The following is a 57,671-nucleotide window of genomic DNA, read 5'->3' as shown; positions in this document are numbered from 1 at the left end:
AAGCATGGTCTGGGATAGCACGATATCGATACCCACACCGGCATTGAGTATAGTGGCACCGCCATCGATGAACGCCCCAACAGAGCCGTCACCAAATTTTTGGTAAACCGCTTGCCAATCTCCTAAGCTGGCAAAACCGGCAGTGGCCGCAAGAATGGCACCGAGCGCCAGCATCCCCTCACCCAGTGCACCAAAATACCCAACAAAGCGCACATCTTCTTCTTTATCGATCTGCTTGGAGGTCGTCCCAGTCGCCACCAATCCATGAAACCCTGAAATAGCACCACAAGCAATAGTCACGAATAATAATGGTAATAGTGAAGGCGTACCGACTGGCAGTGCGGTATTGACGGCTGGCGCAACGATGTTTGGCGTTGCGATAAATACTGCCGCATACAATAAAACCAAACCGACAAATAACTGCAAACCATTGATATAATCGCGCGGCTGCAATAGCATCCACACTGGCAATAACGATGCAATCGCCGCATAAGTAAATAAGATAATGATCCACAGCGCATTATCAGGAAGACCCATAAAGGTCTCAGGTAACACCACAGGGAACATAGGACCAAGATAAATCAGCCCATATAAAGCAGTGACGCCAATGATAGATACCCAAACCAGATTCATCTTATAGCGATAGATACACTGACCGATGATAAAGGCCACGACTAACGCGCCCCATACTGGTAGTACAGCAGACGGCGTTTTAATCATCATATTGGCGATAGCAACACCAAACACCGCATTGACCATCAATAACAATAAAAATATCACGACCATCATCAAGCTGCGCACACGTGTGCCCATGACCGTACCAGCGATAGAGCCAATCGACTGACCGCGATTACGCATACTCGCCCAAATAGCGGACATGTCGTGGACACCCGCCATAAAAATAGTCCCCAACACCACCCAAATGATGGCAGGCACCCAGCCCCAAATCACTGCAATAGCCGGACCGATGATCGGTGCCGCCCCTGCCACTGAGGTAAAATGATGGCCCCACAATACATACTTATTGGTAGGGACGTAATCAATCCCATCTTTCATCGTATGAGCTGGCGTGGGACGACTGTTGTCCAATGCCAGAATTTTTGTGGCGATAAACTTTGAATAAAACACATAGCCGCAGAGCATGGCGGCAACTGCGATTAGCAGTACAATAGCACTATTCATCTTATCTCTCCCTAGACAAGTATTAGATAGCCTTATGAGTTCAAGCTTTTTAAATCAAAATCCAAAAAGTATGCTAAATTAGTGAGCGATGAAAGCCTCAGAACATTGCTATCAAAGACATAGCAGCTGATCATTGATTGATAGCACCGATTTTTCATATGATATTGTAAGATTAAGACGCTCGATAAATGAATACAAATTTTGATGAATTTTTCTTTGTCTATCTATAAGTATGTCTTCACTTCCTGTATGTTTTGATAAAAGACATGCCTTAGATAGTAACTGATTTATTGAAGGTTACAACAGTAGTAAGACGTTAAAAACAACAAATAAAGGAGTTAGCATGACACACTATTTTGGATTCGTTCCTTCAGAAAAATTAAAAGCGCTTATTACTGAAGCAGAGCAAGTGGTTGAATCAAATGAGTCAGTAGATTACTACCCTTATCGCGACGCGTTGACTCACCAAACCGCGCGTGACCTGATTGACAACCTACTCGTCGGCTTAGTGGACACTATTCCAAACCCTGAGCGTCAAGCAGCCATGCGCAAAGTGATCGGCACCGTTGAAAAAGCGACGGACACGCTATTAAATATCCTACTGGGTAAAGAAAACAACGAAGAAGTGCTACCCAGCTTTCATTTCTTAAGAGATCGAGCGACGTTTATCGATAATGATGGTATCAAGCGCATTGGTTTTCAGCTGTCTGACAAAGACGCCATGACCATCGACAAAGGCTTTGCAGCGATTACGCCCGAGCATACAGATATGAAAACCTTTAAAACCGCGCTTGAAACCATGAACGAGGAAACGTTGACACACTTTGTCAGCCGCTATGCTGAAACCTTAAAGCTTGGCATGATCAAACGCAAATCTGTGCCCGTTGCCAAAGCGGCCATCGACAAAGGCATGTCTATGGCATTAAACAAGCTATTGCCCGACTTGCCAGATACTTCCTTAAACCGTTTGGCCAATTATTACCGCCCCTTTATCGTAAAAAAGCCAGAATAGCGAATATTATATTTTTATTAAGGCTGTAGTGTTGGGCAAATTTAGTAAAATTTGCTAAAATAGGCGGCACTTTTATCAAAGGCGCAACCCATGACCCAAATTAGTAACCAAGAAATCGAAAAAACCCTACGCAACTCAGAGTGCCTTATTAGCAGTATCGAAGTTGCCGCAGCTTATGAGCGCCTGGCCGCTCAGCTCAACCTGCACTACGCTGGCCTAAATCCTATCGTCATGGTCGTTATGAACGGCGGATTGATTCCAGCTGGTCAACTACTGACCCATTTGACTTTTTATCATCGTATGCATTATATCCATGCTTCACGCTACCGTGATAACGAAGGTACCAATGAGCTAGACTGGAAATTTAAGCCTGATGTCAGTATCGAAGGAGAGCACGTACTGCTGATCGATGATATTTTTGACGAGGGCATCACCCTAAAAGCCATCGTAGAGCAACTTGGTAAAGAAAAACCGCTGTCTATCGAGTGCTGTGTGCTGCTAAATAAAGAGCATGATCGCAAAGTTGCTGAGTTTGATGTAGATTTTGTCGGTATCAACGTTGCAGACCGTTATGTTTATGGCTGCGGTATGGATTTCCATGGTTATCTGCGTCACCTACCAGGTATTTATGCCATTAAAGAAGAAGCATAAGCGCTTTATTTAAGCTGCTGGTATTTTTAAAAGCATCCTAATCGGATGCTTTTTTTTGCCTAAATGTTTAGTAGTAACTCTAAAACTGTAAGGCTAATCCTGTATGGCGCTCAGTGGGTGTTTGGACAGCTTTTTCTAGTGCGTGTTTTGTACTGTATATAGTTACTTGCTTTTTGGCACGCGTTACAGCGGTATAAATCAGCTCTTTACTCAGCAGTCTTGCATGACTATTGTCAAAAGTAATGACTACATGATCAAACTCTGATCCTTGGGATTTATGAATGGTCATCGCATAAGCGGTGGCGATAACCTCTTCATTGAGCAAGTTAACATCAATCCCCTGCTCCTTATTTTCAAAAAACACCTCAAGTCGGCTGCGATTATCGTCCGTCTGCAAACAAAAACCAATATCGCCATTAAATAACCCTAACTCGTAGTTGTTTTGTAGAATCATGACAGGGCGCCCATGAAACCAAGTGTTTTGACCTAGAGGCAGCTTTAGCTCATCAAGATGCCACTGGGTAAAGTAGTTATTGATATAGTGATCGCCCCACTCACCATTGTGGCCAGCGGTTAATATTCGAAACTGATTGAAGGTGTTCATTAGTGAGGTAATGGTTGTTTTGACTGATTTTGGTACGGATTTTTCCATTGGGTTTTGTAGGAGAGTTTTGATTTTATTTAAGTATGGGTTGTAATGTTTAGTTGTTTTCGAAATTTTTTCTTTATTGCTTAGGCTATTTATTGTAGCAATGTCTTTAGCTAATGAATTTGGTAAGCTATTGATATTGTTTATATACTCAAAGCCCAGCGCCTTATCATGCTTTAACAACTGCCAAATAGCCTGCGTATCTGTTTCTATTTTGTTGATTTGATAAGCAAGTTTACCGATACCAGAGTCAGCGGTAAATCGGCGACTCTCTGTGAGCTCCGCATGAATCGCCTGCAGCCGCGGAATACGGCATAAGTCAGCCAATACCGCCCCTGCATCTACTGCAGCCAATTGGTTCGCATCTCCTAATAATATCAGCCTTGCGCCAGGCTTTACCGCACTCACAAGATAGTTCGCCAGCTCCACCCCTAGCATCGATGCTTCATCGACGATAATAATATCCTCGCCAAGTGGATTATTGGCATCATAACGCGGTCTGCCCGTACGTCCGATACCTAGCAAGCGATGAATAGTTTTGGCTTCTTGTAATTGTAGTTCGACATTCGCGGCGTCTAACGCGGCTTGCAAAGACTCTTGCATACGCTGTGCCGCTTTACCCGTTGGCGCGGCTAACGCTAGGCTAGCGCTGTCTGTACTAAACTTGATTTTTTCATGCGCCGTCCCCCTACTCTCTGTCGCTTGCTGCAATGCCATCACCAGCTGCGCCACGGTGTAAGTCTTGCCCGTGCCTGGGCCACCTGTAATGATACTAAAGGCATTTTTATTGGCGATATCAATCGCCTTTATCTGATTTTCGTGAAGGTTGTCAGGTATTGCTATCTCAAGCGGCGTTACTTGTTGGTCTAAAATAGTATTGATGCGCGCCGCTAAGTTAAATTCTGCTTGCCACGCTCGGTGCAGCCAAAACGTGATTGCTGCGTTGTGTTTATCAGCCTCTTTGTCGTTAATGTGCTGATAAACGATAGGTTGATTATTTTTGCTTAGGCTATTTTTATTTTCATTATGGTTTGCGTTAACATTGACGTCAGCGAACAAAGTGTGCTCATCGATTAACTTATAAAAAAACGTTAAGTTGCTATTTTTCAATAACTGGTAGAGTGCCGCTACTGCATGAAACCTTTTAACCAACATCTCTTTTTCATGATTGCTAAGTGCCAGCTGCGCCCATAGCTGGTCTTGCTTAGCAAACAAATTCTCCAGCAACACAAATATTGATGCCTCAGCCGTAATATCAACCTCTGATTGAACCGCTATTTGAGTGTCAATCAAGGCAATAAGCGGCATTGCTAGCATCTCTAACAGCTGCTGTTGCCACGCATATAGTGTCACTGTCTCGCCACCAATCTGACCACTATGCGGCGCTTCATGCTCAGTTTCCTGAATGGTGAGTACAGTATGCCCCTCTTCTAAATGCGCAGCTAACATAGTAAATAAAGCGGCAAATAAGCTGCTATCTGATGCTGAGTCTACTTTTGCACTACTGTCCTTAGCCGTTGCATCGGCCTTGCTATAGGCCACCTGCGTTTGATGACGGCGTAGTAAAATATAATCGCTGATATTACTGGCCCAGCTTTCTTGTGTGCTGATATCAGCCTTACTTTTATTGTTATTATTACTCATGGTGTGTTTTTCTCTATAATATTTATATAATCAGTTCAATTTAGGGCTTTAAAAAAGTATCCTAGCAGCATTATGTTATCCTTAGATTTAATAAACTATAGACTGCTAATTTGGTATGCCAAACAACGTGTCTAAAGCCTTAATAAAATCAATGGGTATGTCCCAAGTCACCAATCCGTAGCGGGCACTACTTATTGATTCATGCTTCATTGAATTACTATGCATTGAGTTGCTTCCGTCAAGGGTATTAACATCTTCTGCTTCAATAGCTAATGGGGCAGCTGGATCATATACGCCTCGTAAAAAGACATACTCCACCGCGCCCAAATACTTAGCTTCATTGCCTATATAATCAGCAATTCGCATCGACAAAAACCGATGCAATGCCACTTGATAAATGGCGGCTTGTAACCAATACCCCGCTTTCGACATTGCTCGCTTGAGCGTGGTTTCGTCATAATCACTTAGGCTATTTCCTAAAAAATTACTTTTATAATCGACGACATAATACTTGCCCGCATGCTCATATACCAAATCGATTTCACCACGTAAATAACGATACAAATGCGCTTTGTTTTGCGGAACAAGATTGACGTGCTTATCGGTTTCATTAGGCAGGTACTGCTCAAAGAGTCTATTAATATCCTGTGCTTTAAATCGCTCTGATAGCCCCATATTGAACTCTAATTCGGCAAACCTATGACCTGCGTCAATAGCGTGTAACGGCTGATCAGACGCTAAGAGCGGCGTATGTAGCACCTCTTCTATCCAGCCAATGAGCGCTTCATGCTTACTAACATCGATCGCCTCCGAATCCAATAAATCAGTATTTAATGACGCACTACCACCTTTGTCTTGCGTCTTTGCTTGTAGGCGACGGCTTTGGGTCTCAGCACTGCTATACACCAGCGGCAGCTGATAGCTACTGACGGCCCTATCGATAACCTGTGGCCACTGCGATTTATTGCCAAAATCAATTTTTTCAAATATCTCATGCAAAAATGTACCCGCATTGGCACCTTTGACAAAGGTAAAACGAATATCATCCTCTGACTTGAGACTTGCCTGATCGACTTGCGCGGCAGACTCATAACTATCTGGTGCATGACCATCCAGGGGCGGTGAAACTGACGTTTCGGTTGTATTAATATCAACCTCAATATCTACCGCATCATCTATACGCTCGTCCATGATAGCCAGCGTCTGCGCCGACTCATCTAACTGACGAGCCAAGGCGGTAAAACTGGTCTTGGCCCAACCATAAAAATAATTGATTTTCATAACCTCTGAAAAATCTTCATACTGAATAGGCTCGGTTTTGGGCTTAGTCGAGGCAAGCGCGCCATTATTCGTCAACGAGCTTATTGCTGTCGCACAGTTATCACGATAAAACGCATCGATCTTATGCCCTCTAATCATGCCTATAATGCCTTTGAGCCTATCTGGCAATTCAAACTTGGCCTCCTCGGAGTCAAACCAATAACACACTGGCCTGAATTTACAATCAATATTTTTATAGGCGTCTTTTAATACCACATAAAGCTGTTCACTGGCGCGCGTAAAGGCGACATAACCAAGCCGGCGCAGCTCATCAAAGCCCTCCTGCGTCTCAATATCGGTATAGTAGCCGTCTGTGGTCGCAGAGTCTTGTACTGGTGAGAATCGGCGCTGATTGCCTGTCGATTGCTGCGCCAACGCTGACTGACTTTGTTGAACAGCATCTTGTTGAGTAGCATATTGCTGGCTAGGGTTTTGTTGCGCGTTATAGAGATACAATCCATAGTCTTCTTTATTACCTGATTTTCTACTGGCATCGTCCATACCCAGCACATAGACAATGGGAAACTCTAGTCCTTTAGACTTATGAATGGTCATTAGCTGCACGCCAGACTCTGTCGGTAGCGGGTATTGCTTAGCCCAATCACTGCTCGGCGCGCTATCTATGTTCTGTCTAAACCACGCTAGCAGCTCATACTCACCCATGCCGATACCATACTGCGCCAAGATATCCATCACATGGCGCAAATCCATGATATGACGTGCGCCTTCTGGATGCGCGGCTAGTGCTTGCCAAACGCCTTGCGGCTGTACAGGGCTTTTGTCCAACAAGTAATGCATGGCCGATAATACGCCAAAGTGCTGCCAACGCTGGGCGCCTTCTTTTAAATAGCTAATAAAGTTTTGATAGCCTTTCTTATTATCAATGGCTTGTGTATTAGCGCTATTTAAATCTACAACCCCTGACTCATGGTCCGTCATCATGGCTTTGACATCCCTGATGCTCAGGCCATATAAATGACTGGTCAGCACCCGATTGATCATATCGTGACGATACGGGTATAGCATGGCACTTAGCAGCGCTGCCACATCCTCTGCCATAATGGTTTCAAAGATACTGACATCACTGGTGGTCAGAGTCGGCACACCAAGCTTGACAAGCTCGTCTTCGACTTGCTTTAAGTCTTTTTTGGCACGTGCCAGCACGCCGATATCGCTCGGTTGAATAGGCTTGCCTTTAAGTGTCTGACCACTGCTGAGCAAGGTAGCAATATGACGCGCTGTGATCTCAAACTCGTCGTACTCAAGTGCTTTATCATAAGGCAGGTGCAATACACTTACGGGCTGAGCAGAGAGCACGTCATTTACTAAATCATCTACCGAGTCGCTATTTAGGTCGCTGTTTGGCATGTCTGGCTGACGAAACCAAGACAGCTGGTTTTCTTGCTTTTCAGCTTTAATGTGCTGGTAATAAATACCACTACCTAACTGTGCCAGCCTATTCTCTTGAGTCACTGGCGCAGGCATACCGAACCAACAGTTTAGGGCATTAATCACACTGGCGTTTGAACGACGATTAACATCGAGCGTCCATAGGCTGCTTTTGTCAAACTGGGCTTTCATATAGTTATAGTTGGCGACATCACCGCCGCGAAAGCCATAAATGGCCTGCTTAGGATCACCTACCAATAGCAAAAACTCATGGTTGGCTTTATTGCTAGCAGCATGCTTATCATTGGCCGACGGTTTACGCTTCGGCAGATAGATGCTTTCAATCATAATGGCTTGCTCGCCATTGATGTCTTGCGACTCATCAATCAATGCCACGGGATAGTGATGACGAATATAACGCGCCAGCTTCTCTCCTTGCCGACCGGTCAATGCTTGGTTTAACCGTACCATCTGCAAGCTAAAGGTGGTCTCACCGCGCTCTTCTAAGATAACCGGCAGTCTGTCACGCACCGCCAGCACGATATGGCGATTGAGATCGGCCAGCAACATCACAATATGCTGATTTAAACCGTCAACCATATCTAAGATAGCCATGAGCTTGCTAATGGTGTCTAATGCGAAAAACGCTTCATGCTCTTTTTCTCTATTCTTATTAAAATTCTTAATTTTACCTTCTTCATTGGGATATCTAGAATCCTGCAATGAGGTAAGAATCTTATTTTCACGTTCATTTAAATAACTGGTAAACGCCAGCTGATGTTCCGCTATTTTTTGATGCACCTCAATAATGGCATCAAATTGCTTGAATAAATTGGAACCACCATTAAACCCTTGAGACTTTCGATAATCAGGGTTTAAATACGGCTGAATATCTGCCAAATCCAATGTCGAAAACTCATGCAATAGCTGCTCATATAGACTAAAATCAAAATCTGCTAGCCTTACCTCATCAATCGGCGAAGAGATAAAATTCAGCGAACGCGTGACAAAGCCCTTGTGGTCGCCCACCGCCGTCAGCTTGCCTTGCTGATGCATCAATGCATAAAGCTTGGGCTGCTCATGGTACAGTCGGCTTTGAAACTGACGCAGCTCATCATGAATGATACTGTCCGTCACTTGCTCGATACTACTGTCGTCAATAATGGCCATGCCTTGTTGGTGGCCTGTCTCGCTACTGTATTCTGTAAGCCACTTTTGCGCCAAACTATCGAGGGTACCGACAAACAGCTTGTCCAAGGTGGTTAATACCAGCGCCGTGCGGCGAATCGCCTCTGTCATCGGATAGCTATATACATGATCAAGCAAGTAGCCAACCAGATGCAGATTGATAGGATCTTGCATGATGTCATCTAAGCGCGCATCTTTTGCCTGCGCGACTAGCCATTTTTCACGAGTTTGTTTTGCTTGTACACGTTTTTTGGCCGCGGCTTTTTTGTCATGGGCTTTACCATAGTCATAAGCAATGTCTTGGTTGAGTTCATCAGCGTCTTTTTTAGCAGTCGTATCCGTGTCTGCGTGCTGACTTACCTGACTATTCTCCTTATCTTTATCGCTGTCTGGCGTCACTTGTAGGATGGATGGATATAAATGCTCTTTATTTGCAGGGTTGGTACTCAGGCTATTGACCCATTGCAGCAGTTGATAAAAATCCACCAAACGATCATGAATGCGCTGACGCATCTCGGCTGCCGCAGCGCGAGTAAAGGTCGTTGCAATGATTTGCTCTGGCGCGCGCCGTGCTTCAATGAGCAAGCGCAGTACGATGCCCGTAAGTGTCCAAGTCTTACCCGTACCGGCTGATGCTTCGATAAGATGCCGACCTGTCAATGCCACCTCAATCGCTGGTATCACCTCTGCCTCATTCTTAGGCTTAGTCATGTCATCATGCGTACCCTCACGGTCATCCATATCCTGCCATGCATCGGATGCAAGTGATTGGGTAGAAATATCCATTGTGTGAGTAGTGGCAGTAAATTCTTTCATAGGGGCGTACACTTTTTATTATTTGTCATACCAAAGGGTAAAAAACGAACCGTGTTAAATAATAAGTAAACAACTAGTAAGCAATCAACTAGCCAGCTAACTATCTAGACCTTGTAGCGCTGTGAACATTGGCTCATACAGCGGCTGTGCTAACGTCGTTAAGGCTGCTGATAGGGCTTTAAACGCGTCCTGATCACGCAGTACGTATTGCCAAATGGCATGCTGCGAGCAGGTATCGTATACCGTATCTACGGGATAATTGGGCCTTAGCCAATCTAAGAAATCTGCACGTTTTGGCCAATAACTGCCGCTTTCGTCTTTACTCTCTGCCGCTTTTGCGCACTTATCAAGATAACTGAGCGCATATTCTGGCAATAAGGTAATCGGCACTTGACCGACTAGCTTGCCAAATATCGCCCACTTTATCAGCTCAGCTACGGCATCTTCATACACAATAGGGCTGAGCTGAAAGGCGGTTATTTTTTCATACCTTTTAACTTGTGAGCTTGGCTTATTAAAGCGCCAAATACTCATGCCATCATTTAGAGCCACTTGCTCAGCAGTGGTACGTCTGGCAACTTGCCAATACAGATGTGACAACCAAAACTTGATTAAATGCTTGGGACTGGCAGAATTGGGCAGTATGTTTAACCACTGCTTGGGGGATTGCTCGGCATAGGATACGCCAGCCTGTAGATTAGCATGAGGATTATTAGCATCTATCGGTACTGATGTTGGTACTGAGCCTTTTATTTTAACCACTTTAGGTAATAGCTTTAGTAATAGCGTATCATCAGCCTCATTACTAGCACCAGTTAGCACAGATGCTAGCGCTAGCTGAACGGGATGCTCGATCGTTGGGGTCAGTAGCAGCAAACCACTTATACCATTTCCATCAACTAGCTGGGCATTATCCAAATCATTGTCCAAGCCATTAGCAACTAGCTGCTCTTTAAACTCCTGACATTGCTGCTGCAGTTTTTGCTGCTGGTTGGGCAAGGTCGTTTGCCGCGCCACCCCTGCTGGCATGATTTTTTGGTACATTAAAATTGGGCGGTCTTGCTTGTATGCGCTATCAACAGGGTTATTAGCGGCATCGCTCGCCAGCTCATGGAGCAAATGCGCTTTGATCTGATAAGTTGTCAGATTATCTAAAAATAGCGGCTCTTGCTGCGCCAGCGCTTCCTCGCCCTGCACCACATGCACCTTTTGCGTACGCAAAAACGCCTTGGCAGGATGACGCACTTGATAGGCCAATGCGCCTTCAACGTCTATCTCTTCAATATTAAACACCGTATCAAACATAGCGTCGATATCAATGGTGTCTATACCAGACTCTGCGTCTAGTGATAGCATCTCAGCCAATGCCGCTAAGGTTTGATTGTCTACTTGCCCCAATTGACCTAGAGAGTGTCCAAGCAGCTGAGCGATGGCTTCATACTGGGACTTAGTCGGCAAACCAACCAGCTCTGTCTGCTCATAAGATACACTATCCCTTAAGGTATGAAACACCGCTTGCCACAGCGGTGCGGGCGGAAATTGGCGTTGTTGCGCAAGCTTGGTTTGGCGCATGGCGGTATGCAAAATAGCATCCAGCGCATCTGTCTTGTCTTTATCGACGCTCTCGCTCTGGTTGGGATGAAGTAAAGCATTCGCTTCTTCACTATCTGTTTCAAACAAGCTCTCGTGAAACGGCAGTGCCGGATGTTCGGTCACCAGCCATTGCTTAATCAATTTGGGTAAATAACGCTTAAGGCTCTCGGTGGTAGAATCAACATTCTCAGGCAATGCGTCTAACGTGTCTAAGGCTTCAAGCGAGTTGACCTGCCACTGCACCTCGCCTTGCAAAAACTGCAACAGCTCACTGACTGGATTGGCAGGCAGGTGCTCGTGGGTGTCTGTCAGACTTTGACCATTATAAAATATCCAGCACGCACTGCGCGCACACAGTAGTGCGTCTAAGAACGCACCATTATCGTCATCTTCACTGACTCTATCACCGCGGCGAGCATTGGCAGCTTTCATCAAATCATAGCGATTATCACGGTCGCGCCCCGGGAACTCAGACAGATCCATATTGAGCATCACTACCAAATCAAAAGGCACGTTTCTGAGCGCCCCAAATCGACCAAAAGTAATCACTCCAGTCGGCTCGGCACTGACCTGCTGACTCTCAAGCTCCGCCTCGATACTGTCCAGCATAAAGCTCAGCTTAAGCGGCAACTGCTCGACACCTGCCAGCCTGTGTTCTACCTCCCTGTTGGCACTATCGCTACTGGCATACTGCCGATAGTGGCGATTGGCTCTCAGGCTTGATTTAAAGCCATTCATGGCGTTATATATGGCGCGCATCGTACGGGTTTGATCGACATCACCGAAGTAGCGATGAATCACTTGTGTCTCAATCTGCGCCAGCCAGTCCTCGGCTTTGAGTTTTTGTGTATGGTCATCACGGCGCGCAGTCAAGCCTGCATAAATACGGCAAAGCGCTTCAATGATAATCGCATCATTTAGGCTCACTTGTGGCAGCGGCAGACTCATTTCTGGCAAGGCAGTGCTTGGCCAGTCCTCCTGTGCCAAAGGGTATAAGCAATCGCTCAAACTGGCCTCTGGCATCACCAAACCGAGTGTCAATCTATCTAGCGCTTGAGCAAAGGTAAATCGGTAATCATAGTCGTGGCTATCTAGAGTTTGTTTAAGATGCCACTCATCAAAACCGCGGATAAAGCCTGCCTCGATCAGCAGATCACAACCACGGCTCATCTGCTCATGGGTTAAGCCGAAGTTTTCATACAGCGGTGGCAGCATCAGCCAATCAAGCACCTCAGCCGCTTCAAAGCGGGCGCTATGACTGCCTAATAACTTATAAAAACCAATAATAGCCTCCCATAGCTGGCGAATATCGGCATCAACCACCCCCGTCACCTTAGCAGGTAGCGTCAGGCCATCTTGACCTTTGCCATTGACAAATATAGAGCTGATCAGCGCATGATGCCGCTCAACATCGGGCAGCAACACGACAATATCGGATATATGGCGTTTTTTCTCACCAGATGCTAAGGGTTCATTGAGCCAGCGCCCGATCATGATGCGCAGCACTTCTAGCTGACGCTGTAGACTATGGCATGAGTGAATGCTTAGGCTATTGTCTTGTGCAGACATCGCCCACAAACGCTCCTTCTCAAAGCGCTTGTTTTCTAACACTTCATCGTCATACCACGCCGATTCTTGCGGTTTTTGATCAACTTGATCAAAAGACAGCTCTATTTGCTCACTGACTTCTTGCGAGACTTTGGCTGCGGTCGCTTGCTGGGTAGACTGCTCATCTAGCATCAATACATCATTTTGCAAACGTTTTAATAGGCTTGGGCTGTCTTGCACTTGTTGCCCACTGTCATCAAAATCAATACCAAACGCATCGCTCAAGCCCTTATTGCTATCATCGCCCTCATTAAAGATGTCCTGCCACTCGACGAGTGCATCTTGGTATTGCTCATTACCCGATAAATTTGCAAGCATCGCAAAAGTATCGCGCGACTGCTTGCCCAAACGCGATAGCAAACTGTGCCCATAATCACGCAAAAACACGCTTTCAGGGTTGATAATCTGCTGACGCTGTAGCCACGACTTGTCTACGATATCCGCCCAAAACAGCTTAGACGGATTATAGTGTAGTAGCGTAATATCCATGTATTGTGACAAGCGCTGCAAAAAGTCGAGCTCGGTCTGTGGTAGCTGCTGAATGGTAAAAATGCGCAGCACTTTGGGCAGTTGCGCGCGTTCATTTGCCTTGTTGCTTTCTAGCGCTGACCAAAAGGTATCCTCAAGCGCCACCCGGTGCTGATGCACATCAGCAAACAAATGCGACCATAAGAAACGCTGCGCGACCTCTAACTCTACATAATGCGCCACCAACCAATCAGGCGTGCCTCGCGCATACTTATCGAAGCGCAGGGACAGAGCATCCTTTTCAGCGATCAGCGCCTCTACAGTCAGCGGTTTATCATGCGACCAGAGATCTAGCCAGTCCTCACGGTGGGTTAAATAGCGGTTAAACACCCTCGCCAAATCACTTGCCAGCTGCCAAATGCGCGCGTCTTGCTGTGCCTTATCCTGCTGCACTTCTTCTTGCAGCTCATCAATCAAAGATGCCAGCAGTGGATAAACGGGATGTTTTTCATCAGCGACAATGGCTTCTTGATAATAAGTCAAATACCCAAACAAGCGCCACTGCATCACCGTTGGCGACAACACTGCCACCTCAGGTACATTCAGTGTGGCCGCATTAGGGTTTTGTTCTAGCAAATAAGCATTGTGACGGCTCAACACATCTTGCATCAACGTCCACTGATACTGACCCCAAAAAGTCGTCGTCACTAAGGTACTGATACCCGCTTGACTTGCAATAGACTTATCTAGCCAATCACCAAGCACCATGGATGGCACAATGACCACAAACTTCTCAAAGACGGGTTGGTTTTTGGACTTATAGGCAACTAACAACTGCTCAACCAACAGCTCGGTACGGTGGGACTGAATGATTTTAAACATAAAGGCGATCTAATTGGAGTGATAATAAAATAACGAGGCGACGGGTGCATACTAGGTACGATAAGGTACGGTAACGTGCAAACACAGCCTGTCATGGTGCAGAGCATAATAGCAATGCTGCCGACGACACTCATCAATTCATATTTGATGGTCGTTCGCTTGTTACATTTCTGCTAGCATAATGTCGATATCAGAATGCATGATAAAGCAGCTTGATAACGATAAAAAGCGCAAGATGCGTCACTTGCCGATCAGTGTGCCATTGTTTATGGCGGTTTGCCAGTATATCATCTGCTCAGCAAGACAGCCTGCGACAACGGATGTCGTTAAGTTTTCACCTTAACTCTTTTGTCAACGAGATAAACAACTACTATGCCCCTGCGCCCTATTGATGCCATTTTCGTTCATCCAAAAAAACGGCTGTACGTCGTTTATTATCGCGGCGAACTTTGGCAACTGCCACGTATGCGAATCAACGATAACGCCTGGCAAAACCGAAAGCCTTATACCGACGATAGTAGCGGACTCTACTTGAGCATTCATCAAGCCATCAGCGATCCGATACTGGCACAAAAACTTCGTACTCTAAACCTCCCCGCCGCCGTCCACGGTAGTTCCCTGTCACGTTTTGAAGCATGGTGGCAGGCACATGGCTTTAAATGGCTCAAAGACAAGCTATCAACAGGTGAGTCGCCGCTTGCCGCTCATCAAGTAAAAACCATTGACAACAAACCCACTTCCCCTTCACACTATCACCCAGCAGCGGCGAGCAAAAATGATGATACCAGCGCGCCCAGCCGCCTAAAAACCAACAGTCCAAGCAGCAACGATTCGGCCGTAAATACCGATGCCACGACGGATATCTTTGCAAACATGCTGGCAGATTTGGCAGAGGAAGTGCTGCATCAGTCGCTTTAGGGATAATAACCTGATAGCAGCAGCTCTTATCTTAGGGCGCACTCTGATCTCGAAGTCTGATTTTTTCGTTATCTGAGTGCCACCTTGACCATTCACTACCGATTATAAGAAGAGCAGTCATATATGAAAGACTACAAGCTGCTACTGGCTGGGCTAATTTTACTACTGCTCATCGTTTTTATCGCCATTTTTACGTGGCTGTGGATCAGTAACCGTAAAAACATAGACCCTTTGCCGATTATGGCAAACAATAATGAAGCGTCAGCCATAACGGCAGAGAGTGAAGAGGACGATATATCAACCTCCACCTTGTATGTGCAAGCAGAAGAGCGCCTACAAGTGCCTTTGGATGATGTGATTGTCAGCTTTGAGTCTCGCTATCCGCACGTACAAGTTTTGGCCAATTACGTACCCTCTCATGCGCTCTTGCAATTAGCAGATAGCGACATGGCTGCCGAGCAGCCTACCTCAAACATCGGTACAGACATCATCATCGCCCACGGTAGATTGACAGCCAAACGCCTTGAGCCTTTGCAAGCCCAGCTAGCGCTGATGCAAAATACGTTTAATAACAAGCAAGCCAGCACCACCTCTCAAGATCAAACGGCAGATACAGAGATGAGTCAAAGTGCCACTAAAGCCAAAACAGACAATCAAGAAGCGCGCATTTTAAATACATTTAGCTACGCATTAATAGATGAAAAAAGCTTAGATGGGGTGATTTTGTCCGATAATAGCATTGCCATCAGCTTTCGTAACTTTCTGCTATCGAGCGCAGGACAGGATATATTAAAAAAATACGATTATTATAATATCGATGGCTATAAAAACAGCGTAGATGATTTATTTAATCCAACGTCACGCGCCAAACAAGCCTCAGGTGAAAACCCCGTAGACGTCGCCGACGCGCTCAGTAATGGCAAATAAAGATAATCTGCCTATTTGTAGATTGCTCATTGCTTTTGGCGCGGCTTTTTTCTACAATGTCTCTCCACAACGCGCCTATAGCTCAACAGGATAGAGCAGTTGCCTCCTAAGCGACCGATCCGAGTTCGAGTCTTGGTGGGCGCGCCAATTATTGTATTTAGACATCACCTCGCATTACCTCAAGACCTTTAAACCCATGTCATACCTAGTTTTTAGTCTTTGTTAAACATTTGTCATTACCTACTCGCACCTCTACAATGTTGTTAAATAAAAGGGGCCGTCCTAAATAATTTTACTTATTTAGGACGGCCCCTAAAACTATATTTTAATATTTTCCGCATGATTCATGACACTAAAAATGAGTGCTAGAGCAATATAATTTGCTGTCAACTTATTACTTATATACACCATCATTCATATTTGAGTCTTTAAATGCTATAATAGCACTTAACCATCCAATTATGAGCGATTAACGTAATATGCGATTTGATTTTTATACGCCAAGTGAGATAGCTGTCATTTTGGGTGAGCGCCTAAAAACGCAGCGATTGGTACTCAATCTAACCCAAGCTACTCTAGCAGAAAAAGCAGGTGTTGGTATCAGTACAGTGGCTCGCATTGAGTCGGGACAAGGTGGCACGCTAGACAATGTGATTCGGCTTGCAATAGCACTTGGTATGATTAATCATTTTGCCGGGTTGTTTGACATCAAACCTAGCAGTATTGAAGACATTATCGCTAAACAAAACCCACGCTTGCGAGCATCAAATAAAGCTAGCGAGTAACGCTATGTACCAACCAATATCTGTTATTAATGTCTACTATAAAGGCTTTGGATCTAAGCGTCTTATCGGTCAGCTCACTATGGACGGACGCCGCCCTGTATTTGGCTATGATGCCGCATGGATTGCTGATGGTTTAGAGATATCGCCTATCGAGATGCCACTACGCAGTGCGCCTTATTATGGCAGTCATGCGACCAGTCATTATCTTTGCGGTCTGTTGTCAGATAGCTTGCCTGATGGTTGGGGCCTGCTGCTGATGGATAGGTTTTTTCGCAAAGTTATGGATAAACCTATACAGCAAATTAATGTTTTAGATCGCTTGGCTTATATTGGCGATTCAGCCATGGGCGCGCTTAGCTTTGAACCTGAGCATGACTTATCTGATGCTATTGATATGCCGGAGCTGACTTTAGCGAAGCTTGCGGCTGCCAATCAAACCATCCTATCGGGTCAAGACAGTGACATATTGGCTGAGCTTATCGTTATTGGCGGCTCTCCTCAAGGCGCTAGACCAAAAGCGTTGGTTTTATATGATGAGGCAAGTGATTTTATCACTACTGATTTAACCCGCGCAAACCCACTGGCAACACCTTGGCTTATCAAGTTCCCTGCTCAGTCTGAGCACAAAAGCGTCTGTCTATTAGAAGCGCTTTACGCTGATATGGCAAAACAAGCAGGTCTTAACATGCCAGCGCATCACTATTTTGATATTAATAACGACTACGCCGCGTTTGGGGTTGAACGTTTTGACCGAATAGGCGATCAGCGCGTGCATACTCATACGCTGGCAGGCTTATTAGACATTGATTTTCGCATCCCGTCGCTAGATTATCTGCAGTATTTGCGCTGTGTGCGTATGTTAACTGGGTCACAAGCCGCGGTAGAAGACGGTTTTAGACATGCGGTATTTAATGTGATTTTTAATAATAAAGACGACCATAGCAAAAACTTCTCTTTTATGATGGACAAAGCTGGCAGGTGGTCATTAGCGCCCGTTTATGATTTGGCATATAACTCAGGAATGAATGGTTATCATCAAATGGATGTGACAGGTGAAGCGAAGCACCCTACTCGATCTGACTTACTGAAACTGGCTAAAGCAGCTGATATTAAGAAAAATAAAGCTCAAGCAATGATTGATCAAGTAGCATCAGTCGCTGAAACGTTTTTAACTATCATTGACAACTATGATATTGAAAAAGAGTTATCAAATAAGGTCGCTTGTGATATAAAAGATAACATTGAGCGAATGGCAAGTTGATAGTGCTATTTAAGTTGTTAAATTTGTTGTTAAATAAAAGGGGCTGTTCTAAATAACTTTACTTATCTAGGACAGCCCCTTTTATTAAATAGCCAATATCAATGTGCAAAAAAATTCTTTTCTGCCAATAATGCAATAAAATTACTTCTACTCTTATAACGTTCTTTATTGCTTGCAACTTTCTCATCAATCATATGAATCAGACGACTTGGTAAAGTTACGTTGATTTTTTCAGTTTTTCCGAGATAACGATTTACATCGACTGGCGCTAAAGCCCAAGTTACACCTTCGTATTCTGGATTATCCATATAAGCACCGATATCAGAAGGAAGTGGGATTTGTTCTCCGTCTTCTACCAAGCCTTCTAAATGCAGCTCGATAGCTTCAATCGCCATATCAACAGCATCTTGATAGTTATCAGCAGCAGAAAAGCATCCTGGTAAATCAGGTACACGGATACCATGCGCTGTATGACTATCTCCTCTCTCGATTGCGATAGGATAAAACATGGCTAGACTCCTTTATATAGGTTTTATTAATTCAACGGTATAGATTATTTCAAAACAGATTTTTAATTAGTATTTACAAGTTAACTGTAGTCAAACGTTAGCTTCGTTTGCAAACAAAGCTAACTATTGCTAAAGCCACTGGATCATTTCAATCCAGCTTGTTTGAAAATACTATTAACAGTACCTTTCGGTAGGTCTTTTTTAGGGTGTGGGACAGTAACCCTGCCCTTTTTAGTTTTATGCTTGTACTGAAAATGACTACCCTTAGTGGCGACCCAATACCATCCATCTGCTATGAGCATATCTATAAGCTCGGATGACTTAATAAAAACCTCCTATAATCAAAATTCATTTCTATTGTAACAAAAATAACCCTAGGGTTATAAATTTTTAAGTACAATATAACCCTAGGGTTATTATATGTCAAATTTATTCTTAAATATTTCAAAAGGGGAAAAATCAGCTACCGCGATAACCTCACCAGCCACCGCAACCTTGACGTCCATATTCTGAGTCGATGGTAGGTTAACCGCAATCTCTGGCACAACCTGCCACGGCACAAGCCGTGATGAGATATTTGTGCGCTAAGGACTTAAAGGACCAAAGCCTCACAATTTCATTTTGTTTGGGGTATAGCATATCAAGAACAAACTGCAAAAACCTCAGCCCGCGCTTACCAATTGGCATAGACAATCCACATCAGTGTATCAGATAGCCCGTCATCATCACGCCTGAATACCACCAGACCGTTTAGCTTAGTAAAGCACTCTACGACCGACTGACGACCCTGGCACGGCACGCTATAGTTGAATATGGTTAAAAATACCATTGAGCGCATTAAGAGAATACATAAGCTACTCAAACAAAATGACACTGGTTTTAAACGCTACACAGGCATTCATAAAGCCACCTTTTGTGACATGCTTGAGGCCATGCAAGAGCATGAAGCATCTAAGACCAAATCAGGTAGACCAAGTGTGCTCAGTCTTAAGGAGCAGATACTACTAGCCCTCACTTATTGGCGTGAATACCGCACGCTTTATCATATCAGTATGGACTTTGGTATTCATGAGTCTTCTGCTAGCCGTATCATTCATAAAGTAGAAGACACACTGATTGACTCTGGCAAGTTTGAATTGCCCAAAAAGCTACCTAGTCGTGTCGATGAGAACATCAATTGGAGCGTCGAGCGATTACCCCTCCACATGGTCAGCCATTCAAGCCATTGCCCCTAAGATAGGCCGCCCACCCAATTAATGGTTCAGTTTATTGATAACCATAAACAGCTTTATGAGATCGAGCCAATTTGTCGAGTATTACCGATCGCCCCGTCAACCTATCACCGTGCTAAAGACTTAGAAGAGTACCCTGACAAGCGCTCACTGCGTCAGCAGCATAACGATTATTATATCAGTGAAATAGACGTATCTGGCAGGGAAGTAATGCTGTTGCGGTGCTCGTAAAGTCTGGCAGCAGATGAAAGCGGACGAACGACAGGTTGCTCGGTGTACTATAGAGCGTTTAATGAAGAGATAACTGATAGAAACAACCCTAAAGATATGATTCATCACAGTGATCGAGGGGTTCAGTACTTATTCATTCGTTACACTGAACAGATGACTGACTCCGGCGTGATTGCTTCTGTCGGTACCACAGATGATTCATACGACAAAGCATTGGCTGAATGATAAATCTGAGGTGATCTAGCAGGACGTGAACGATGTTTAATTGGCCACTCTTTAATGGGTAGACTGGTTCAACAAAATACGACTGCATAGAAAGCGGTATTATGATAATTTAACCCTGTCAGGCATTGCTGCCTGACTCAAGTAAATCACTCTCCGATATAGTCGGGGCGATTCAGAATGTATATTTCGCCATAACCTCTACTTCCTGACCCGCCTGTCTCCAAGGAAGCGTGGTATCACTGCGGTCTCGCCATTCGACACCAATATCAAGATTTGGTAAATAGGTATAGATAAGGTTGGCGCTCTTGATATCGATCGAAGTATCTGCTTCGTTATCTACGTTGACCTCTCCATAACGCATACTGCCACGCAGTTTTGGTGAAAAGACATGACGATAGCCCACGCTAAAACCAGTTTGCGAAACCAGTTTGCCATCTTCGGCATCACAATTTAGACTGACGGGCGTTAGTGCGCCCGTCGTACACACGCCAGAATAAACACCCATACCCTTACCTGTATAAACACTGCCATGTAGCGAGCCGTTGCCCAAAGCGTACTTACCCGCTAATGAGGCACCAAGACCTAAGTCCGAATCCAAATCATCTCCAATGTCCGTTCCCGCCTCACGAGCGGCAACTGCTAAAGTATAACCAAAATTTGAGACATCATTACTATAGCTTGCCACCATATCCGGCAGATCTGCCTCTTCATAAACGGGGTCCTGAGCGGTTAGACGTAGTCCTTTATTAGCGTAATGCAACGTCAAATCTGGACGAGCATAAATCCCACTACCAGCTATGGTTCCAAAACCAGTACCCCAGAAATCGAGTTGTTCAGTCAAACGTGGGGCGACCGCAAAAAACTGACCATTCCAAGTCTTACCGACCGTCACATTATCTAGCTGCAAATAAGCGTGACGCAAGCGTAAATTGGAGCCACCTGATGCATAATCTCCGTAAAAATCTCCTTCAATAAAACCTTTGAGTTTTCTATCATCGACTAGCGTCGTCGTGGTGAAGTTAATGCGCGACTCACGAGCATTGCCTTCAAAATCAAACTCTCCTTTATCTGGCGAGGCAAATACGCCTTCTGCTTTCACGTAGCCACCAACACTGAAGGTAGTATCGCCATTTTTGACCAGCTCTATCGCTTGCGCCTGTGTACACAGTACACAAGCAGCCACGGCCAAAGATATGTTTGTGAGTTTATGCATGATTGTTCTATTCCCTATGCTTCTATCAATAAAGTCCGTTTTATAAGATTAATTTAAGCCTTTAAAAGCAAAGCTTGATCTACTTTTTCACGTCGAGTGATGTTATTTGCCAGTAGTATGGCAGCGACACCAGCAATAACGATGACCGGAATACTACTGCCAATCACAAATGAAGAGTTCGAGTTATAAGAGAAAATAACACCCGCTAATAAAGGCCCTACGAACGAACCAACCCGCCCCATAGCAACGGCCACCCCAACCCCTGTACCGCGCATGCTCTTACTATAAGCTCTCGCCGCAAGCGCATATAAAGCAGACTGGCCGCCCGTGATAAAAAATCCTGAAAGACCTGAGGCTAATATAAGTGCCGTTAGGGATTTGGAGAAAGTTAAAGCAGACAGTCCGATCAAAATACCGATATAAATCATGATGACGACGGATCTCAGCTTGATATTAGATAATAACCAACCCAAGATAAGTACGCCGCAAACACCGCCCGCTTGATAAGCGACTTGAATGTTGCTTGCGCTTTTTAGACTCAAGCCATTGTTCTGCATCAGCACGGGTAGCCAATTTAAGATAAAATACAAAACAATTAAGGTGCCTAAGAAACTTAGCCAGATTTGAACAGTAGTTGCGGTACGCCCTTCCCCAAATAAGATAAATTTAAAATCAGTGTTTTCTTTGAGATCATCTTTGATCGCTTGTTTTTTGGTATAAGTTTCTTTTAAGAAAATAAAGAGTAGCGGCACAAGCGCAATCGGTGTCAGTCCACCTAAGTAAAATATGTTTTTCCACTCTCCCGCGCCAGTAAACCCGCCTGCAATCAGCGCCGTGATACCTGCACCAAAGGGTACGCCTGCATACATCACGCTAACGGCAGTGGCACTCCAACGCTCGGGGACAGATTCTGATGACATCGCAATCATCAAAGGTAGCGCACCGCCCATCCCGATACCTGTTAAAAAACGCACGATGACAAGTGAGCTAAAGTCAGCAGTAAAGGCGGTTGCGAGCGACATAACGCCAAACAATGCTACGCTGAAAATCAATATGTTTTTTCGACCTATTTTATCTGAGAGACGTCCAGCGACGATTGCGCCTGGAAACATGCCTAAAGTTGCAGCGCTAAAAATCCAGCCAAGCTGCCCTTTACTTAAATTAAATTCCGCTTGAACGGATGACGCTACCACGCCGATAGATTGAATATCGAAGCCTTCTAAAATAGCAATACAAAAACACATGAGTAATGTCGTATACATGACTGCAGGTTTTTTTGGCACAGCATCAGCCACAGAGATTTTCATAGACTCTTCCTTGAGTACAAAATAAATATGAAAGTGAGGTTTTTACTTTTAGCGTTAAAAAAATTTTGATACATACTAAATATTATTGACCGGCAGATAACCCTCCATCGCTGACTAAAATAGTACCTGTGACATAGCGTGCGCCCTTTTCGCTTGCTAGCATGACATAAAGATCGGTATGTTCTTCAGGAGAGGAGACACGACCTAGAGGGATATGTTTACCCATAGACTCTAGGCGCGCGCGATCTTTATTCATGGATTTGCCCATCTGATTTAACGCATCCGTACCGCCAATGGGTGTATCTGTGGCGCCAGGTGCGATGCCGCAGACGCGCACGTTCGGCGCAAAATCTAATGCCAACTGGGCAACGACGCCGCGCAGGGCGTACTTAGAAGCGGTATATAACGGCCCGCCACCGCCCGGACGAAAGCAAGCGTTAGAGCCTGTGGTGATAAAACAGCCTTGCGAGTCTTCTAAGGCTGCATAGCTGGCATGAGCCGCCATCAATACAGCCTTGACGTTGGTTGACATGATTTGCTCAAAACCATCTTCTAACTCTTGCGCCGACATTTTTTGTAGTTTTTTAAAAAAATCCCACACGCCAGCATTGGCTACCATGGCATCAAGCCCGCCCCATTTCTCAATTGCTGTCTCTACAGCGGCTTGGTTGGTGGCGTAATCATTGACGTCTCCGACCACATAACAGAAGTTGTCATTGGCTAAAAAAGTCTCAATCTGTTTAGGTTTGCGTACGACGGCAAGTACTTTAGCGCCTTCGTCGAGGAACCTCTCGACAATCGCCTTACCGATACCGCTGCCAGCGCCAGTGACAATTACCCGTCTATTCAATAGCATTTGCATATTATTGCCTCAAAATTACCTATTAAACTTTATAAAACCCTACATAAATACGTTTAGGTTTTTGGTCAGTAACGTAGACTGTTGCAGCAGAATCAAGCGGCCAGCCAAGCGATACTCATTACCGACTTTGCGCCAGATGTCTTTACGACGTCCCATTAAGGTAGAGTCATCGCGCTCAAAGCGGCTACGATATAGAGTAAATACCGTATGAACCTCAAACTCGTCCGCTTTATCGGTGTGAAAGACTTCTAGGTTCGATATCGCTGTTACCTGACGGGTTGGTGGGTCTTCTGTCCAGCACATACCGCTGTCATTGCGTTTTAGGCGCATCATGATCGAATCTTTGTCTTCCTCAAACAAAGACACTCTAGCGGTGGTAATCTCTGGCGTACGGTTTCTACGCAAGATATTTTCTCTGATAGGCGCCCAGTAAATGAGGTCGTCTTCTAAGTTGTCTGCCCATCCATCAAGAGTTTCATGATTCAGCAGATATATTTCGTGATTGACAAACCTTTGAATATCAAAAAAGGTTTGCATATCTACATGCTTGCCTTTAGCGTCGAGCGCTAACAACTGATCTCTGGTCATGTTCAGCTCCTTTTTATAATGTTGACTTTGCTAGTGGAATATCAGCCCAGCTGTCTGCTTCCATAAATTCGGTATAGCGTTTAAAAAACAGACGTTGGTTGGCGTCATTTAACTGGCCCTTAGTCACCGTCCCTGGCAAATCAACCGGCACCGCTTCTCCTTTCGTTGGATTCATGCCATAAAAAAGCTTCTGATTTCGAGTGACGTATCCTGCGTTACCCAGCGTGGCATGCTCCCAGTTTTCACCGTCGTCCATCTCCAAAATCCCACTGGGCGAAAACGTACGCATTGCGCCCAGTCGCCACTTATCTTTAATCTCGTCTGATGCCTCACTAGGTACCAACGTCCAGCTATGTAACTCTGTCTCTGTCGGCCCTTTAGGTAAAAAAGTTCTAAAAGTTAAGTAACCTGGCAAAAAGGCAAAGTTAGGAAAGATAAGACCTGATGCCACTGAGCCCAGCATTTTTCCACGTGCCACTCCTAAGCGTTTGGTTATCTCTTGTTCACGCGCGCGCAAGTATTTGATGATATCCTTATCACCCATGGTCGCCGCATTTCCAAAGTTATTGGCTAATGAAAACTCCCAACCGTGACCGTTGACACTGGCTTGATAGGAGTTTTCATTACTAACGACAATACCGCCTGCTTCTTTAAGCGTTGCCTCTGCTGCACCAAGATGCGTCCATAAAGCGTGATAAATATCACCGACAAAGTTATCGGCAGGATATTTCCAATTACATTTGAGTAGTGAGCGCGTGGTACCTGGTAAAAACTCAGTGCCTTTATCATCGACGTCCAAAATCGCATCTAGATACCAGCGGAAATCACCGAGGTACTCTCCTAAAGATGGCGCTTCTTCATCAAAGGTCGCAAACACCAAGCCTTTATAAGTTTCGACGCGCGCTCTATGCAGCCCCCAGTCCTCTTTTTTGAAGCCTTCAGTTTGATCGTATAATTCATTGGCAGGCATACCATTGAGCGCGCCATCTAAACCAAACGCCCAGCCATGATAGTTACAAACAAATGAGCGAATCTTGCCTTCACCGGCAAAGCACACTTTGTTGCCGCGATGTGGACAGGCATTAAGCATGACGTTGATGCTTTTGTCTTTCGCTCTTGCGACAATGACCGCATCTTCACCGATGTAGGTGGTGATAAAGTCGCCAAAGGATTTGACCTGAGATTCGTGGGCGACAAAATGCCAGCAGCGTGCAAAAACCTGCCTAAGCTCTTGTTGATAGATAGCCTCATCCCAAAAAATGCGTCTATCTATTAAGCCATTTTCGTGATCAACCATTGACCGGATATTCATTGACATGGGTAATTCTCCATAATTAAAAGTTAGAGGTGTTAAGTTAAAAAGGATAAAAATAAATGCTCGATTGTCTCTCTACGGCATGCATTTTATCGATGAGCTCTGACCAGCTCTCTAGCAAGGCTCGTTGATTTAAATAGCCTTTATCAGTGATTTCGTTTTTTTCAATCGATGGCTGTTCAGGTATGATTGCCACACGGCCTATCCTTGTACTATTGCTAAAATACACGTCGTTATAGTCTTTTAGCCGCTCCATGATCTGATTAATAACTGCCTCTGCTTTTTGTAAAAAAGCTGCATTTTTTTGTTCTTCCGTCAATTGATATTCTTTAGCCAGACGCTCAATATTGGGCACGACAAGCAAACCAATCTCTGACTGGTTGTGCCCTGTGATAACCGCATCTAAAAAGTAAGGCTTTAATACCGTCACGACCCCAACTCTAATCGCATTGACATTGACCCAAGTGCCAGAGCGCAGTTTGAAATTCTCCGACGTTCTGCCATCAAAAACTAGCCCGTCAGAGGGATTGTCTGGATTAATCAATCGACCTGCATCACCCATCGAATAAAAACCGTCTGTATCAAAGGCTTCAGCCGTTGCCTTCTCATTACGCCAATATCCTGGGGTGACATTAGGTCCACGTACGGCAAGCGCCATTTTATCTTGCACTGGTGTTAGTTTGATTTCGGTACCGGGCATGGGCACACCGATATTGACAGCGATATCGGACTCAAAGTTTAGGCAGGTGGCAAAAGGCGCGGTTTCTGTAGAGCCCCAGCCAGCCAAAAGCTTGGGACTGGTGCCGACTAGCTCGATGGAAAGCTCAGCCAGTCTATTTCTGGTTTTTTCAGGTAAAGCGGCGGCAGCAATAAAGATGACTTTTACCACTGAAAAGAACTTGCGCGCTTGGCGATGGTTTTCTTCAAATTCTGCCAATAAAGCTTCGATACCAGCGGGCACGTTAAAGTGAATGTTAGGCTCAATCATGCAGATATTTTCGATGGTTCTGCCGATATGCCCGGGAACAGGTTTGCCATCATCAATGGTTAAGGTGCCACCATTAAACAAGGCGATATTGACGCAGACGTTGCCACCAAAAGTATGGCTCCATGGTAGCCAGCTCACCAAACTTGGCGTCATATCCTGTAAAAATGGCCACATTTTATACAGAGCAACCTGATTGCTATACATCATTCGATGGGTGTTGATGACCCCTTTTGGCGTGCCAGTAGAGCCTGAAGTCATCATGACTTTAGCAATAGTGTCTTGGGTAACCGCTGCTCTTCTCGTCTCAACCTCTGCCTCTGTCACTTGTGGCAAGCTTCGAATCGCAGGGATATCATCCCTATCTGAATTAAATGCAATACACGGTATGTCGTGATGCTCAAGGATAAAAGTTGCAGCTTTTTTAAATAAATTAGTGTTACTAAAATGAATGACACCAGGCTTGACCGTATCGATGATACTAGACAGGCGCTCGAAGGCACTGCCATAAACGGCATAAGCAATAGACACAGGAGTAATAGGCACGCCAATCGTCATCGCGGCAAAGGCAACCAAGGCATGATTGATAGAGTTTGGAGCGATGATCATCAGCGGTTTGTCCGCTGAGATATCTAACGTGCCTAGATGCGTCGCTATGCTCTTCACTCTAGAGGCAAACTCTTTGTAAGATATCTCCGACCAACCATCGGCAGCTCTTTCACGCATACAAACGGTATTTGGAGAGCGCTTAGACCAATAATCAATGCAGTCGAGCATCGTATGCTCATCAAGATTTAGCGGCTCTTTATTACGTAGCACAAGATAGTTTTGAGTACTATCATCAGTGACTACGTCGTGGCGACCAAGCTTTATTTGTGGGTCAGTTTTGGATGCAAACTCAATCATTTTGCCCATCCCTCCATGGTTAGACTAAATTGGATATTTGTACTCAATAGATTTCCAATATTATTGAATACAAATATAGGAACTACTTTATTTCGCAGTAAACCAAACCCTCTTCCTATTAGGATGCTTACTGCTACATTTTTAAGACTTACAAATGGCTGTTTGCTACTTATGCTTTCGGCCATACAGCAAGTTTGTCGTTAAGCGTGGGTTTCAAAGATTTCATCTCATCAGCTAACGAGTCAACCACGCCAGCGACGCTCTCAACACATTCAGTCGCACTCACCCCGTGACCTGCGCCCCAAGTGTCTTTCCATGCTTTGCCTTCACCGTGAATATCAGAAAAATCAATTTCCGTACTGCCTTTAGACGACTTCAAATCAAAGCCTGATTTTTCTAAACTGGCTTTTAGCCAATTGGCCATCACACCAGAGACGACATCTGACGTCACAATATCTGACATGGTGGAATCAACCAGCATGCTGCGATATTCATCGTTTACCAAACTCTCAGGACAGCTGATAAAGCGCGTGCCCATATACGCAAAGTCAGCACCCAAAGCGAGCAAGGCCGCGATTGATTTGGCACTTTGTATCGCGCCGCCAACGATGATAGGGCCATCATAAAAACGGCGAACCTCTTCTACAAAGGCAAAAGCGGTATATTTACCGGTGTGACCACCTGCGCCAGAGCAGACCAAAATCAGACCATCGACGCCTGCTTCGACGGCTTTTTTGGCTTGTTCGGCATTGATAACATCGGCGAAAACTTTGCCGCCAAACGCATGAACTCTATCTAACACGCGTTTTGGGCTACCAAGCGCGGTCACGACAAACTTAGGCTTGTAGCGCTCAACCAAGGCTAATTCAGCCTCAAAACGGTCATAGCTTTTGTGGACAATCATGTTCATCGCCCACATACCCTCATAGGCGGTATCTTTAAGCTCAGACTCGATTTTGTCTAACCATTCTTCTAGCACTTCAATCGTGCGAGCGTTAGGGGCTGGGAAACAGCCTATGATTCCCGCTTTTGCCGAGGAGATAACCAAGTCAGGACCTGATATCAGGAACATCGGTGCAACGATTACTGGCAGCCGCATCCGCTCATATAATGTAGATACGATATCTCTATTGGCCATATCCTCTACCCCTTCACCTGATTAATTAAATCCAAAGCCACATCAACGATCATGTCTTCTTGACCACCGATAAGCTTACGCTTGCCCACTTCAACCAATATCTCGCGCACGTCGATATCGTATTGTTTCGATGCTTTCTCAGCATGACGTAAAAAGCTTGAGTAAACACCGGCGTAGCCAAGTGTTAAGGTCTCACGGTCAACTCGAACTGGTCGGTCTTGTAGCGGTCGTACCAAGTCTTCAGCGGCGTCCATCAATTTATAAAGGTCACAATTAGTCTCCCACCCTAAACGATTGCTAGCAGCAATAAATACTTCTAGCGGTGCGTTTCCAGCGCCAGCGCCCATGCCAGTCAAAGAAGCATCGACACGCGTTACGCCATTTTCGACCGCGACAATACTATTGGCGACGCCTAGACTTAGGTTGTGATGAGCATGAATACCAAGCTCAGTGCTGGCATTTAAGGTATCTTTTAGCGCCTTGACCCGTTCTGCCACATCATTCATATTCATTGCGCCGCCACTGTCTACGACATAGACACAACCTGCGCCGTACGATTCCATAAGTTTTGCCTGTTCGGCCAGTTTGGCGGGCGATACCATATGCGACATCATCAAGAAGCCTATGGTGTCCATGCCCATCGCTTTTGCGGTTTCGATATGCTGTTTTGAGACATCTGCTTCTGTGCAATGCGTCGCAACACGTACTGAGCGTACGCCCAAATCATAAGCGCGCTTCAAATCTTGGACAGAGCCGATGCCAGGTAGCAATAGCGTGGTCAATACCGCTTTGTCTAATACATCAGCCACCGCCTCAAGCCACTCCCAATCGGTATGCGCTCCAAAGCCATAGTTAAAACTACTGCCACTTAAGCCATCGCCATGCGCGACTTCAATGGCATCAACACCAGCGTCTTCGAGCGCTTTAGCGATGTTACGGACATGGTCAATACCGTACTGATGACGTATGGCATGCATACCGTCGCGAAGGGTGACGTCTTGGATATATAGTTTTTTATCAGTCATGATTTATGCTCCCACTTGTGCTTGTCTGGCGACGGCAATTTTTTCAGCAGTCTTTAATGCCGCTGAGGTCATGATGTCTAGGTTGCCCGCATACGAAGGCAGATAATGCGCCGCACCTTCTACTTCAAGAAATACTGAGGTTTTGAGTCCTGTTAGCGTACCGATATCTGGGATGTGCAATGGGTTTTGCTCGGTATAACGCTCAAACTGTACGGTCTGCTTTAAGCGATACCCTGGTACATAGCTTTGTACCTCTTTGACCATTTCATCAACACTGGCTCTGATGCCATCCTCACTCGCATCTTCAGAAAAGGTCATTACGGTGTCACGCATAATCATCGGTGGCTCGGCAGGATTTAGAACAATAATCGCTTTGCCTTTTTTGGCACCGCCTACTTGCTCAATGGCGTGCGAGGTGGTTTCCATAAACTCATCAATATTTGCTCGGGTACCGGGTCCTGCAGATTTTGAGGAGATAGAAGCGATGATTTCTGCATAATGCACCGGTGCCACACGTGATACGGCATAGACCATAGGAATGGTCGCTTGACCACCGCAAGTCACCATATTGACATTTGGCTGCTCGATATTAGACTCACCATTGACGGCTGGGACAATAAATGGACCAATCGCCGCTGGGGTCAAATCAACAATGATTTTGCCAGCTTCATGACAGACTTTTGAATGGGTCGCGTGTGCAGAGGCGGAGGTAGCATCAAAGACAATCACGATGTCTTGCCACTCAGGCATGGCTATCAAACCCTCGATACCTTCATGGGTGGTCGCGACACCCATACGTTTGGCACGCGCTAAGCCATCAGACTCAGGATCGACACCAACCATGGCGACGATTTCTAGGTTTTGAGAGGTTCTTAGAATTTTAATCATCAGATCGGTTCCGATATTTCCTGAACCGATGATGGCGACTTTCGCTTTCGTTGACATATTATTGACATCCTTTTCGATAGTTAGATTTCTTATTCAGTTTGCTATTAGTTTTATTAATCGATAAAACTCACTGACACACTATTGAGACCATCTATGCTGGCGGTAAATTGATCGCCTGATTTGACAGCTACCATTGGCCCTAGAGCACCTGATAGCACCACATCGCCCGCTTTGAGTGGCTGACCGTTTTCAATCATCCTATTGGCAAGCCAAAGTGTCGCCAATAAGGGGTTGCCTAAACACGCTCGACCTTCGCCTTCAGATACGACTGCATTACCATTTGCCAACTGCATTTTGCAGCTTTCTAAATCCAGTTGGCTGAGCGGTACGGGCGTGGTTCCCATGATGATTCCGCCATAAGAAGCATTGTCAGCGATAGTGTCAAACAGGCTAATGTCCCAGTTCGCCACACGGCTATCGACAATCTCTAAAGCAGCAACGGCATAATCAACGGCATTGATGACATCAATAATCGTTAAATGCTCAGAATCTAAGTCAGACTTGAGTACAAAGGCAATTTCAGCTTCAATTTTAGGCTGCAAAAACTGACCAACAGATATCTGCGCGCCTGAGCAATAGCATGTATCGGCGTAGACCATACCGTAGTCCGGTTGATCCACACCCAATTGTGCTTGCACGGCGGTTGAGGTCAGGCCAATCTTGCGACCGATGGTGACTCTACCTTGCTCACTCCAGCGGCGGTGATTCTCTTGCTGAATCCCATAAGCCAAAGAGATATCGGTGGCGTCAACTTGGTCACGCAGTGGTGCGATTGCGCCTTTGCTATAGGCATCAAATAATGAATTGGCTAAATCAGCAGCGGTATTCTTGTCATTCATAATGTAAAGCTCTCATGTGCGTCGTGTATTTTTGCGTCGTATATAGATGGGTTATTTACGTGGCGGACGCTGAAACTTATGTCCCCAAGCTGAATTGGTATGATGAACTTTGACATGCCAGCTATCATCATCAACCTCTATGGCACCCCAGCCAAATTCAACATCAAAGCCCGACGGACTCAGGGTATAAAAAGACAACATCTCATCATTCGAGTGTCGACCTAGCGTGAACGAGAAGTGTGTGCCCGCTTTTTCGGCAGCATCCATCGCCCGACCAACGTCATCGACGTCATCGACTTGCAACATGATATGAGCAACTTTCGCTGGAATAGGCACAGGCGCTAACGCCAAAGAATGGTGACGTCCATTACAACGTAAAAAGGTGATACTTAAAGGTTTACCGGGTACGATCTCGGTATTGATATAGTCTGATACTTTGAAGCCTAAAAGCTGAGTGTAGAATGCTTCTTGTGCTGCGTGGTCTTTGGTAATAAGGACGATATGACCAAGTCCCTGCTCGCCAGTGATAAAGCGAAAACCCTTAGGACTGACAAAAGGTTGATTGGTCAACTGCAAAGGGCCGTAGAAGGCTTCACAGCGGGTGCCGTCAGGATCATAAAAGACGATGAGCTCTTTTACTTGGCGCGATTTCGCCAACTCATCGGAACCGATTTCAAAAGCGATGCTGTGCTCGTGCAAACGACTTTTCAAACTTTCTAAGTCTTGCTTATCACTGACTTCCCAACCGACATAATCTAGATGGTTATGATCTGAGTGTTTAAGCTTAATACGCCAAGCATATGAATCAACGCGCAGCGACATATCACCGTTATCATGGTCATCGACACTGACGCCCAGTATGTTTTCGGCGTAATCTCGCCAAGCTTCTTTATCAGCAATGGAAAAGCCCAGATAGCCTAATGCTTTTATCTCTGACATGTTAAAAATCCCTTTTATGAGTTTTATCCCTTAACTTTCTTTTACAACACAGCATACAGATAGCCACGCATTTAACCGCGCATCAGTTTTCGCAGTGGCAGCTCTGGATTGGCCAATTGTGATGGCTCAACATCCACATCATTCTTTATCATGCGCATGGCGGCGCGAACGGCATTTGGATTATTAACGCTGACAGCACCAACGACGCGGTTATCAACCACGCTAAAATATACCGGCCACTCGCCTTCTAGTCTCATGACCAAGTGCTCTTTGGTGGGTAAAATCTTGCCAGCCATCTCTATATGCAAATCGCCTTGATCTGACCAGAACCAATCAACAGGTGCTACTGGTAACTCTTGATTTAAAATAGCAGCGGCAGCACGCTCTCCTTGATGTTGAGCTGACTGCCAATGCTCATGACGTACCGTTGAGCCATCAGCTTGGCTCACTGCGGCAACGTCTCCTGCCGCATAAACGCCTGCAAATTTAGTGGCTTGATTGTCATTGACTTGAATACCGCCCGTGGCTGGGTTTAGTAGCTCAGCGCTGATAGCATCCGAAAGATAAGGCGTACTTGGCGCCATACCAACGCCCATCACGATGACATCAACTTCAATCGATGTACCATCATCAAACAAGATGCCCACACTGCCATCTGCCTGCTCTATAAATTTATCAAGACGGCAATGAGACGTCAGTGTCACGCCTTGGGCGCAGTGATTGGCAACGATTTTTTCGCATAATTCTGTCGGTAGCAGATGAGCCATAGGTAGCGCAGCAGCATCTAACCACTGTATGCTAGCGCTAGATTTTTTTGATAGCGACGCTGTGGTTTCAGCACCAATAAAGCCGCCACCTATCACTGCCACACGCGTATCTGCGGTCAATCTTTGGCGCAGATTTAGCGCATCTTCATAGTGACGTAGTACCAATACTTGCGGTAGATTTGACCCTTCTATAGGTAATCGTCTTGCTTCGCCACCTGTTGCCAAGACTATGGCATCGGCGGTTAATGCTTTACCGGACTCTAAAATAATAGTGCGCGTCGTAGGATCTAATTGACGCACCCCATCACCGTAGTGAGCTTCTATATTGAGTGCCGTGAGCTCGTTATCGTTGATTAAAGCAATATCATGATGCGTGCTATCGGCTTGCATCAAAATCTGCTTGGACAACGGTGGTCTCTCATACGCGCCATGTTGGTCTTTATCGACCAGGGTGATGCTGCCCGAGAATTCCAGCTGGCGTAATGTTCTGACGCAGCTTATCCCAGCGGCACTGGCACCGACGACGATGACTGACTCAATCTGGCTCATCTGTCGACCTCGATGTATATCTCACCGTCTTTGATTTCGACATCATAGACGTTGACCGCTTTTATGGCTGGTGGATTATCAGGTACGCCCGTCTTTAGACAAAAGACTGACATATGCAGCGGACATTCAACAGTGTCTCCTTCTACAAAACCATCACAAAACGAGGCTTGGGCATGAGTACAAGTGTCGTCAATCGCATAAACCTCGCCACTTTCACCGCGAATAACCGCAATCGGCGGGTTAAATTGGTCCAGCTTGATCGCCTCGCCAATCTCTAAGTCTTCTAATTTGCCAACATGAAACATAACAACCTCGCTTTATTCTGCTGTGAAGTGATTGATGACCAACTGTAGGAACTCTTTTGGTCGCTCAGCCATGACCCAATGTCCACAATTGGCTAACACATGCAAATCTGCATTAGGCATTGAACGACCTAACTTAAAGCCCATTTCTGTCGGTACGACTTTGTCTTCACGGCCGTGAATAACGATAGCAGGATGGTTGATTTTGGCGACCACGTGCTCAGGCATGCCCGAGAGTTGGGTTTCCCCTTCCTCATTTGGCTGTACCAATAACTTGCGCAGACCTTCTTGCGCGCCAGGAATAAGACTGGTTTGATAACGTTCTTCGACCAGCTCATCGGTTATGGTGTTTGGGTTATGAGGAAAATGAGACATGGCTTGACGCATGTTTTCACGTGATGGTGTGTAGTCCCATCCTGAGCGCAAACCTGGCGTCATAAAGAACTTGTCACATGGCGTGCCCATTAAACAGAGCTTGGAGAATCTTTCAGGAAAACGTGCCGCCGTTGCCAGTGTCAACGAGCCACCAAAGGAATTACCAATGACGTGGGTTTTTTCGATACCTAACGCATCTAAGAAAGCCAATAAATGCTTGCCCCAGTGCTTAATATCGTAACTAAAATTAGGATCTCTTTCGGTATGTCCAAAGCCCGCTAAGTCAGGCGCGATGACACGGAAGTGCTTGGCCAGCTCAGGGATAATCTTACGCCAGTTGGTATAGGCAGAGACACCTGGTCCTGAACCATGCAATAGCAATAACGGCTCACCCTCGCCCATTTCCAAATAGTTGGTTTGCAGTCCAAAAGCTTCAATCGTTTTGCCTTTGCCAGAATCAATTACTTGCATATTCAATCTTCCTTGATAACAGTTTTCACGAGATGATTATTTATCACTGACAGTTACAATAATAGAGATTTTCGTTAATGTCAATACGCTACCGTATGGTGAAACCATAATAATTTTTTTGGCGCTCTTCTTTTAACAAAATCGCTTCATATACTATTTTTCTTAAACCCTTGTATACACTGCATTATGAGATAAAACTTAGCAATTAATAAGTTGAAATTATGAGGTTAAACTTATTTAAACCTAGGTATATATATAGATATAAATTAATATATAGCATACTAAAGCGTATGTTATAAGAAATAAATAGCCATATATTTAGGTAAGAAGCGAGGACAAAATGCTAAAGGCGCGGCTTACTGCTATCGAGTAGAATGAAGAAAATATCTTTGAAGAGTCATTGAGAATGAAGCTGATGGTTTATTATGCTAAGACTTAAGTTGATTAAAATGATAAAATATGAAAAATCTTATCTGAGCAACTGAGCGCATGGCTCAGTAGGTGTACGATTATTAAGTCCTACGAGTACTATAGTCAGTCTAGAATAAAAGAGATACAACCCATATCATGAAACAGCTTAGGTAGATTATTCTCCATCCAGCCTTGACGTAGAAATTTTGCCTGTGCCCACTTCTTTTCAATGGGATTTAGATCAGGGCTGTAGGGTGGCAACCAAAGAATACGATGGCCATGTCTGTTCAGTAGTTTTTGAATGCATTTGTTCTTATGAAATCTAGCATTGTCCATCACGATCACACATTTTGTTTTAAGACTTGGTATTAGCGTGTGTTTGCACCAGTGGTAGAATATGCTGCTGTTAATATTTTGCTCAAAGTAATCTAAGGCAAATAACATTTTTTCATAGAGCGCACCAATAACGTTAGTGCGCTTTCTTGCTTGCCAGTTATAGCTGTCGATACAGGGTTTACCTATCGGTGCATAGCCATGAGAACGAATGGTTTCAGCCTCAAAGCCGCTTTCATCCATGTACACAATGGGATAGCCTTGCTGAATAAAACTATTGAGCTTACTCTGATACGCTGCTCTTTTTATTGGACACGCTTTTGGATGCTCTAAGGTCTTTTTTTTGACTGATACCAAGGCGCTTTAGGGCAATATCAATGCCTGACTTGCTACAGCCTAAACGTTGAGCTCGCTCGTACATGTAATCGTCTGGATACTGCGCGACGTCTTTGAGAAGTGCTTCATTTGGTATTTTACTGGGTGGCTTATCCCGAGTTTGTTTGATACTTGGATTTTTCAGCCAACGCTGTAAAGTGGTTTTGCTGATGTCATAGAAAACACAAGCTTGACGAATGCTCATGTCTTTGTCTTTGACGCTTTTTATAACTTGCGTTCGAAAGTCTGCTGAGTAAGTCATAATGATTATATCTTTCTCTTTATTTTAAAAGCATTGTATCTTATTTATAAAAGACTGACTATATCGTACCGTCAGACTTTGGGTATCTGGTATTGAGCATTTAGCATACTTGAAACTCACTAAACATAATGAATGAGTTGTTTAAGAGTGAATCAACGATGATTGACTCTTTTTTTAATAAGTAGAGGTCTTAAAAACATGGATTTAATAGAAAAAAATCCAAGCCAATCCAATAAACTGACGGCGCAAGATTGGTTAGATATCGCTGAGTCTGAGTTGGCTAAATCTGGTATCACGGCTGTCAGAGTAGAGCCACTTGCCAAAAAACTAAAGGTTACCAAGGGCAGTTTTTACTGGCATTTTCGTAGTCGAAAAGAGTTGTTCGAAAAGCTGCTATCAAACTGGCGTACGCGCTCAACGGTTGCTATTATCGAGCGTTTAAGTGATATAGAGTTGACACCTGAAGAACGCTTGAGAAAGCTTTTCTTGATTCCTTATAAGCGTAATACCAGAATCAATGGTGCAGCTTTAGAGCTTGCCATCCGTAACTGGTCACAAAATGATAAAGCGGTGCAGGAAATTCTCAATGAAGTTGATAGTCATCGTTTGACTTTTATTGCGATGATTTTTGAAAATTTAGGATATAACAAAGAGCAAGCAGAGATAAGAGCAGCTCGGTTTTATTACACCATGCAGGGAATATCTGTCGTCAATGTGCAAAAAGAACAGGCCTCTATTGAGCAGATATTTGAAACTTTATTGTGATGATTTTTGCCTAGTATAGTATGGTGAGAGTGTTTGGAATAATAACGCAAGCGCTAGTGTTCTCTATTGAGTTCATCAGCGCCTCGCCTATTTTTTTGGAGAAATCAAAGTTAACGCGGAATCTGACGAATGGTAAGAATCTGCTCACTACGACCAAAGGGGCCATAGACGTCATGCAGTACAGCACTGCTGATACCGATACCGTCAGCACCGTATTGTTATACCGCCTCTATACCTAGCCAGCGTCCTTTAGTCATGCGATGCATATGGATTTGCAAATCCGTATTAGGGAACATCCATTGTAAATCATTCAGATCCAACCCCAGCCTTGGCACGATGCCATTAGCAAGATCCACCATTCCAAGTAGATGTACCAAATCCGTAGTGGGCTCACCTTCTACCATCGCCGTATCGTTGGTAATCCATACCATACCTTTCCCCGGACGACGCGCTGTATCCGCAACCAGATTTACGCTTTTAACAAACCCGCCAGGCCAACTTTTCATCTCTTCCCATACTGGCAACTTCATCAGGATGCTGAGGTGCGTTTTTATCCTCCAAGCCTGCAATGGCGGTGGTATCTTTTGTCAATAGTCGCCAAGCACGCGCCGTAATACAAGCACGCCCACCACTACTCATGACCGACTCTATTAACTCGATGGTTTTGCCCGGACGAATACAGCGAGTGGTAATAACAAAATCATTAAGTGGGATTAGCCCTAGAATATCAAGGCTAATGCGTGCTATACGCATATTAGTTTGCGGAGAAAATTGGATCCTTGACTACACTTTATTGACGACAACTGCTGTCGCAAAGCTTCTTATACAAGTTGTTTTACCAACAAAGTTCCGCTAAAGTTAATGACATACTTTTCTTGTCAGACGGAACTATTATGGCAAAATCCAGCAATCCTTATACCGACAATAGCTTTGCATCCTCCGACCTAAAAACCATCTTGCATTCCAAACGCGCCAATATTTACTACCTATCCCACTGCCGCGTTATGCAAAAAGACGGCAGAATTCTCTATCTCACTGAAGAGGATAAGGCCAACCTGTTCTACAACATTCCTATCGCCAATACCACCTCCATCTTACTCGGTACGGGCACCTCCATCACCCAAGCGGCGATGCGACTACTTTCGCAAGCAGGCGTATTAGTAGGATTTTGCGGTGGCGGTGGTACGCCGCTATTTATGGGATCTGAGCGTGAAGTCTTCGTCGAGTGGCTGACCCCGCAAAGCGAGTATCGACCGACTGAGTACGTGCAAGGTTGGCTCAGTTGGTGGTGGGATGATGACAAGCGCCTCGCTGCCGCTAAGATGCTACAACATGCGCGTCTGGCCTACTTACAAGCCGTTTGGGGTAAAGATGTCGATCTAAAACGTCAGGGATTTGATAGCAATCGTGAAGATATCAAATCCCTCATCGATAACAATATTCGACAAATCGATCAGCAAACTGAGGTCATGCACTTATTACAATTAGAAGCTCGCCTGACCAAAAACCTGTATAAACTCGCCGCCAAAAACACCGGCTATGACGGCTTTACCCGCGCCCATGATGGCATTGATAAGGCCAATGGTTTTCTTAATCACGGTAATTATTTAGCGTATGGTTTAGGCGCGACGACGGCATGGACGCTAGGTATTCCGCATGGCTTTGCAGTGATGCATGGCAAGACCCGACGCGGCGCATTGGTGTTTGATATTGCTGATATTATCAAAGACGCCCTCGTGCTACCTCTCGCCTTTATATGTGCCAGTGAAAATGCGAGTGAGCAAGAATTTCGCCAAGAATGCTTAAACTTATTTACCAAACATCATGCGCTAGATTATCAGTTTGAAGCTGTTAAACAGATTGCCATGAATAAAAGCTGGCAGGTGTAGAAAATGATCGTTACCTTTGTTTCTCAATGCGAGAAAAAATCGCTGAAACGTACGCGCAGAATCCTAGACGCCTTTGCTAATCGTATTGGTGATAATGTTTGGCAGACAGCGATTACTGAGGATGGGCTACAGACGGTCAAGCAATTACTGCGTAAATCTGCGACCAAGTCTACAGCGGTGAGCTGTCATCGTAATAAGACGCGCCAGCTGACCGAGCTGGTATGGATTGTGGGGAATAAGCGGCGGTTTAATGAGGTTGGGGTGGTTCCTGTTAATTGGACTAATAATGAGGTTTTTATGGATTTACCAATAACAACGGCTAATATTTTAGCCAACACAAATGAGCAACCACTAAGTCAGCATCTATTTGCTGTTGGCTATCTTGGTTATAAAATTATTGAAAAAATGCAAATCAGCAACCCAAAGCTTGCTCAAGCAGCGTTAGTAGCTGGCATATTGCATGATATTGGTAAGTTAGACCCGCAGTTTCAAGGCTGGTTAAAAACTAAAATTGGTAAAGAACCGTTGGACACATCAGATGAGATTGAGATGCTGCCTGATTTGCCAGATGATGGCGTCCATATTGATAATAGCATTCGAGGTCATACCAAATTTACCTTTGAAAAACACCCTCGTCATCATGAAATTTCTTGGCTACTGGCGCAATCTATTTTACCGACCGACGCTTTAAACTCAAATCAACGTAATCAAGTGTTTCATGGTATTTATTGGCACCATACACGACCTTATCGCAAAGACGATAAATTTTTTATGCAAGCAAAAGGCATTCATAAATTATTTTTAAAATCTCTAAAGTCTGAATCTATCAATAATATTATGAATGAATTATCAGCAGTCCTTAATGATGTTGCTCAAATCAGTGCAGGCTATACTGATATTAACTTTGATAATCTAATACCAGAGTGGAACAAGAGCTTTAAACTCACTCAAGAGGACTTACCAAGCTATAAAATATATGATGAACTCGCCGAAGACGTTGACGAGTTTACGGTAGACATCAAGCCTAATGCTTTAAACAACTTGATTCGCACAGCGGTCATTAGCGCAGATAGAATTGTATCCGCCATGCCTGCCGAAGATTTGACCGACTATATTAAAGAAGGCAATTTAGAACAGGCAATAGACAAAATTACTATCGAGGACACTGATTTATCTCACAAGATTGATGTTTGTCTTGCAGGCTTTGAAAGCCGTTATCCAAACAGTGAGCGTAACCTTGCTCAGACACAAGCTGCTAAACAACTAGCTGAGCTAAAAGAGACTGCTGAGTTTGATGAGGCAGACAATATCGGTGTGCTACAAGGACCTGCTGGGTGCGGTAAAACTAAAATTGCATTGGAATGGGCAAGTCGAACCAATGCCAATAAAATCATTTGGGTTTGCCCCCGCGTGCAGGTTTGCTTAGGACTTTTAACTGACTTAACCCAAGCTGAGTATTTACCTGAAAGTCGTATTGAAATATTCACAGGAGAATATAAAAAAATATTAACCAATGGTATGAGCATGGAGGATACACCTGACACTAGTGAGAGTGACTACTTTAGTGGGGATATTGTACTGACAACGATAGATCAGGTGATTAATAATATTATCTCACACCATAAAGTCACCACTCAAATGACAGACTTTATGCAAGCGCATGTGGTATTTGATGAGTTTCATGAATTGATTCCTATGCCTGCTTTTAATCTTTTGTTTGCAGAATTGATAGAAGCCAAAAAATACCGCGGCGTTAACGCCAACACCTTACTGAACCGCCCCGTGATTGTCGGAGGCTCAACTTTCTGAGAGAATACGACAATGAAAACACGAAACTATACCCCCGAGATTAAAGATAGAGCCGTTCGCATGCTGATTGAAGCATCAAGCGATTATCCCTCCACATGGTCAGCCATTCAAGCCATTGCTCCTAAGATTGGCTGTACCCCTGAAACCTTACGATCATGGCATAAAAAGCACATAGATCAAACTATTCCTGCCTCAGTGCAAGCCCAAAGCCAAGAGCAACGAATCAAAGAGCTTGAACGAGAGAATAAAGAGCTCAAGCAAGCCAACGAGATCATCAGGAAGGCAGCGGCTTTTTTCGCCCAGGCGGAGCTCGACCGCTAACTGGGGTAATGGTTCAATTTATTGACGACAACAAAGCTGAGTATGGGATCGAGCCAATCTGTAGAGTCTTACCGATTGCCCCATCAACCTATCACCATGCTAAAGACTTAGAAGACTACCCTGAAAAGCGTTCCCTTCGCAGTCAGCATGACGACTTCTACATCAGTGAAATCAGACGCATCTGGACTGACAGCAAGTGCCGCTATGGTGCGCGTAAGTCTGGCAGCAGATGAAGACTGACGGCATTCATGTGGCTCGCTGCACCGTAGAGCGCTTAATGAGACAGTATGGCATGCAAGGGGTTTGGCGTGGCAAAGGTAAGATTACTACCAACAGTCGTGACGATCAGTTAAGAGCGGATGACTTGGTTAACCGTAACTTTAATGCACGTCAACCTAATCAGCTATGGGTGGCTGACTTTACCTATATTAAGACAACGAGCGGTTGGGTATACACCGCTTTTATCATTGATGTGTTTGCTCGCGCTATCGTGGGCTGGAAGGTGTCTAATCGTATGAATACCGATATGGTGATGGCAGCGCTCAATCAGGCAATAGCAGATAGGAACAATCCTAAGGATGTGATTCATCACAGCGATCGAGGGGTTCAGTACTTGTCCATCCGTTACACAGATAAGATGGCTGACTCTGGCGTGATTGCTTCTGTCGGTACAACTGGTGACTCATACGATAATGCCTTGGCTGAAACGGTCAATGGGCTGTATAAGTCTGAGGTGATTGAGTATTTAAAGGAGCAATGGCATGGGGTCAATGATATTGAGTTAGCAACCCTTGAGTGGGTGGACTGGTTTAACAAAACACGACTGCATAGCACGATTGGTTATGTGTCACCTTTTGAGTTTGAAAAACGGTATTATGATAGTTTAATCCTGTCAGGCATGGCTGCCTGACTCAAATAAATCACCCTCCGACATAGTCGGGGCGGTTCAAAGTGAATGATCCAATATTTCAGTCTGATTACTCTGATGAATTTTGGGGTGTCTTAGCATTGAGTGTTGATGAGTTGTGTGACTTTATCATCAATGATAAACCAATAACTAGCTCTGTACCGCTTGATTCTATTTCTATATTAGACCGCTTAGAGCATATCAGACAAATAAAACCTATAGAGTATGATAAACACGTAAAACAAGCGTCAAATATACTGCAAGCTATTTTTGAGAAGTATAGTCCATTTGATAAAAAAGATATGCAAAAGGTGCTACCCATGTATTGTTCTGCCTTGTATCTACAAATGCAAAGACTTGAACAGAAACTTGGTGTTTCAATTCCAAAAGCAAAAAGAGGAGGTATTTCTGGTATCTCTCACAATCAACATACACCTAAAAACTTCATGGAAGCTTATGTGACTGGTGGTTTAAAACCGATTTATGGTAATCCATTTATCCGTGAAGAGTTTGTAAAAGGTGAAGGTAAGATCAAGCACACTTTGACCAAAGCCAGCGGACAGCTTGAAATCATTTTAGATATTGATGTTGCAAAAGCCAAAGAGCTTAAAAGAATGATTGATGATGCAGGTGTCTCATCATTTTACTTAGGTAAAAAAGGATTGGCATATGTATCAGATATTCGTTTACGTTAGGGAGCAATAAATGAATTACTATCAAGAAGTCACGCTAATAGAAGGCGATAAAAGGCTGTATGAGGTATGGAGCGATATTTACAACCAAATACATATTGCTCTAGCTGAAGCAAAAAATAAGCATGCTATTGATACTATTGGTGTCAGTTTTCCGAATTATCGCTATGAAGAAAAAGGTGATAAAGTATTTGCCATCTTAGGTGATAAATTACGAGTTTTTGCACCCAGTCAAAAAGATTTAGAAACGCTAAACCTTGCTAAATGGTTGGAGAGACTGACTGACTATATTCATATCAAAGGCATCAAAGACGTTGGCGATAAAGCAACTGCCTATGTCAGCGTACATCGCTATCGTCGTAAGACTGCTGATATACAAGCGAAGTCATTGGCAGAAAAGCTTGGCGTCAGTTATGAGGATGCCATGGTAACTGTGAATAAACGCGTACCTGAAAAATCTGTACCTTATATCCAAATGCGTAGCCAAACCAATCAAAGCAACTATCGTTTAAGAATATTACAGAAGTCTTGTGATGAACCAAATGCTGGCAGCTTTAACACTTATGGTATGAATGGTATGTCAGATCATGTCACCGTACCGCACTGGTAAACAGTCGTTATGCGCGACCCAAAAAAAGGGCGTAAAAACCCTTTTTTTGAGCTATTTAAAAACTTGTAATAAAATCAATCAGTTACAATATGGTGAAAAATAGAGGGTAAAATAGGGTATTTTGACCTCCACGCCTTGTTGTAACTGAATTTTTTGAGGTATAATTCCTCTTCCTCACCGCATAGGTGACTTAGAAAATTCTCGCGCTTTGGCTGGCGTGTAGCGGTGTCTTCCTCACCGCATAGGTGACTTAGAAATCTGTGGTTGGTTTTAATGAGTGGCTTATTGCCTTCCTCACCGCATAGGTGACTTAGAAACTTTTTTTTAAAGAAAAGCAAACCGGAAAAGACTTCCTCACCGCATAGGTGACTTAGAAATTTAGTTACTAGAGTGTTGTACTGAGCTTGGTCTTCCTCACCGCATAGGTGACTTAGAAAATAGATATATGGAAACGTCAAGCTGGCCGCTACTTCCTCACCGCATAGGTGACTTAGAAAGTTTCGATGTGATAATATTATCACGCCATGTGCTTCCTCACCGCATAGGTGACTTAGAAATACTGGTGGTGGCCGTACCTTACAAATCGGTACTTCCTCACCGCATAGGTGACTTAGAAAATAAACCATTGCCACAAGAATCTATTGTCTTCCTTCCTCACCGCATAGGTGACTTAGAAATATCAACCGACAGATAGCACAATCAGAATACCCTTCCTCACCGCATAGGTGACTTAGAAATGCCAGCGTTTGAAATGTTTGTCGCTGAGGAACTTCCTCACCGCATAGGTGACTTAGAAACTTATGGTGCCAATCTCGCAAGCTGCTATTTTCTTCCTCACCGCATAGGTGACTTAGAAAAGCAAAGTATTCTGTCGGACTGATCAGCATTTCTTCCTCACCGCATAGGTGACTTAGAAATAAAGGAGTTGATGGTCTTGTAGTTGGCACGCCTTCCTCACCGCATAGGTGACTTAGAAAATGTGATATTCATTCAAGGCACCAGTCCGGACCTTCCTCACCGCATAGGTGACTTAGAAAATGATTCAAGGTGGCCGCGAGCCGTTTGTTTACTTCCTCACCGCATAGGTGACTTAGAAATCGTCTTGCGTCATGCCAGCCTCATTGAAGGCCTTCCTCACCGCATAGGTGACTTAGAAAAATGCTGCAAGTCTGGTGCATGAGGCTAAGATCTTCCTCACCGCATAGGTGACTTAGAAATTTCGAGAAAATCAAGCTCATTGAAGATGATCCTTCCTCACCGCATAGGTGACTTAGAAAAGCAACAGAAAAAATAGACGCGGGTAGTTTGTCTTCCTCACCGCATAGGTGACTTAGAAATGGTTTAGAGGGTGCAACGCCTGGCGCTCAAGCTTCCTCACCGCATAGGTGACTTAGAAATCAATATCGCGCTGGACGCGCTAAAAGAAATTCTTCCTCACCGCATAGGTGACTTAGAAATTATGCCAGTCACTAAACATGCTGATCGTCATCTTCCTCACCGCATAGGTGACTTAGAAAAAGATGGGGTTTGCGCTAAGGGTACAAGGCCGCTTCCTCACCGCATAGGTGACTTAGAAATAACAGCCTCAGCACCACCTAGCCACAGCTCACTTCCTCACCGCATAGGTGACTTAGAAAGTTGCCGTTGTCTGAGCGCATCAGCAATCAGCCTTCCTCACCGCATAGGTGACTTAGAAATTACGTGCTTAGCATGTGCTCTGAAAAAGCAGCTTCCTCACCGCATAGGTGACTTAGAAAATCGGTGCTGGCGCATTGGTCTATCTGAGCAACTTCCTCACCGCATAGGTGACTTAGAAAAGTTGCTAATCAAAAACAACGAGTGGGAGCTGCTTCCTCACCGCATAGGTGACTTAGAAAGTCACCGATAAATACTAGGGCGTGGTTCACATCTTCCTCACCGCATAGGTGACTTAGAAATTAACCATAGTTACCATCGCTTGGCGTGTCAACTTCCTCACCGCATAGGTGACTTAGAAATCGGCTATTACTGGTCTCCTAGCTTCACCTTCCTTCCTCACCGCATAGGTGACTTAGAAATGTACCATCGTTGAGCCTTGTGTGATACAAGCCTTCCTCACCGCATAGGTGACTTAGAAATATGGACAAGTTCAGCAGTTGCAGAACGATTGCTTCCTCACCGCATAGGTGACTTAGAAAACCACCATCATTGGCAAGAGTTTAGAGGTAGCCTTCCTCACCGCATAGGTGACTTAGAAATGAGCGTGTGCGGTTGCTAGTAACGATAAAGCCTTCCTCACCGCATAGGTGACTTAGAAATGAAGAAGAAATCAAAGACATGTTCAAGCCACCTTCCTCACCGCATAGGTGACTTAGAAATAAATCATTAGGCGAATTCTCTGCCCTTATTTCTTCCTCACCGCATAGGTGACTTAGAAAGATTGCGTTTTAAGCCTGTTTGTGTCGGCATTCTTCCTCACCGCATAGGTGACTGATGAGCGACGTTAAAAAATTGCACTGCAATTTTAGCTGCGCAAGGAAAACCTTTTAAATAGGATCTCTAAAAGCAATCTGATAACACGTCCCAAACCCGAAGACGTTTTAATCATAATATTGGTCTGCTACAAATACACACACATCGGCGAGCCTGCAACAGGATCGGTAATCACTTTGGCTTGCACGTCAAATATCTCAGCCAGCATCGCCTCTGTCATCACCTCGCAAGGCGTGCCCATCATTTGCAGCTCCCCCGATTTTAACACCACCAATAAATCACAATACCTTGCTGCTTGGTTAAGGTCATGCAGCACAACGATAATGCTTTTCCCCTTTTCTTTTAGTGCTCGAATGAGCCGCATCAGCTCTATTTGATAGGAGATATCTAGATAAGTAGTAGGCTCATCAAGCATGATAATGTCAGTATCCTGCGCCAAAATCATCGCAATCCATGCGCGCTGCTGCTGACCGCCTGACAAGGCATCAAGCGGCGTGTCAGCTAGAGCGTCAATCGCCATCTCATGCATGGCACTATCTACTATCTGGCTATCCGCCGCACTCAGCTTGCCCCAATGCGATACATAAGGCGTCCTGCCGTATTCCACCAACTGTCTGACACTCAAGCCTTCAGGATTGGTCTGCACTTGCGGCAATACCGATATCTGGCGGGCAATCTGCCGATTGTTTAATTGCGCCATGTTTTGTTGTCTAAGTAAAATGTTGCCTGACTGCGGTTGAATTAAGCGGCACAAGCCTTTTAATAGCGTGGATTTTCCGCAGCCATTTGGACCAATCAGCCCGATGACTTTATTTTCTGGCAGCTCAAGTGATAAGTCTTTAATAATACGTTGACTACCATGGTAGCCAAGCTGGAGTTCATTCACCGATAGCATCACCACCCCTTATAGCGCGATAGCAAAAAGATAAAATAAGGCGCACCGATCACTGAGGTCAAGACGCCAGCTGGCAACTCAATTGGCGCAAATAAACTGCGTGCCAATACATCAGCCAAAACCAATATAATGGCACCTATCAGCGCGGACGCTGGCAATAAGATACGGTGCTGATGCCCAAAGAGCAGTCGTGCGATATGCGGCGCAAGCAGCCCAATAAAGCTGACCGTCCCAGCCACCGAGACCGCTAGGCTTGCAATCACCACTGCGATGAGCAATGTGGTAAATTCTAGTGGTTTGACGGACACACCCAAATGATAGGCTGTCTCCTCACCCAGTCCCAACACATCTAAACGCCATGCCAGATACATACTGATGACCATTAATACGGCAAATATCATCGTTAGCATCGGAATGTGTTGCCAGCTGCGCCCCCACAAGCTACCGGTCAACCAAATCATCGCAGTATTAATCTCAACAGGATAAAGCACCAATAAAAAGTTAATCCCACTGGCTAAAAACGCACTAATGGCGACACCTATCAGTGCCAAGCGCGCAGGCGTAGGCTGTGATATCTGTGCCAATAGCATGATAATACAAAATGCTAATAACCCGCCAAGTAGCGCTGCGACAGACAGCCACCAAGTAGGGGCCGTAGGAATCATCACCAGTAAAAGCGTCGCGCAAAACCCCGCGCCTGCGCTGATACCCATCAAGTCAGGGGATGCCAGCGGGTTACGAATCACCCCTTGCACCAATGAGCCTGATAGACCAAGACTTGCGCCCACCAATATGGCCAATAGCGTGCGCGGCAGACGATGCTGCCAGACAATAAAGTCTTTGTCACCACTAAAGCCTTGCTGTAAATGCTGCCAGATTTGCCCATACGTTAATTCACTGGCACCAAAAAACACACTGCTCATACTTAGTATCAATAGCAGCATTATAATGAGCACCACTGCTCTACTTGCCGATTTACGAGCAAATAATGAGTGTAAGAGCGATGCAGAGGCGTTGGTTTTTATGGTCATCTATTGCTTACTTTTATTTCTAGATAAAGGATTGCTTGATTTCACGGCCTTAATTAGCTATCAAGCCGTCGCCTGCATGCCAGCGCAATAAAAACTGGCGTACCAATCAGCGCGGTTAATAGCCCCACTGGTGTCTCTGCTGGATAAGCGATAGCCCTTGATAAGACATCTGCCCATACCATCAAGATACTGCCAAGTAGCATACATAAGGGCAATAGCTGCTCATAAGCCATATTAGATACCAACCTTAACAGACGCTTGGCAACATGCGGGATAATCAAACCCACAAAGGCAATGGGGCCTGCGACTGCCACACTGATCGCCGTGAGTATGGTAATCAATGCCCCACACGACCACTGCAATGCACGCAGGTTGACCCCAAGGCTACTTGCCACCTCATCGCCCAGCACCAAGACATTTAGCTTAGGCGACAGCCACCAGCCATAACCCAAGGCCAGCAGCGATATCACCGCTAGCATCGAAATAGACTCCCAGCGCGTATTGGCAATAGAACCTGCCAGCCAATATAGCACCCCATACGCCTGCTCATCGGTGGTGATCAGCGCCGCGCGCGTCATACCGACCAGCAGCGCATTGATAGCCACGCCTGATAAAACCAGACGCACAGGATGCACCGGACGACCGGAGAAATATCCTGCCAATCCTGCAACAAGGGCGCAAGAAAGCACTGACCCGACCAGCGCTTGTAAAAAGGTAGACGTTAAAAAGCTAAACCCCAAACCAATGGAGGATAAAGCCACCACACACGCCGCCCCAGCATTGATACCCAATACCGCAGGAGAGGCAAGCGAGTTACGGGTCATCACCTGCATCAACAGCCCTGCCACCGCCAAATTGGCACCGACTATCATCGCCACAAGCACGCGTGGCAGACGAATCTCTATTAATAATTGCGCGGCTAATGAGGCTTGAGTATTGTGCTGCGTCAATAACGAAAATAAATCCGTCAGCGATAGGTCAAACTTTGAGTACGCCGTCAACCCTTGCCAACAGCCTATTAGCAAAATAATGAACAATCCACACCACAATAGCGCCCGTGTTATCGGACGCTTTGCAAAGGAGGGTGTTAGCGGTCTAGAAAAGGAGCGGCTCAGTTTTGTCTCAACCATAAAAGCCGCCCTGTTTTAAACAAACAGTCTTGTAATGGCGCATTAATTGGACTCTTTTACAGAAGGGCTTAAACCTTCTTTGCCTGAGCTTGACGCAATCTCAAGCAGTTCAGCTGCCATGTGCTCAGCAGACTGCATACTGCGATTGAGCGCCCAATAGTTTGGATCGACTTCGATGACTTGATCGTTTTTGACCGCCGTTAGCTGATGAAACAGCGGCGAGAATTTCCACTCATCATAAATGGTGTGCTCGTTATAACGCCCAATCAATAGCCAATCGGGATCGGCCGCTATTAACTGCTCAAGACTGGTTGCGATATACGCCTCATCCGTTTGCTCTGGAATGGGGCTTTTGATATTGAGATAATCAAGCAAGCTGCCAGCATAGGAGCTTGGGCCATGCAGCCACATGCCCTTATCACTGATAATGGCAAATTGAACGCTGTGGTTAGCAAGCGGAGTGGCTGCCAACTGCGACTGTAGATCTACCATCTTTTTTAGATGGGTATTGATAACTTGCGCCATTTTTTTATCTTGGTGAACGATATGCCCGACCAATTGCGCCGTTTGGATATTTTCTGCATAACTCTCACCGCGGCTCTTTAGTACGATCGATGGCGCAATATGATTTAGCTCATCGGCGATGACGGTATGGCGCTCGTCATCAGCAATGATCAGATCAGGCTGTAAATCCGCAATGGCCTCAAGGCTTGGCTGATAACGCGAACCGACCGAGGTATAGCCAGATAGCTGCTGAGTAAACTCAGGAATAATACTGTCCGGTTTATTATCATCGGCGATACCAACCGGCATCAGACCTAAGGCTAACGCATCCCCTAAAAATGAGTATTCCAAAACCACAATGCGCTTTGGCTCACTCGGATAGTTGCTTAGATTGGGCAACCGCGCTTTGATCTCTGTGTCGGTTAGTAGCTGTACAGCATGATTGTCGCGACTGCTATTACTGCTACTGACATTTGACTGAGTGGCTGCTACCGATATGTCATTATCAGTACTCAATGATGGCGTTGTCGTCATATTGTTTTTTTGAGTGATAATAAAAACAATGCCGCCAACGACAATCAATACGATGACCAATAAAGGCAAAATAAGCGTGAGCTTTGGGCGTTGATTCATAAATAACCTGTCTTACTATCATAAAATGGGTTGGGCGTTAAAACTCATAGTTATACGTTAACAGCCACGTTCTGGGTGCGCCAAAGCCGATTTGGTTTTTGCCTGAGCTGCCATTGGTCGCCCCAAAGGCATATTTTTTATCCAGCGCATTGTTTAGGTTGAGCTGTACATTGTGCTGGCCTGCGCTATAGGCGGCCATCAAATCCACCGTGGTATAGCCATCCAGCTTGACGGCCTCGGCGTCGCCCGCGTAGCGATCACTGACATAATTGACACCGCCGCCCACGCGCCACTGGTCAGTGGGCTGATAGGCGCTCCATAGTGAGAAGGTTTGCTTTGGCACATCATTTGGCACCAGCCCTGTCTTTTTATCTTCCGCATCCAGATAGCTATAGCCTGCCGATATATCCCAGTTGTCCCGAATTTTGCCGCGCGCTTCCAGCTCTAGGCCTCGATGGCGAAACTCATCTTTATCAATCACTTCTCGGTTGTCATTGGTTTTTGGGTCTTCTTTATCAATCTGATAGACGGCAGCGTTGAGCATGATATCGTCATTGTGTAGATACGTCTTAACACCTATCTCTTTGAGATCAGTCTGATACAGCGCGGCAAGCTTTGGATTGATATAAATACCTGAGTAAGGTAGCTGCCATGAGCGTGCGGCGGTCACATAAGCGGAGGTGGCATCGGTAAAGTTATAGACAATACCTGCGCGGTAGCTGAACTTATCATCATTTAGCTCGCTGTCTTGACCTTGAAAGTTTTGATCCAGTTGGATATTGTCATAGCGAACGTTGCCGACCAGCGACCAGTCGCCGATATGATAGACATCTTGGGCAAAGACACCGACACTTTGGGTGCTGTTTTTACGAAATTTAGGAAAACCTGGGTTGGGTGTCGCACCAGCGCTTGGATGAGTGGCAGATATGGGCGGTATGTTTTTATCCGTGGCGAGCGTCAAGTCAATGTCGATATCATTATAATCGGCACCAAAGAGCAATTCATGATTGCCGGTATTCCAAGCCAGCTCAGATTGCACCGTCTTGCTTGTGCGTGGATCATAACCAAAGTTATTTACGGTTCGCCCAACTTGGTTGTCAGTCACCTCCGCTGGCGACTGACGAGTGCCTTTTTGCTCTAAAGTAATATGGCTGTATGAGGCGCGATTGGTCCATTTAACGTTATCGTTAATATCAAACTCATGATTGACATTGGCATGCCAAGTGTCCGAATCTTGATAATCGTTGGTGCCGCCATAAAAAGTATGGACAGGCACATCAACAGGCTTGCCATCTCTGGCGGGTACGCCGCGATAAGGCACAAGATGCTGACGCGTAAAATCAAAAGAGAAATCTAGCGTTTGCTGATCATCTGGCTGCCAGCGAACTGTCGGCGCAATAAACACATCGTTTGAATCCACATGATCGACAAAAGAATCACCACGGCGATACTCAGCATTGAGCCGCGCGTTGAGAGTATCTGAGAGCTTATGCGAGCTATCGATGCGCGCTACTGCCAAGCCATCGCTGCCTACTTGCGCTTGCACCTTATCAAACTCATCGCCTTCTGCCTTTTTGCTGACAAGATTGATGATACCACCAGCACTGCCGCGACCATATAAAGCGCCTGCCGGGCCTTTGACCACCTCGACGCGCTCGACATTGGCGAGGCTACGATAGGACTGCAGTTTGCCATCATCACGCATGCCATCGCTATACACATCGTTTAAGCCATTAAATCCGCGCAGCACAAACTCATCTCGGCTGCCCTCACCCAGCGTGTTATTGAGACCAGCAACGCCTTTGACCGCGTCCAAAACCCGTACCGCGCCCCTATCCTCCAGCTCGGTCTTAGTGACCACCGATACCGACTGCGGCACATCCAGCCATTCGGTATCGGTTTTGGTGCCTGATGTGGGGTTATAAGCGGCGTAGCCTTCATATTTTTTTGCTGTGACCATGATGGGCGCTAGCGTTACAGAGGGCTGGGTATTTGGCTCAGTATCTACTGGCAGGTTGACTGTTTCTTGCGCAAGCGATGACGCGCTGACTGCCATCGTCAAACCTGCTGTCATCGTGATGGTTAACCAAAGCTGATTACGAACTGCGATCACGAGCCGCTTAGGGGAGTTAGTCGTCATATATAGGCCATAGAATGCGTGAAAAATGAATGAATGTGCCAACGCCTAGCACGCAGCGTGTAAGGGCATACTTTTTAAAATAATGGTCTTTAAACAATAATTGATACTTTAATCTCTTTTGTTAAAACACCCCCAACAATTTAGCGAACAACCGTTGCCAATAAATCTGGGGTTTTTTCATACATTAATGATAATAATTTTGCAAATGATAACTATTACTGTTTATAATTGCAACGCTTTAGCAACACTGTTCACTCTTAATCCCTGCAAATATACGCTAACTACTTGGAATAAATATGGTTATTTTTTTTAAACGTTCGGCGCTTTGTTTGGCGATGCTTTGTATTTATCAGCAAAGTTATGCCCAGATGACGCCTGCTGACGAGGAGGCGAGTATTGAGTCGCCCACAGACTTAGACGTAAATTCGGACTTAAATTCAGATTTGGATGCCTCCCCTACAGCCAGCACTATTAATCACAAAACAAAAACTGCGACCCCTTCTTTTATCGCAGCTCCCATTATCGTCACAGCAGAAACGCTTGGTGACTCTAGTGCCAATCAGGTAAAAGCCTTTGCTGGCAATCGCACAGTAATCGATAACGATTTTATTAAAAAAACCGTGAGCAACTCCATTGACGGTGCATTACAGTTTATCCCAGGTGCCAAGATTGATGACGAAACAGGCACAGGCGTGCTACCTAACATCTCTATACGTGGTCTGCATGCCAGCCGCAGTGGGCAGGCGCAGTTTTTGATGGATGGCATTCCGTTGACCTTGGCACCTTATGGTCATACGGGTCAGTCTATATTTCCAGCGACCCTCGACAATATTGAGCGTATCGATGTGGTACGCGGCGGCGCGGCGACCCAATACGGTCCAAACAATGTCGGCGGCGTGATTAACCTTGTCACCAAACCGATTGCCAATGAGACACAAACTGAGATTGGTACTGATTTGACCGTCTTTGAACAAAACGGCAAGCCATTGACCAGCTTATATGCCCGCCATAGCCGCTGGTTAAATGATGACGTTGGCATACAGTTAGAGGCCAATGGTATCAAAGGTGACAGCTTTAGAGACCACTCAAACACCGAAGTCACCAACTTGCAGGCCAAAGCGCTTTGGTACATCGACGAAAACCAAGAGCTTGAAGGGTTTTTGCAATATTATGATGCCGATACAGAGATGCCAGGCGCACTCTCGCCCGCCGCCTACGAGCAAGATGTCGAGCAAAGCCAGCGACCTTTTGAAGCCTATCAAGGCAAATCAACACGCTGGCATGCTAAGTACAAAAACTACTTAAATATCGGTGACGAAGCAGTGTTAGACCTCACTACCTTTGGCCATCATGCCACGCGTAACTTTGAATGGGGATTTAACTCGCAATTTAACAATGACGGCGTGCACTGGGCAGATCCAGCGGTTGCCTCAGACAGCCTACGTACCTCCCCGCGTGAGTTTGACGTATATGGCGTGGAGCCAAAGTTTTCTATAAAGCTTGGCGACGATGACAATATCAAGCACCACCTCATCAGTGGCCTGCGCTACGTCAATGAAGACATCGATTATAAACTCACCCAAACCAAGCTGGCGGATGGTACGACAAGCACACCGCGCGACTGGAACTTACAGACCGATGCATGGGCGGCGTATCTAAGTGATGAGCTGAGCTTTTTGGATGAGCGCCTAAAGGTGACGCCTGGCATTCGTTATGAGAATGCCAAAATGACGTTTAATGACGCTGGCAATAACACACAAACAGACAATACCATCACAGAATGGCTGCCTGGGCTGACCACCTCATATGCGCTCACCAAGTCTGATGACAAGCTTTGGCTGGTCTACGCCAATGCGCAAAAGTCGCTTAGAACGCCGCAAATTGCCAATATTCGCGGCAATGGAGAAGAAGGCAGTGAGCTTGCATGGAACTATGAAGTCGGCACGCGCTATACCACCGATAATCTGCAAGCCAACTTGGGACTGTATCGCATAGACTTTAAAGACCAGCTGCAATGGAACAGCCGCGATCAAAGCTTTGACAATGTCGGAGAGACGCTGCACCAAGGGATAGAGACGGCTATCACCTACACCCCGAAAAAATACGACAATCTAAGTGTCGGTCTGAGCTACAACTATCTCGATGCCACGCTACAAGAAGGCGCAAATAAAGGCAATCAGCTGCCCTACAGCTCGCCGCACCAGTTGGGCTGGCATGCCAGTTACGATTATCAAGACTACAGCGCCACCTTATCTGGGGTCTACTATGACAAAGCTTACACCGACAATGCCAATACAGTGGCAGAAAGTACAGACGGCGCGGTTGGAGAAACGCCTGCTTACCAATTGTGGAATTTGAGCCTACAAAAAACGCTGCAAGATACCGACAACGAAAAGCTGTCTGTGCAGTTTGGTATCAATAACTTATTTGATGAGCAGTATTATTTCCGCGGTATCGATACCAGTCCTGTCGGTCGCTATCCTGCGCCAGGACGCTCGTATAAACTAGGTCTTAACTATCAGTTTTAAACGTATAGCAACTAAATCCTTACACACCTTATAATGATAAAAGCAGACCTATTGCAGGTCTGCTTTCATTGTAACGGCCAAACAGCGAAGCGAAGCATGCTCTATAAGCCAAAACATTTATGTCCTATAGAGCACTTTAACCACATGCCAGCCAAATTTGGTTTTTACCAAATGCGGGGTAAAAAGCTCAGCGGTGAAACACACTTTATCAAAGGGCCCTACCATTTGACCTTTTTTAAACTCACCTAAGTTGCCACCTTTTTTGCCTGAAGGACAGGTTGAGTGCTTTTTGGCCAGCACATCAAACTGGCCGCCTTTTTTAAGCTTGGTAATGATATTTTCGGCCAACTCTTTGTCTTTTACTAAAATATGTAATGCGCTAGCGGTACGAGCCATCCTGCAACCTCTGTATAAAATATCGATAATGAAGGCATTATATCACCACTTATCTGGACTCATCACCTCATTGGCCATTTCTCGCTCAAGCATTTACTTAGAGATAGGCTAAATATGAGCGATTTTTTGTGACAGTCGCGCTTTGTTATAGCAACTGAGCCAAATCAGTCAATTTATCCAACACGATATCTGGTGAGGACGTCTCAAGCTGAGCGCGGGTTTGTGCGCCAGTTAATACGCCTATACATAAGCCGCAATTGGCATTTTTGCCTTCCTCGATATCGATACCGCTATCCCCCGCTTTTAGTACTTGCTGGGTATCTTTAATACCAAATTTGTCCATCGCCAGCATAATCATATCTGGCGCAGGGCGACCATTAGTCACGTCATCGGCGGTCACCAGCGCATCAATCTCATTACCCACCGACCATCCTAAAATAGCTAAGATGTTATTGGCGGTAATTGCATCGTAGCCGGTGTTTAAGACTACCTTTCTACCCGTTGCTTTTAGCCGATCAAACAGCTCTAGCATACCCTCAAAAGGAGCCAAAGCCTCTTCGGTATAAGCCTTTGTCAATCGGGTTTTGAATATCGTAAATGCGGTATCGGTAAGTGATTCAACCTCATCTTTTGCGATATTCAATTCATTTAGTATGTCAGTAATAGCTTGGCGTTTTTCCTTGCCAGCACCGAAGGCCAAGCAAATATCCAGACCCACTTCTTGAGCAGTTTTATCCTCATCGCTAAGCGCTTGATTGATCGCATCACGTACCGTTTTATACACCAAATTGTCTTCGTTGACCGTGGTGCCTGCCATATCAAACACACATAGCTTAATATGCTCGAATTGCGCTTTAATACTACTCATATCTGTACTCATTGTTTTGACTCCAATACTAGATCAATTAACTCTTCACCAAATGCAAAGCCTGTCGAGGCGCCAGTGCCGCCAGTGACAGAGCCGACAACCACACCTTTTTCTGGAGTGGCTTTAAACACCACATCGTCTGCGCTGGGATAGACGCCTAGCCAATGCTGGACGATGTCAATCTCACCAATAGCCATCACTTGATGGAACTCATTAATAATTAAATCATCAAGACTCACATCCCTAAATGGCAATTCTCTATCGCTATAGTCATGGCTATCACCAATGATGAGAGAGCCGTCGGAGGATTGCACCACGATCAGATGGATGCCTGCTTTGCGCTCAGCTGACTGGACATCGTCTAATAAAGCAATCAACCCTTTTGCTTCAGGTAATTGGGCAAAGCCATCATAACGAGCCAAGCTCAAATCCGACATCACCGCGGCATTTAGCTTAAATGGTTTTTTTGGCATGACGCGCATCATATTGAGTGTGCAAAGCTTGGCCTGCGCCTGCGCTAACGTCTCAGGATACAAGCTATGAAAATCTGCACCGGGACAGACCACGCAATGCTCTGCTTGCAACGTACCTCGGCTGGTATAAATCATAGGTAGCTCAATCGATTGCACAGTGGTTTTATTATAAAAATCCACGCCGTGTGCTTGATGTAACCAGTTGGCCAATTTACTGATAGCGGTTTTTGACTCGACTCTGATCTCATGAGGGCTATACAGCACGCCCAAGCCGTCTTTCAGATAAGGGGCATTTTTAGCTATTTCAGTTTGCGTCAGTAACCGACAATCCGTGCCCATCTCTGTCTGTAAAAACGCCTCCGCCACGTCCATCGCTTCTGGACGCTGAATGAGCATATGCAGGCCTCGATGTACCACCTCGATATCTGCTTTGGTGGCTATATCTGCCCAGACATCACGCGTATGCATGGCTCGTTGCCAATGCGTCCCGCGCTGCTGCCCACTGACGGTGACAAAACCGAAGTTACGCACCGACGCGTCTTTGTTTTGTGACTCACGCTCGACCAGTGCCACACTCAGCCCTTTTTTCACCGCAGCATAAGCGCTGGCAAGACCGATGATGCCGCCACCGACGATTACCACATCGTATTTTTTCTCAGATAGCTTTTTTATTGATTCCATTGCGACTTTCTCTATTTTTAATAGTTTGACCTTAAGATTTAACATTCAGCGAGCACCGTCTAACTTATAGCTTTTGACCGTGAAAAAACGCTCTATGCGTATCTAATAGCTCAGCGGTAAGCGGCTCAGCATAGGTTTTTACATTTTTGATTTGGTTCTCAGATGCCACCGTCTCGCCGTCGTAGATGATATTTGGGTATATCTCTAGCAGCTTAGGCCGCGCATTTTTGACGACGATTTCAGCCATTTTCATTGCATTCGGATTGGTTTTATCGCCTTTATCGATGACAGCGACAGACTCACTCAGCGTATAGTTGCCTTCGCTAGGATCAATATAATCAATAGGTAGCCCTTCTGCTTTATTAACGACGGCTTGATGACGCATACCAAAACCAATGGGCACCTCACCTGCCATGACTTTCTTCAATGGACCTGATCCTGATAATTCTAAATTTGGCCCGGCATTTTCGCGAATATGATTCATGAGTGTTTGTCCTTCGGCATCCATGCCATACGTGGCGGTGATG

44 protein-coding genes, 1 tRNA gene, 3 pseudogenes, 1 CRISPR repeat array and 1 other annotated feature (2 of these 50 cut by a window edge) are annotated in these 57,671 nt (G+C 45.2%); of the genes and pseudogenes, 16 read left to right on the top strand and 32 right to left on the bottom strand.

What is annotated here, in order from left to right:
• Window positions 1-1,182: the 5' portion of a carbon starvation CstA family protein gene (locus tag AADH33_RS06710; RefSeq protein WP_348548367.1), read on the bottom strand. It extends 498 nt beyond the left edge of the window; only the first 1,182 of its 1,680 coding nucleotides appear in the window; the start codon lies at window positions 1,180-1,182; its stop codon lies beyond the left edge, outside the window.
• Between the two features lie 343 nt (window positions 1,183-1,525).
• On the opposite strand from AADH33_RS06710, the gene AADH33_RS06705 reads away from it, so the two are divergent.
• Complete coding sequence (locus tag AADH33_RS06705) at window positions 1,526-2,194, top strand: hypothetical protein (protein ID WP_207969741.1); 669 nt, start codon at window positions 1,526-1,528, stop codon at window positions 2,192-2,194.
• 90 nt (window positions 2,195-2,284) lie between these two features.
• Window positions 2,285-2,845, top strand: coding sequence for a hypoxanthine-guanine phosphoribosyltransferase (locus AADH33_RS06700; protein ID WP_348548366.1), 561 nt, complete (start codon window positions 2,285-2,287; stop codon window positions 2,843-2,845).
• A 79-nt stretch (window positions 2,846-2,924) separates the two neighbouring features.
• Here the strand turns inward: AADH33_RS06700 and recD are convergent, their stop codons facing one another.
• From recD to AADH33_RS06685, 3 genes are all read right to left on the bottom strand, one after another.
• A complete protein-coding gene (recD, locus tag AADH33_RS06695; RefSeq protein ID WP_348548365.1) occupies window positions 2,925-5,138 on the bottom strand; it encodes an exodeoxyribonuclease V subunit alpha in 2,214 nt (737 codons plus the stop codon).
• A 105-nt stretch (window positions 5,139-5,243) separates the two neighbouring features.
• Window positions 5,244-9,851 (bottom strand): UvrD-helicase domain-containing protein, encoded by a 4,608-nt coding sequence (locus AADH33_RS06690; protein ID WP_348548364.1) that lies wholly within the window; start codon window positions 9,849-9,851, stop codon window positions 5,244-5,246.
• A gap of 96 nt (window positions 9,852-9,947) precedes the next feature.
• Complete coding sequence (locus tag AADH33_RS06685; RefSeq protein ID WP_348548363.1) at window positions 9,948-14,402, bottom strand: exodeoxyribonuclease V subunit gamma; 4,455 nt, start codon at window positions 14,400-14,402, stop codon at window positions 9,948-9,950.
• 372 nt (window positions 14,403-14,774) lie between these two features.
• On the opposite strand from AADH33_RS06685, the gene AADH33_RS06680 reads away from it, so the two are divergent.
• From AADH33_RS06680 to AADH33_RS06660, 5 genes are all read left to right on the top strand, one after another.
• On the top strand, window positions 14,775-15,320 hold the full coding sequence (locus AADH33_RS06680) for a hypothetical protein (RefSeq protein ID WP_348548362.1): 546 nt from the start codon (window positions 14,775-14,777) through the stop codon (window positions 15,318-15,320).
• Window positions 15,321-15,443: 123 nt separating this feature from the next.
• A complete protein-coding gene (locus AADH33_RS06675) occupies window positions 15,444-16,247 on the top strand; it encodes a hypothetical protein (RefSeq protein ID WP_348548361.1) in 804 nt (267 codons plus the stop codon).
• Between the two features lie 71 nt (window positions 16,248-16,318).
• Window positions 16,319-16,394: transfer RNA gene (locus AADH33_RS06670), tRNA-Arg, on the top strand.
• 332 nt (window positions 16,395-16,726) lie between these two features.
• Window positions 16,727-17,032 carry a helix-turn-helix domain-containing protein gene (locus AADH33_RS06665; RefSeq protein WP_075100817.1) on the top strand — a complete coding sequence of 102 codons (306 nt, stop codon included), beginning with the start codon at window positions 16,727-16,729 and terminating at the stop codon, window positions 17,030-17,032.
• 4 nt (window positions 17,033-17,036) lie between these two features.
• Window positions 17,037-18,293 (top strand): type II toxin-antitoxin system HipA family toxin, encoded by a 1,257-nt coding sequence (locus AADH33_RS06660; protein WP_348548360.1) that lies wholly within the window; start codon window positions 17,037-17,039, stop codon window positions 18,291-18,293.
• A 98-nt stretch (window positions 18,294-18,391) separates the two neighbouring features.
• Here the strand turns inward: AADH33_RS06660 and AADH33_RS06655 are convergent, their stop codons facing one another.
• On the bottom strand, window positions 18,392-18,802 hold the full coding sequence (locus AADH33_RS06655; protein WP_105245849.1) for a type II toxin-antitoxin system HicB family antitoxin: 411 nt from the start codon (window positions 18,800-18,802) through the stop codon (window positions 18,392-18,394).
• Window positions 18,803-18,945: 143 nt separating this feature from the next.
• The gene (locus AADH33_RS06650) at window positions 18,946-19,128 is read right to left on the bottom strand and encodes a type II toxin-antitoxin system HicA family toxin (RefSeq protein ID WP_198332463.1); all 183 of its coding nucleotides are present in this window, start codon (window positions 19,126-19,128) and stop codon (window positions 18,946-18,948) included.
• 486 nt (window positions 19,129-19,614) lie between these two features.
• Between AADH33_RS06650 and AADH33_RS06645 the strand changes: the two genes are divergently transcribed.
• A complete protein-coding gene (locus tag AADH33_RS06645) occupies window positions 19,615-20,037 on the top strand; it encodes a helix-turn-helix domain-containing protein (protein WP_348548359.1) in 423 nt (140 codons plus the stop codon).
• 226 nt (window positions 20,038-20,263) lie between these two features.
• Window positions 20,264-20,338, top strand: a pseudogene (locus AADH33_RS13190) (hypothetical protein); the annotation flags it as partial.
• Between the two features lie 324 nt (window positions 20,339-20,662).
• Here AADH33_RS13190 and AADH33_RS06640 read toward each other — a convergent pair.
• From AADH33_RS06640 to AADH33_RS06565, 16 genes are all read right to left on the bottom strand, one after another.
• Window positions 20,663-21,703, bottom strand: a complete 1,041-nt coding sequence (locus AADH33_RS06640) for a hypothetical protein (protein WP_348548358.1) — start codon at window positions 21,701-21,703, stop codon at window positions 20,663-20,665.
• Window positions 21,704-21,756: 53 nt separating this feature from the next.
• Entirely contained in the window at window positions 21,757-23,010 is a 1,254-nt protein-coding gene (mhpT, locus tag AADH33_RS06635) for a 3-(3-hydroxy-phenyl)propionate transporter MhpT (RefSeq protein WP_348548357.1), read from the bottom strand.
• Between the two features lie 82 nt (window positions 23,011-23,092).
• Window positions 23,093-23,872 carry an SDR family NAD(P)-dependent oxidoreductase gene (locus AADH33_RS06630; RefSeq protein WP_348548356.1) on the bottom strand — a complete coding sequence of 260 codons (780 nt, stop codon included), beginning with the start codon at window positions 23,870-23,872 and terminating at the stop codon, window positions 23,093-23,095.
• Window positions 23,873-23,911: 39 nt separating this feature from the next.
• Window positions 23,912-24,460 carry a 3-phenylpropionate/cinnamic acid dioxygenase subunit beta gene (locus AADH33_RS06625; RefSeq protein WP_348548355.1) on the bottom strand — a complete coding sequence of 183 codons (549 nt, stop codon included), beginning with the start codon at window positions 24,458-24,460 and terminating at the stop codon, window positions 23,912-23,914.
• A 13-nt stretch (window positions 24,461-24,473) separates the two neighbouring features.
• The gene (locus AADH33_RS06620) at window positions 24,474-25,778 is read right to left on the bottom strand and encodes an aromatic ring-hydroxylating oxygenase subunit alpha (RefSeq protein WP_348548354.1); all 1,305 of its coding nucleotides are present in this window, start codon (window positions 25,776-25,778) and stop codon (window positions 24,474-24,476) included.
• 37 nt (window positions 25,779-25,815) lie between these two features.
• On the bottom strand, window positions 25,816-27,666 hold the full coding sequence (locus AADH33_RS06615; protein ID WP_348548353.1) for an AMP-binding protein: 1,851 nt from the start codon (window positions 27,664-27,666) through the stop codon (window positions 25,816-25,818).
• 169 nt (window positions 27,667-27,835) lie between these two features.
• Window positions 27,836-28,804: an NAD(P)H-dependent flavin oxidoreductase gene (locus AADH33_RS06610; RefSeq protein ID WP_348548352.1), complete on the bottom strand. Its 969-nt coding sequence runs from the start codon at window positions 28,802-28,804 to the stop codon at window positions 27,836-27,838.
• Between the two features lie 5 nt (window positions 28,805-28,809).
• Window positions 28,810-29,829 (bottom strand): 4-hydroxy-2-oxovalerate aldolase, encoded by a 1,020-nt coding sequence (dmpG, locus tag AADH33_RS06605; protein WP_348548351.1) that lies wholly within the window; start codon window positions 29,827-29,829, stop codon window positions 28,810-28,812.
• 3 nt (window positions 29,830-29,832) lie between these two features.
• On the bottom strand, window positions 29,833-30,774 hold the full coding sequence (locus AADH33_RS06600; protein ID WP_348548350.1) for an acetaldehyde dehydrogenase (acetylating): 942 nt from the start codon (window positions 30,772-30,774) through the stop codon (window positions 29,833-29,835).
• Between the two features lie 56 nt (window positions 30,775-30,830).
• Window positions 30,831-31,616 (bottom strand): 2-keto-4-pentenoate hydratase, encoded by a 786-nt coding sequence (locus AADH33_RS06595; protein WP_348548349.1) that lies wholly within the window; start codon window positions 31,614-31,616, stop codon window positions 30,831-30,833.
• A 51-nt stretch (window positions 31,617-31,667) separates the two neighbouring features.
• Window positions 31,668-32,555, bottom strand: a complete 888-nt coding sequence (locus AADH33_RS06590; RefSeq protein WP_348548348.1) for a VOC family protein — start codon at window positions 32,553-32,555, stop codon at window positions 31,668-31,670.
• Window positions 32,556-32,626: 71 nt separating this feature from the next.
• The gene (locus tag AADH33_RS06585; RefSeq protein ID WP_348548347.1) at window positions 32,627-33,871 is read right to left on the bottom strand and encodes an NAD(P)/FAD-dependent oxidoreductase; all 1,245 of its coding nucleotides are present in this window, start codon (window positions 33,869-33,871) and stop codon (window positions 32,627-32,629) included.
• Entirely contained in the window at window positions 33,868-34,176 is a 309-nt protein-coding gene (locus tag AADH33_RS06580) for a bifunctional 3-phenylpropionate/cinnamic acid dioxygenase ferredoxin subunit (RefSeq protein ID WP_348548346.1), read from the bottom strand. Before AADH33_RS06580 ends, AADH33_RS06585 begins: the two co-directional genes overlap by 4 nt.
• A gap of 12 nt (window positions 34,177-34,188) precedes the next feature.
• On the bottom strand, window positions 34,189-35,019 hold the full coding sequence (locus AADH33_RS06575) for an alpha/beta fold hydrolase (protein WP_348548345.1): 831 nt from the start codon (window positions 35,017-35,019) through the stop codon (window positions 34,189-34,191).
• Window positions 35,020-35,553: 534 nt separating this feature from the next.
• The gene (locus tag AADH33_RS06570) at window positions 35,554-36,120 is read right to left on the bottom strand and encodes an IS630 family transposase (RefSeq protein ID WP_348548344.1); all 567 of its coding nucleotides are present in this window, start codon (window positions 36,118-36,120) and stop codon (window positions 35,554-35,556) included.
• On the bottom strand, window positions 36,047-36,400 hold the full coding sequence (locus tag AADH33_RS06565; protein WP_348548343.1) for an IS630 transposase-related protein: 354 nt from the start codon (window positions 36,398-36,400) through the stop codon (window positions 36,047-36,049). The genes AADH33_RS06570 and AADH33_RS06565 overlap by 74 nt, the downstream gene beginning before the upstream one ends.
• 198 nt (window positions 36,401-36,598) lie before the next feature.
• On the opposite strand from AADH33_RS06565, the gene AADH33_RS06560 reads away from it, so the two are divergent.
• Complete coding sequence (locus AADH33_RS06560; RefSeq protein WP_348548342.1) at window positions 36,599-37,165, top strand: TetR/AcrR family transcriptional regulator; 567 nt, start codon at window positions 36,599-36,601, stop codon at window positions 37,163-37,165.
• Between the two features lie 110 nt (window positions 37,166-37,275).
• Here the strand turns inward: AADH33_RS06560 and AADH33_RS06555 are convergent.
• Window positions 37,276-37,939, bottom strand: a pseudogene (locus AADH33_RS06555) (thioesterase family protein); the annotation flags it as partial.
• A gap of 119 nt (window positions 37,940-38,058) precedes the next feature.
• Between AADH33_RS06555 and cas1f the strand changes: the two are divergent.
• The 5 genes and pseudogenes from cas1f (at window position 38,059) to cas6f (ending at window position 43,393) form a co-directional block, all read left to right on the top strand.
• A complete protein-coding gene (gene cas1f / locus AADH33_RS06550; protein ID WP_348548341.1) occupies window positions 38,059-39,054 on the top strand; it encodes a type I-F CRISPR-associated endonuclease Cas1f in 996 nt (331 codons plus the stop codon).
• A 3-nt stretch (window positions 39,055-39,057) separates the two neighbouring features.
• Window positions 39,058-40,863 carry a CRISPR-associated endonuclease Cas3'' gene (locus AADH33_RS06545; protein WP_348548340.1) on the top strand — a complete coding sequence of 602 codons (1,806 nt, stop codon included), beginning with the start codon at window positions 39,058-39,060 and terminating at the stop codon, window positions 40,861-40,863.
• Between the two features lie 12 nt (window positions 40,864-40,875).
• Window positions 40,876-42,094 (top strand): annotated as a pseudogene (locus tag AADH33_RS06540) (IS3 family transposase).
• Window positions 41,151-41,267: a sequence feature (AL1L pseudoknot), on the top strand. (Overlaps the previous pseudogene by 117 nt.)
• Window positions 42,095-42,135: 41 nt before the next feature.
• Entirely contained in the window at window positions 42,136-42,786 is a 651-nt protein-coding gene (gene cas5fv / locus AADH33_RS06535) for a type I-Fv CRISPR-associated protein Cas5fv (RefSeq protein ID WP_348548339.1), read from the top strand.
• Between the two features lie 10 nt (window positions 42,787-42,796).
• Window positions 42,797-43,393, top strand: a complete 597-nt coding sequence (cas6f, locus tag AADH33_RS06530) for a type I-F CRISPR-associated endoribonuclease Cas6/Csy4 (protein WP_348548338.1) — start codon at window positions 42,797-42,799, stop codon at window positions 43,391-43,393.
• A 169-nt stretch (window positions 43,394-43,562) separates the two neighbouring features.
• Window positions 43,563-45,870: a CRISPR direct-repeat array (repeat unit 28 nt; unit sequence CTTCCTCACCGCATAGGTGACTTAGAAA).
• 122 nt (window positions 45,871-45,992) lie between these two features.
• Here the strand turns inward: cas6f and fecE are convergent.
• The 5 genes from fecE to AADH33_RS06505 are packed head-to-tail and all read right to left on the bottom strand — an operon-like array spanning window position 45,993 to window position 52,198.
• Window positions 45,993-46,760, bottom strand: coding sequence for a Fe(3+) dicitrate ABC transporter ATP-binding protein FecE (gene fecE, locus AADH33_RS06525; protein WP_348548337.1), 768 nt, complete (start codon window positions 46,758-46,760; stop codon window positions 45,993-45,995).
• On the bottom strand, window positions 46,760-47,791 hold the full coding sequence (locus tag AADH33_RS06520) for a FecCD family ABC transporter permease (RefSeq protein ID WP_348548336.1): 1,032 nt from the start codon (window positions 47,789-47,791) through the stop codon (window positions 46,760-46,762). The genes fecE and AADH33_RS06520 overlap by 1 nt, the downstream gene beginning before the upstream one ends.
• Before the next feature lie 53 nt (window positions 47,792-47,844).
• A complete protein-coding gene (locus AADH33_RS06515) occupies window positions 47,845-48,921 on the bottom strand; it encodes a FecCD family ABC transporter permease (RefSeq protein ID WP_348548335.1) in 1,077 nt (358 codons plus the stop codon).
• Between the two features lie 42 nt (window positions 48,922-48,963).
• Window positions 48,964-50,058 (bottom strand): ABC transporter substrate-binding protein, encoded by a 1,095-nt coding sequence (locus AADH33_RS06510; protein WP_075100813.1) that lies wholly within the window; start codon window positions 50,056-50,058, stop codon window positions 48,964-48,966.
• Window positions 50,059-50,095: 37 nt separating this feature from the next.
• The gene (locus tag AADH33_RS06505) at window positions 50,096-52,198 is read right to left on the bottom strand and encodes a TonB-dependent receptor (RefSeq protein ID WP_348549928.1); all 2,103 of its coding nucleotides are present in this window, start codon (window positions 52,196-52,198) and stop codon (window positions 50,096-50,098) included.
• A 296-nt stretch (window positions 52,199-52,494) separates the two neighbouring features.
• On the opposite strand from AADH33_RS06505, the gene AADH33_RS06500 reads away from it, so the two are divergent.
• Window positions 52,495-54,726 (top strand): TonB-dependent receptor family protein, encoded by a 2,232-nt coding sequence (locus AADH33_RS06500; RefSeq protein ID WP_348549927.1) that lies wholly within the window; start codon window positions 52,495-52,497, stop codon window positions 54,724-54,726.
• A 117-nt stretch (window positions 54,727-54,843) separates the two neighbouring features.
• Here AADH33_RS06500 and AADH33_RS06495 read toward each other — a convergent pair whose 3' ends face one another.
• The 4 genes from AADH33_RS06495 to AADH33_RS06480 all read right to left on the bottom strand — a co-directional run.
• Window positions 54,844-55,122: a peptidylprolyl isomerase gene (locus tag AADH33_RS06495; RefSeq protein WP_348549926.1), complete on the bottom strand. Its 279-nt coding sequence runs from the start codon at window positions 55,120-55,122 to the stop codon at window positions 54,844-54,846.
• 145 nt (window positions 55,123-55,267) lie between these two features.
• Complete coding sequence (locus AADH33_RS06490) at window positions 55,268-55,990, bottom strand: HAD family hydrolase (RefSeq protein ID WP_348549925.1); 723 nt, start codon at window positions 55,988-55,990, stop codon at window positions 55,268-55,270.
• An 8-nt stretch (window positions 55,991-55,998) separates the two neighbouring features.
• Window positions 55,999-57,144, bottom strand: a complete 1,146-nt coding sequence (locus AADH33_RS06485) for a TIGR03364 family FAD-dependent oxidoreductase (RefSeq protein ID WP_348549924.1) — start codon at window positions 57,142-57,144, stop codon at window positions 55,999-56,001.
• Between the two features lie 64 nt (window positions 57,145-57,208).
• Window positions 57,209-57,671 carry the final stretch of an ABC transporter substrate-binding protein gene (locus tag AADH33_RS06480; protein WP_348549923.1) on the bottom strand. 530 nt of this gene lie beyond the right edge of the window, so the window shows 463 of its 993 coding nt (coding positions 531-993); its start codon lies off the right edge, out of view; its stop codon occupies window positions 57,209-57,211.

It is taken from the genome of Psychrobacter sp. KFRI-CH2-11 (genome assembly GCF_038239325.1).
Lineage (GTDB): Bacteria > Pseudomonadota > Gammaproteobacteria > Pseudomonadales > Moraxellaceae > Psychrobacter > Psychrobacter celer.
Note: the sequence above shows the minus strand (reverse complement) of the source record. Positions and strands in the feature narration are given on the sequence as shown.

Bases quoted from the DNA above. Each gene is read 5' to 3' on its own strand.
- AADH33_RS06520 (WP_348548336.1), bottom strand. From the start codon at position 47,791: ATGACCATAAAAACCAACGCCTCTGCATCGCTCTTACACTCATTATTT.
- AADH33_RS06565 (WP_348548343.1), bottom strand. From the start codon at position 36,400: ATGACTTACTCAGCAGACTTTCGAACGCAAGTTATAAAAAGCGTCAAA.
- AADH33_RS06625 (WP_348548355.1), bottom strand. From the start codon at position 24,460: ATGACCAGAGATCAGTTGTTAGCGCTCGACGCTAAAGGCAAGCATGTA.
- AADH33_RS06680 (WP_348548362.1), top strand. From the start codon at position 14,775: ATGCCCCTGCGCCCTATTGATGCCATTTTCGTTCATCCAAAAAAACGG.
- AADH33_RS06655 (WP_105245849.1), bottom strand. From the start codon at position 18,802: ATGTTTTATCCTATCGCAATCGAGAGAGGAGATAGTCATACAGCGCAT.
- AADH33_RS06515 (WP_348548335.1), bottom strand. From the start codon at position 48,921: ATGGTTGAGACAAAACTGAGCCGCTCCTTTTCTAGACCGCTAACACCC.
- cas6f (WP_348548338.1), top strand. From the start codon at position 42,797: ATGAATTACTATCAAGAAGTCACGCTAATAGAAGGCGATAAAAGGCTG.
- AADH33_RS06600 (WP_348548350.1), bottom strand. From the start codon at position 30,774: ATGTCAACGAAAGCGAAAGTCGCCATCATCGGTTCAGGAAATATCGGA.
- AADH33_RS06490 (WP_348549925.1), bottom strand. From the start codon at position 55,990: ATGAGTAGTATTAAAGCGCAATTCGAGCATATTAAGCTATGTGTGTTT.
- fecE (WP_348548337.1), bottom strand. From the start codon at position 46,760: ATGCTATCGGTGAATGAACTCCAGCTTGGCTACCATGGTAGTCAACGT.
- AADH33_RS06645 (WP_348548359.1), top strand. From the start codon at position 19,615: ATGGTTAAAAATACCATTGAGCGCATTAAGAGAATACATAAGCTACTC.
- AADH33_RS06675 (WP_348548361.1), top strand. From the start codon at position 15,444: ATGAAAGACTACAAGCTGCTACTGGCTGGGCTAATTTTACTACTGCTC.
- AADH33_RS06495 (WP_348549926.1), bottom strand. From the start codon at position 55,122: ATGGCTCGTACCGCTAGCGCATTACATATTTTAGTAAAAGACAAAGAG.
- AADH33_RS06615 (WP_348548353.1), bottom strand. From the start codon at position 27,666: ATGATTGAGTTTGCATCCAAAACTGACCCACAAATAAAGCTTGGTCGC.
- AADH33_RS06630 (WP_348548356.1), bottom strand. From the start codon at position 23,872: ATGCAAATGCTATTGAATAGACGGGTAATTGTCACTGGCGCTGGCAGC.
- AADH33_RS06620 (WP_348548354.1), bottom strand. From the start codon at position 25,778: ATGTCAATGAATATCCGGTCAATGGTTGATCACGAAAATGGCTTAATA.
- cas1f (WP_348548341.1), top strand. From the start codon at position 38,059: ATGGCAAAATCCAGCAATCCTTATACCGACAATAGCTTTGCATCCTCC.
- AADH33_RS06560 (WP_348548342.1), top strand. From the start codon at position 36,599: ATGGATTTAATAGAAAAAAATCCAAGCCAATCCAATAAACTGACGGCG.
- AADH33_RS06685 (WP_348548363.1), bottom strand. From the start codon at position 14,402: ATGTTTAAAATCATTCAGTCCCACCGTACCGAGCTGTTGGTTGAGCAG.
- AADH33_RS06545 (WP_348548340.1), top strand. From the start codon at position 39,058: ATGATCGTTACCTTTGTTTCTCAATGCGAGAAAAAATCGCTGAAACGT.
- AADH33_RS06610 (WP_348548352.1), bottom strand. From the start codon at position 28,804: ATGGCCAATAGAGATATCGTATCTACATTATATGAGCGGATGCGGCTG.
- recD (WP_348548365.1), bottom strand. From the start codon at position 5,138: ATGAGTAATAATAACAATAAAAGTAAGGCTGATATCAGCACACAAGAA.
- AADH33_RS06660 (WP_348548360.1), top strand. From the start codon at position 17,037: ATGTACCAACCAATATCTGTTATTAATGTCTACTATAAAGGCTTTGGA.
- AADH33_RS06705 (WP_207969741.1), top strand. From the start codon at position 1,526: ATGACACACTATTTTGGATTCGTTCCTTCAGAAAAATTAAAAGCGCTT.
- AADH33_RS06585 (WP_348548347.1), bottom strand. From the start codon at position 33,871: ATGAGCCAGATTGAGTCAGTCATCGTCGTCGGTGCCAGTGCCGCTGGG.
- AADH33_RS06510 (WP_075100813.1), bottom strand. From the start codon at position 50,058: ATGAATCAACGCCCAAAGCTCACGCTTATTTTGCCTTTATTGGTCATC.
- AADH33_RS06500 (WP_348549927.1), top strand. From the start codon at position 52,495: ATGGTTATTTTTTTTAAACGTTCGGCGCTTTGTTTGGCGATGCTTTGT.
- AADH33_RS06595 (WP_348548349.1), bottom strand. From the start codon at position 31,616: ATGAATGACAAGAATACCGCTGCTGATTTAGCCAATTCATTATTTGAT.
- AADH33_RS06640 (WP_348548358.1), bottom strand. From the start codon at position 21,703: ATGCATAAACTCACAAACATATCTTTGGCCGTGGCTGCTTGTGTACTG.
- AADH33_RS06485 (WP_348549924.1), bottom strand. From the start codon at position 57,144: ATGGAATCAATAAAAAAGCTATCTGAGAAAAAATACGATGTGGTAATC.
- AADH33_RS06505 (WP_348549928.1), bottom strand. From the start codon at position 52,198: ATGACGACTAACTCCCCTAAGCGGCTCGTGATCGCAGTTCGTAATCAG.
- AADH33_RS06700 (WP_348548366.1), top strand. From the start codon at position 2,285: ATGACCCAAATTAGTAACCAAGAAATCGAAAAAACCCTACGCAACTCA.
- AADH33_RS06575 (WP_348548345.1), bottom strand. From the start codon at position 35,019: ATGCAAGTAATTGATTCTGGCAAAGGCAAAACGATTGAAGCTTTTGGA.
- AADH33_RS06690 (WP_348548364.1), bottom strand. From the start codon at position 9,851: ATGAAAGAATTTACTGCCACTACTCACACAATGGATATTTCTACCCAA.
- AADH33_RS06665 (WP_075100817.1), top strand. From the start codon at position 16,727: ATGCGATTTGATTTTTATACGCCAAGTGAGATAGCTGTCATTTTGGGT.
- AADH33_RS06590 (WP_348548348.1), bottom strand. From the start codon at position 32,555: ATGTCAGAGATAAAAGCATTAGGCTATCTGGGCTTTTCCATTGCTGAT.
- AADH33_RS06580 (WP_348548346.1), bottom strand. From the start codon at position 34,176: ATGTTTCATGTTGGCAAATTAGAAGACTTAGAGATTGGCGAGGCGATC.
- dmpG (WP_348548351.1), bottom strand. From the start codon at position 29,829: ATGACTGATAAAAAACTATATATCCAAGACGTCACCCTTCGCGACGGT.
- mhpT (WP_348548357.1), bottom strand. From the start codon at position 23,010: ATGAAAATCTCTGTGGCTGATGCTGTGCCAAAAAAACCTGCAGTCATG.